Below are 42,073 nucleotides of genomic sequence, written 5' to 3'. Positions count from 1 at the left end.
GTGGCGGCAGACAAGGCCGCGCCGCCCCGCGCCGACGCGGCCTCGCCGGCGCCCACGCCATGGCCGCGATCGACGCCGGCATCGGCGCCCTGGCCTGCGCTGGCCTCCAGCGCCACGGGCCGCAGCCCCAGGCGCACGGCGGCAGCCTCGAAGTCCTGGCGCAAGCCAGTGTCGGCGGCGGGCAGGCTGAGGAACAACGGCAGGTCGGCGGCAGGTGCGGTGGATGCGGCGGCGGCACCGGCCGCCGCCGCATCCAGCAGCCGCTCGACATGACGGCGCGGCAACCCTTCCGTGGTCAGCAGATGAATCAGTTCACCGTGGCGGTCGAGTTGCGGATTGAGCATGGGCGGGCCAGCGCCGGCGTCAGGGCGCCGGCGGCTTGTCCAGGTAGCGTTGCAGGATGACGGCCGCCGCCATGGCGTCGTCGGCCGCGTGGGTGCCCAGCAACTGCTGCGCCTGCACGCTGGAGCCGCGTTCGTCGACCAGTTCGACGGCGACGCCGAAGCGGCCATGCAGCTGGTTGGCAAAACGGCGGCAGCGCGCGGTGGCGGGCTGTTCGCCGCCGTCGCTGGCGAGCGCCAGGCCGACCACCACGCGGTGCGGCTGCCATTCGCCCAGCAAGGCCTCGATGCGCGCGAAACGCACGTCGCGCACTTCACTGAAGATGATCTCCAGCGGCCGCGCGTGGCGCGTCAGCGTATTGCCGATGGCCACGCCGATTTTCTTTTCGCCGAAGTCGAAGGCCAGCAGGGTTTCTTCAGGCATGGCCCGCGTCGCCGGCCAGCATCACCGGATCGATGCCCAGCAGCTTGAGCGCGGCCGGATAGCGTTCCTCGGGAGGCACGTCGAAGATGATGTGGTCATCGGCGCCGACCGACAGCCAGGCGTTCTGGCCCATCTCGCTTTCGAGCTGGCCGGCGCCCCAGCCGGCATAGCCCAGCGTGACCAGCATGCGGGCCGGGCCGTTGCCGTCGGCCACGGCCTGCAACACGTCGCGCGAGGTGGTCAGGGCCATTTCGCCCAGCTTGATGCTGGAGCTGTAGTCGCCGGCGGGCGCGTGCAGCACGAAACCGCGGTCGGTCTGTACCGGGCCGCCGAAGAACACCAGGGTGTCCTTGACCGGCCCGATTTCGAGCGCCAGGTCGATGCGTTCGAACAGGGTGCCGAGCGTCAGGTCGGTGGGCCGGTTGATGACCAGGCCCAGGGCGCCGCGCTCGCTGTGTTCGCAAACATAGATGACCGAGCCGGCCAGACTGCCTTCGACCATGCCCGGCATGGCGATCAGGAACTGGTTGGCGAAGTTGGCGGCCTGCGTGCTGGCCTCTTCGTGGTGTTTTTCCGTCATGGCAACCCCTCTGTGGGTAGTCTGATAAGCCGGGGGCCGCCACCATGGCGTGGCCCGTCGGAAGCGCGGAGCGGACATGGCCGCCCCTCGTTGCAAGCCTTGGCGGAATACGTCGGCGCTGCGGGTTCAGATTTCCATCAGTTCGAAGTCCTCTTTGCGGGCACCGCATTCGGGACAGACCCAGTTCGGCGGCACATCTTCCCAGCGCGTGCCGGGCGCAATACCTTCGTCGGGCAGGCCAGCCTCTTCGTCGTAGACCCAGCCGCAAATCAGACACATCCAAGTACGCATAGTTCTCTCTTACATCAATTCCCTGCCGTCGTCCCCGCTACAGGGCAAAGGCGGGAGGCATCCATTAGAATGGGGACAATCTTACCGAAACCCAATAGGGGTTCCCCTGATTCTCCGCAAAATGAGTCCGGGTACCCTTACTCTAGCGCTGTCCACGTGGCCCCCGTTACTCCCCCTCTCGTTTTGGTCTTCGGCCCGCTCGACCCCTCGGGCGCCGACGGCTTGCCCGCGGATGCCGTCACCTGTGCCCGCCTGGGCTGTCATGGCCTGGCGGCCGTCACGGCGCTGACGGTGCAGGATACCGCCGGCATCGAAGAAATCCATCCCGTGTCGCCCGACCTGCTGGACGACCAGGCCCGCTGCCTGCTCGAGGACATGTCGGTGCAGGCGATCAAGGTGGGCGGACTATACACCGCGGAAACGGCAAGCGTGGCCGCGCAGGTGGCCGCCGATTACAGCCAGGTGCCGCTGGTGCTGCACCTGGGCCAGCGCGCCCAGGTGCCGGCTGACGCCGCCGACGAGGACGAGGCCGACGATCTGCTGGCCGCCGTGCTCGAACTGGTGCTGCCGCAGACCGACCTGCTGGTCGTCGAACATCTGCGCCTGGCCCAATGGCACGCCGACGGCGACATCGATATCGGGGACGCACCTTCGCCGATGCATGCGCTGGTCGCGGCCGGCGCCGAATGGGTGCTGGTGCTGGGCAGCCCGCAGCGGCCCGGCCATTACGCCAACGTGCTGCTCGGCCCCAATGGCCAGACCACCACGCTGCCCTGGCAGGCGCCGCCCGACCGCAATGGCGATGCCGGCGGCCTGGCCGCCACCGCCATCACCGCCCAGCTGGCGCGTGGCCTGGAGATGCCCGAGGCGGTGCGCCAGGGCCTGGCCCACGCCGACGCCGCGGTCGCCGCCAGCTTCCTGCCGGGCATGGGCCGGCGCATTCCCAACCGGATCCAACCGCAATGAAAGCCCTGCGTTTTCCCACCGGCCTGTACGGCGTCACCCCCGAATGGGACGACACCGAGCGCCTGATGCGCGCGGTGCGCCAGGCCGCCGAGGGCGGCATGCGCGCGCTGCAACTGCGCCGCAAGGATGTGCCCGACGCCGTGCGCGCCGAACAGGCGCGCGCCCTGGCGCCGCTGTGCCGCGAACTGGGCGTGGTGTTCCTGATCAATGACGACTGGCGCCTGGCGCTCGAAGTCGGCGCCGACGGCGCCCACGTCGGCCGCGACGACGACAGCCTGGCGCGCATCCGCGCCGAAGCCGGCCCCGACCTGATCCTGGGCGGTTCCAGCTACGATGACCTGGCCCGCGCCCGCGAGCTGCTCGACGCCGGGGCCGACTACATCGCCTTCGGCGCCATGTTCCTCTCGCGCGTCAAGCCGGACACCGTGCGCGCGCCGCTGTCGGTGCTGACCGAGGCCCGCGCGCTGGTCGAGGAGCGCGACGCGCCGCGTCCGGCCGTGGTCGCCATCGGCGGCATCACGCCCGACAACGCCGCGCTGGTGGCCGCCGCCGGCGCCGATTCGGTCGCCGTCATCACCGGCCTGTTCGAGGCGCCCGCCATCCGCGCCGCCGCCGCGGCCTGCGCCGCGCCCTACTCCATCAACCGCAACCAGAAGCCCTGACCGCCATGTCCCGTAACGCCCAGCTTTTCGAACGCGCCTGCCGCAGCATCCCCGGCGGCGTCAACTCGCCCGTGCGCGCCTTCCGCTCCGTGGGCGGCACGCCGCGCTTCATCAAGCGCGCGCAGGGTCCTTACGTCTGGGACGCGGAAGACAAGCAGTACATCGACTACGTCGGTTCGTGGGGCCCGGCCATCCTGGGCCACTCCCATCCGGAAGTGGTGCGCGCGGTACAGGAAGCGGCCGTCAACGGCCTGTCGTTCGGCGCCCCCACCGAGGCCGAGATCGAGCTGGCCGAAGTGCTGATCGCGCGCCTGCCGTCGCTGGAACAGGTGCGCCTGGTCAGCTCCGGCACCGAGGCCACCATGACCGCCATCCGCCTGGCGCGCGGCGCCACCGGCCGCAACAAGATCGTCAAGTTCGAGGGCTGCTACCACGGCCATTCCGACAGCTTGCTGGTCAAGGCCGGCTCGGGCCTGCTGACCTTCGGCAACCCCAGCTCGGCCGGCGTGCCGCCCGAATTCGTCTCGCACACGCTGACCCTGGAATACAACAACCTGGACGCGGTGCGCGCGGCCTTCGCCCAGCACGGCGCCGACATCGCCTGCATCATCGTCGAGCCGATCGCCGGCAACATGAACCTGATCAAGCCGGCCGCCGGCTTTCTGGAAGGGCTGCGCGAGGTCTGCACGCAGCATGGCGCGCTGCTGATCTTCGACGAGGTCATGACCGGTTTCCGCGTCGGCCCGCAGGGGGTGCAGGGCCTGTCGGGCGTCAAGCCCGACCTGACCACGCTGGCCAAGGTGATCGGCGGCGGCATGCCGGTGGGCGCCTTCGGCGGCAGCGCCGAGATCATGAAGCACATCGCGCCGCTGGGCGGCGTCTACCAGGCGGGCACGCTGTCGGGCAATCCGGTGGCCGTGGCCGCCGGCCTGGCCACGCTGCGCCTGATCGCCGCGCCCGGCTTCTACGACAAGCTGACGGCGCAGACCGCCAAGCTGGCCCAGGGCCTGCAGGAGCGCGCCCGCGCCGCCGGCCTGCCGTTCTCGGCCGACTCGGTGGGCGGCATGTTCGGCATCTATTTCAGCGACAAGGTGCCGGCCACCTTCGCCGAGGTCTCGGCCTGCGACACCGCGCGCTTCAACCGCTTCTTCCATGCCATGCTGGACCACGGCGTGCATTTCGCGCCGTCGGCGTTCGAGGCCGGCTTCGTCTCGGCCACCCATGACGACGCCGTGATCCAGGCCACGCTGGATATCGCCGCGAAAGTGTTCGCAACCCTCTGACCGGCACGCCGGGCGCGGCCCGCGCCCGCCCCTTGCTACCCGACGGCCCGCCGGCATCCGCCACGGGCCGTTGTACTAGGGGGTCTTGTACTGCCGATACAGCGCGGTGACGTCGCGCACGTACTGCTGCGTCTCGGCGTAGGGCGGAACCGCGTCGTACTTACGCACCGCGCCCTCGCCCGCGTTGTATGCCGCCAGCGCCAGGTCCAGCCGACCGGGATACTGGTCGATCAGGCGGCGCAGCAGGTTCGACCCCGCCTTCACGTTGGTGGCGGGATCGACCAGCGCCCTTTCGATGTCGTCCGACACCAGCAGCGTGGCTGCCGTGGCCGGCATCAGCTGCATCAAGCCCAGCGCCCCCTTGGGCGAGCGCGCATCGCTGCGAAAGCCGGACTCCACCGCGATGACCGCGGTAATCAGCGCCCGGTCCACCCCCGAATCCCTGGCCGCCTGCGCGATCAGTTCGTCGTGCGCCGTGGGCGGCGGCGTCGGCCCCCAGCGCGCGGCGCGCTGGCGCACCCCCAGCAGGCTGGCGCCGTCGCCGGCGCGCGGCTCGCATTCCAGACAGACCTTGACGCGGTTGCCGCGCACGGCGACGCGGGCCTGGGCGCGCTTGTAGTACTTGGCATAGCCGTTGGGCACTTTCATGGCGCGCCAGACGCCGAACGGATCGCGGTAGCGGTAAATCTCGTCGGCGCGGGCGCTGCCCGCCGGCGCCAGGACCGCCGCGGCGGCCACCAGGGTGACGATGGCCAGGCCGGCCGTGGCCGCGCGCCCGCGGCGCGGCAGGGACGACAGGAAAGAAAGGGATCGGGACATGGCGTCGACGCTCCGGCGGCAGCAAAGGGGAGATGACATCGGACACCTATGCTGAGCCGCCGCGCGCGCTTTGTCGCTCCTGCCGATGGCCTAGAGCTTGTTCATCCCCAGGGCGAATGGCAGCCAGGGCGGGAGGCGCGATCGCGGCCACGCGCCCCGCCGAGGGGGGCAATCGGTCTGAAATAAGGGCCGCATCTAGACCATTTGTGCCCGTTCCAGGACGATTACTGCGCAGTAGCCCCCGCTTCCTGGGTTAACATATGTCGCAATATTTCGTTTAATTACTAAATGAATGAACCCCGGCGAAAAGCCGCCGGGCGGGAGGCGGAGATGGGCGCAGACAACACGCTCCAGCTGGTGCTGGATGCCAATACCAACGTCCTGACGGCGATATACACGCCGCCATCCGTGCCGGACAGCGCCGCCGGCACGCCCGGGGATGCCCCGGCCGGCGATGCCGCGCCGCAGGACGCCGCGGCCCAAGACAGCACCGTCCACGACGGCACGGCCCAGGATGTCGCGTCCCAGGATGCCCCCGACGCCACGCCGCCTGCCGCCCTGCCGAGCTGGGACGCCCTGGCCGCCCTGGCCAGCGCCCAAGGCTGGTCGACCGAGGCGTTGGATAACCACGCCGTCATCGCCTTCATCGATCTGGCCCGCCAGGCCACCGAAAGGGTACAGGTTCCGGTGGGCAAGCTGGTCGACGGCTCATTCGACCTGGAAGTGGACGCCACCTGCATGTCGGCCCTGGTCACGCTGCACCCGCCTAAAGGCGGCAAGCCGGTGAGCCTGGCGGCACTGCGCCAGGCCATCGCCGACCAGGGCATCATCCACGGCGTGCTGGAACAGGAACTGGCCGAGGCCGTCGAACGCGGCGGCCCGCAAACCGTGCTGATCGCGCAGGGCACGCCGCCCACGCGCGGCACCCCCACCCGCTTCGAGAGCCTGCTGGATCGCCTCAAGCCGCGCGCCCAGGAATTGGATGACCTGGCGCAGATAGACTACCGCGACCTGGGCAGTCTGCTGCTGGTGACGCCCGGCATGCCGCTGATGCGCCGCATTCCGCCGCTGCCCGGCATCGATGGCCGCAACGTGCTGGGCCAGCCGGTGCTGCCGGAAGAACTGCCGGACACGCCGTTCAACGCCGAAATGTCCGGCGTCGAAATCGACCCCGAGGATCCCAACCTGCTGCGCGCCGCCATCGCCGGCTCGCCCAAGCTGATCCACCAGGGCGCGCAGGTCAATCCGGTGGTCGAGGTGGACGCGGTCGACCTGTCCACCGGCAACATCAACTTCCAGGGCTCGCTGCAGGTGCGCGGCGACATCAGCGCCACCATGGAAGTGCGGGTGACGGGCGACGTGGTCGTCAACGGCACCATGGAAGCCGCGCTGGTCGAGGCCGGCGGCAACGTCACGGTCAAGGGCGGCATCATCGGCATGGCCGAGGCCATGTCGGACGCCAGCGGCGGCGCCAACGCGGCCGCGCGCACCGCCCACATCGTCTGTGGCGGCGAAGTGCGTGCCCGCTTCATCACCAACGCCATCATCAGCGCCGGCCAGAACGTCGAGGTCGAGCGCGAGATCCGCCAGAGCAGCATCGCGGCCGGCGGCAGCGTCAATGTCGGCCCGCCCAGCGCCCAGCAGACCGCGATCACCGGCGGCCAGACCCGCGCGCTGCAATCGGTGCGCGCGGGCACCATCGGGTCACCGGCGGGCGTGCCCACGCTGGTGCAGGCCGGACTGGATCCGCACGCCGACATCAAGCGCTCGGCGCTGACACGCAAACGCCTGAAAATGAACGAGGAAAAGGCCAAGCTGGAGCAGTTGCTGCTGTTCCTGCAGGCCAACCCGGGACGCGCCGCTGGCGACGTGGTCGACCGCGCCCGCAATACCCACACCAAGTTGGGCCGCGACCTGATCGAGCTGGACGAGGAAGAGGCCCAGCTGATCCGCGATCTGCAGCCGCTGCATACCGCCACCATCATCGCCGCGCGGCGCTTCTGTGGCGGCACCCGGATCCAGGTGGGCAACCGCATGCAGGAATTCATGGAGGATCAGGTCGGCGGCAAGGCCGGCCTGGAAGAAGGCGAGATCGTCATCCGCTGACGCGCGCCGGCCTGCCGCCGGTATCTTTGCACGCTGCGCGCCGCGCCGCCCTCGCCCCGACCGGCGAGGGGCTCAGGGCGCCAGCTGCTTGAACCAGGCGCGCGGGGAAATCCCGCGATCCGGCCCCAGGATCGAGAAGCCGCCGTCCACCGGGATATCCACGCCTGTCATCCACGAGGCCGCATCCGAGCAGGCGAAACACACCGCCGCCGCGATCTCTTCGCCCGAGCCGACCCGGCCCAGCGGATGGAAGTGCGCGCCCACCGCGTCGGCCGCGGCGCGCGAGCCGCCCGCCAGTTGCTCGACCGAGGGCGACCAGGTCCAGGCCGGCGACACCGCCAGCACGCGCACGCCGGCCGGCGCCAGTTCCACCGCGAAGTTCTTGGTGATCTGCAGCAACGCCGCCTTGGACGCCGGATACAGCGCCCGCCCCGCGGCGCCGAACTTGCCGCCGGTGCTGCCCAGGTTGACCACCACCCCGCCGCGCGGCAGCAGCGGCGCCGCCATCTGCGTGAAAATGGCGGCCGACACCAGGTTGGTGTCGAGCGTGGCGTGCCATTCCTCGCGGCTGGAGGCCAGCCCGCGATCGTTGTACTGGCAGGCGTTGTTCACCAGGATGTCGACCCGGCCGAAGCGCGCCAGCGCCGCGTCCAGACATTGCCGGATCTGCTCGTCGCGGCCGATGTCGGTTTCCTGGAACAGCGCGGCCGCGCCGATTTCGCCGGCCAGCGCCTGTCCGGCCTGGGCGTTGCGCCCCACCAGCACCACATTGGCGCCAGCCGCCGCCAGGCCGCGGGCGATGTCCGCGCCCAGTCCCTGGGTGCCGCCGGTGACGATGGCGGTCTTGCCGGCCAAGCCGGGAAAGCCTGAAAAATCCATGATGGGGTCCTAGATCAATGAGGCGTGGCCGCCCAGCTTACCGCCTGCGCCACCGAGCCGGTCTGCGCGATCAGGCGCATGCTGGCCAGCGAGGCATCGTGTACCGCCGGGTCCGCCGCAGCGCAGGCGTCTTCGGCCACCATGACATGGAAGCCGATATCGGCGGCGTGGCGCACGGTGCCTTCAACTACCGAATGCGTGGCCACGCCGGCCACCACCAGCCGGCGCGCGCCCAGCAGCCGCAGGGTTTCCTCCAGCGGCGTGCCGTAAAAGGCGCTGATCCGGGTGTGTTTGACCACGAACTCGCGCGTACTGCCCGCCAGCGGCTGCAGGCCGTCGTAGAAGGCGCTGCCCCACTGGCCTTCGGCCACCGCGCCGATGCTGGCGACGTTGCGGAAGATCGCGCAGTTGGGCAGCAGGTCGGCATAGTCGGGACGGAATGCGATACGCACATGCACGATCGGCAGGCCATGACCACGCGCGCCGTCGAGCAACGCCGCGGCGCCGCGCAGCACGCGCTGGCGCACCTCGCCGTCGGCGTCCAGCCCGACGCGGATCTTGCCGGCGGGATGCAGCACGTCGTTCTGGTAGTGCAGCGCCAGCACCGCGGTATCGCTCGCGCTCACACAAACACCTCGAACACGTCGTGCGCATCATCGCAGTTGACCAGGTCGACGCGCTTCATGCGGATACGCCAGCTGTCGCCGGCGGCCGCCAGTTTGTGGGTATAGCGGCCGGCCAATTGGCGCGGCTGGCGCTTGCGCCACTCGGTCATCTGGAATGCCGAGTGCACCACCAGGTTGCCGCCGGCATCCACGCCCTCGACCTGCACCCCGCCCACCAGCCGCGCGCTGCGCGTGGGCGGCTGCTGCGACCAATTGCGCGGATGCTGCAGCCGGCGGATGCGCACGTCGCGCAGCATGCGGTCCTCCCAGAACAACGAGATATGGTCGTAAGGGCTGGCCTGGCCCGGCTCGCGCGGCATCCAGTACATGCCGTCGTCGGTCCACAGCGACTGCCAGTCGTCGTAGCGGCGCTCGTCCAGCAGCCGCGCCTCGCGGTACAGGAACTGGGCGATGCGGTGGTAGGCCTCGGCCGGCACGTCGGCCGGCGCCAGGTTGGCGGTGGATACGTCGAATTCCAGGTCTAGCAGCATGCGCCTTCTCCTTGGCCGTGGGCGGGCGCCACGGGACCGGCCTCCATGTAGTTCTTCCAGGCGCGAAACTGGTTGCGCATCGGCAACTCGCTGGTGCCGTTGACCGACACCATGCCGTCGGCGTCGCGGCGGTCGGTGCCGTGGTAACGGTGCATGCTGACCCACTCGCCGCCCCGGGTGGCGTTGCCTTCCTGGCAGCGGTTGTAGAGTTCGATATCGTCCGGCATGACGTTGGACGACGGCGAATTGATCACGTTGGCGTACAGCATGGCGCGCTTGAACACGCCCTCGGGCGCGCCCTTGCAGCGGAAGGTCTGGATCTCGATCAGGGTGCGGTCGACGGCGATCGGGCGGATCACGCGAAACTGCTGGAACACCGTATGCGGCGAACCGCTGCCGTAGATAACGGTATTGTGGCGGTTCATGCCCAGGATCTCGCGGGCGCGCTCGGCGCCATAGGCCGCGGTCAGCGACTCGAAGTGGGCGCGCGACACCGGATCGCGTTCGGCCGCGCCCGGGTTGAAGATGCCTTCCATGTAGCCGTGGCCGTTGTCGTAGGCGCGCAGCTCCAGCTTTTCCCAGAACTCGTAGGGTTCGCCGTTGCCGTCCATGATGTGCAGCTCGAACGGCATCTCGCCGATCTCCTTGGCCTCGTCGCGGGCGGCGGCAAAGGACGATTCGTGCGTCACGCGGGCGTGCATGGTGTCGTGCAGATTCTCGTAGAACACCTTCCAGTTCGAGCGCTGCATCACGCGGAAGATGCCGCCGGCCACTTCCACCTCGCCCACCGGCGAGCGGTCGCAGAGGTTGTCGATCGACGAGCGCACGCCGCCCAGGAATTCCGCCAGGCCCTGGCCGTCGCGCGCCTGACTGGCGAAGACGAAGCCACGATAGCTTTCGACGCGCGGCAGGCGGCGCATCGAAAAGGTCGGATCGGTGGGATCGTACGAAGTGCCTTCCAGCCCCTGCTTGAGCGGCACCCCAAGATGGCTCCCATCCAGCTTGAAGGTCCAGGCGTGATAGGGGCAGCGGAAAAACTTGCCGACACAGCCGTCGCCGTCCGCCACCACCTTCGCGCCCTTGTGCGGGCAGCGGTTGTACAGCACGTGCACGCGGCCGTCGCTGGCGCGCACCATCAGCACGTCCTGGTCGCCCAGACGCGTGGTGTGATAGTCGCCGGTCCTGGGCACCTGGCTTTCGTGGCCGACGTAGACCCAGGCGCGGCCGTAGATGCGCTGCATCTCCAGCTCGAAAATCGCCGGATCGGTGTACAGGGCGCGGTGCACACTGTCGCCGCGCACCATCTCGCCCAATTGTTGATCGCTATACGGCATGGCGGTCTCCTACTTGTTCTCGCTGTCTTTCCAGCGCGCCATCAAGGTATTCGAGGGCAGGGTTTCGTCGAGCAGCTTCTGCGCGGTCTCGCGGCCCGCCACCGGCAGGCCCTTGGGATCGAGCACGCCGATCTGCACCAGCACGCTGGCCTGGTCCCAATAGATATGCTCGTGGCAGAGCTTGTCGCCGCGGAACTTGACGATGGCCACCAGCGGGATCTCGACGTACTTGCCGGTGGGCGCGATGCCAGGCAGCAGCCAGTCGATCTCGGTGGTGTGGGTGAAGCAGAACAGCAGCTCGTCGACAATCTGCGTCGCGCCCACAGTGCGCGACAACGGCACCAGCTTCGTGTCCGGCGGATTGCTGTTGACGAAGTGGTGCTGGTAGAAGCGCGACAGCTCGCGATAGCCGACGCCGCCCGTCATGGTGGGGATGTGGTTGACGTAGGGCTCGGCCACCATCGTGGCCATGGTCGCGGCCACGTCGCGGGTGCCGAATTCGTACTCGCAGTGCTTGTCCCACAGATACGAATAATCGAACTGCGGGCCGATCACCCGTTGCAGCGCGGCCATGCTGCGCTGGTGCGCCATCAGCGCCGACGGCTTGTCGTAGTGCTCGCCGCCGGTGCGGGCAAAAGCATGGTCCATGCCCGGATAGACGTACAGCTCGACGTTCGGCTTGCCGCCCAGCGCCTCCAGAATTCGCTGGCGCGCCGGCGGCGGGCAGAAGCCGTCCTGCTCGGCAATGTGCAGCACCAGCCGGCCGCGCAGGTTGGCGGCCTCGTCCAGGCTGTCCTCGATGCCCACGCCGTAATAGCCGATGGCCACGTCGGCATCGGTGCGGCAGGCGGCCAGGTAGGCCAGCTTGCCGCCCAGGCAGTAACCCAGCACGCCGGCGCCGCCTTCCTGCTCGGGCAGCGCCCGCAGCGCCGCCAGGGTCGAGGCGACATCCTTGACGCCCAGATCGACATCGAAACGCTGGTACAGCTCGAAGGCCCGCGGCATGTCGGCTGGTCCGTCGGTCAGCTGGATGCCGGGTTGCTGGCGCCAGAACAGGTCCGGCGCCAGCACCACATAGCCTTCCTCGGCCAACGCCTGCGCGGCGCGGCGCATGAAATCGTTGATGCCGAAGATCTCCTGGCACAGCACCAGCCCCGGCCCGTGGCCCGAGACGGGCACGGCCAGGTAGGCGCCAAAGGACTTGCCGTCGTGCGAGGCGACGGTCACCTCGCGCGTCGTGATGGTTGCGGTCATGCGTCTCTCCTTGATGCTTGCGTCGCCCGGCCTACTTCATCTGGCAAGCGGCGGCGAACGGATCGTGATATTGCGTCAGCAGCGTGCCCGACAGCTTGTTGGCCAGCTTGCCGTCCGCGCCCTTGACGATGGTGCGCAGGTAGTAGTTCTGGATCGGATACTGGTTGCGATTGAACTTGAAATCGCCGCGCACCGACTTGAAATCGGCGCGGCGCAGCGCCGGCCGCAACGCGTCGGCGCCCAGCTTGCCGCCGGTCTGCCGGACCGCGCTGTCCAGCAGCATGGCCGCGTCGTAACCCTGCGAGGCATAGAGCGTGGGGGTGCGGTTGTAGGCCTTCTTGAAATCCTCGACGAACTTGCGGTTGGCGGGGTTGTCCAGGTCGGCGGCCCACTGCGAAGAATTGTGCAGGCCCTCGATCGGCGCGCCCACCGCGGCGATGGTGTCCTCGTCGCCCGAAAAGCCCGGCGCCAGCAGCGCGATGTCCTTGCCCAGGCCGGCGCCGTTGAACTGCTTGATGAAATTCACGCCCATGCCGCCCGGCAGGAAGAAGAACACGGCGTCCGGCTTGCTGGCGCGCAGGCGCGTGATCTCCACGCCATAATCGAGCTGGCCCAACTGGGTGTAGATCTCCTCGGACAGCCCGCCCTTGTACAGGCGCTTGAAGCCATTGAGCGACTCGCGCCCGCCTGGATAGTCCGGCGCGATCAGCGCCACCCGCTTGAAGCCCTGGCCGGCGGCGTACTTGCCCATGGCCGCCGGGATGTCCTCGTTTTGCCAGGCCACCGCGAAGAAATTCGGGTTGCAGCCGGCGCCCGCATAGTTCTCGGGTCCGGTATTGGTGCTGAGATAGATCGTGCCCGACTGCAGGATGGCCGGCATCACCGGCAGCAGCACATTGGAGAACACGATGCCGGTCATGACATCGACCTTGTCGCGCTTGAGCAGCCGCTCGACCGCCTGACGCCCGGCGTCGGCCTTCTGCTGATCATCGGCCACCACCACCTCGGCCGGCAGCCCGCCCAGCTTGCCGCCGGTATGTTGCAGCGCGAGATTGAAGCCGTCGCGGATCTCATTGCCCAGCGCCGCGCCCGGCCCGGACAGCGTGGTCAGCAGGCCCACCTTGATCCTGTCCGCCGCCGCCGCGCCCGTCGCCACCGCCATACAGGCCGCCGCCACCAACGCCCCCAGCGCACCGCGGCGCCACCGTTTTCCGTTCATGAGACATTCCCCAGATAGCCGCCGGCGCCGCCGGCGCAATGCTGACAGAATCCGTCTGCCGTCGGTACACCCTGCCACCGATGAAAACTGCCAGCTTACGCGCCACGGCGCCGCCTTCCAACAACCCCCAGCTTAGGGCCGGCGCGCGCCCCGCTCTATCCGATTCGGCCCACGCCTATCCGGGATTCACTTAATTCCAAAGGCTTGACGATTGCATTACGCTCGACGGCGATACGGGAGCGTTCCCGTCCCGGAGGCATCCATGCACGGCTGGTCCCGCATCGAGCTGGCGCCATTGCTCAAACAACGCGTCTTCAGTTCCACCCAGCCCGCCGAAACCCGCGAGCGCGTCTCCGAGGCGCTCAAGGACCATCGCCTGACCTGGAAAGGCGGCCGCGTCGACGCCGAACTGAACCGCGCCCGCTTCGGCGCCCTGAGCGTCTGTACGCTGCGCTACGGCGCCGAAGTCCACATCGAACCCGACCGGCTGCAGGACTTCATGCTGGTGCAGGTGCCGCTGCACGGCCGCGCCCGCATCGAATGCGGCGCCGACTGCGTCGATGCCCATCCCGACTGCGCCGCCGTCATCGCCCCCAACCGCGCCCTGAAGCTGCACTGGGAAGCCGGCTGCGAACAACTGCTGCTGAAGATCCCGCGCGGCAAACTCGAAGCCATCGGTCACCGCGTCTTCGGCGACGCCGCCGCCCGCCCCCTGGACTTCAGCCCCGCCCTGCGCCTGGACACCCCCGTGGGCGCCGCCTGGCGCAGCATGATGACCAGCCTGATCCACCTGCTGCCCACCCTGGACGACGGCGCCCCAAGGCCCCCGGCCGCCTGGCTCGAACACCTGGAAGACACACTGGTCCTGCACCTGCTCTACAACCAGCCCAACACCTGGCAACGCCACGCCGGCCTGGCCCCCGCCCTGCCGCGCCGCATCGCCCAGGCCGAAGCCTACATGCGCGCCCACCTGGCCGCCCCGCTGACCCTCACCGACATCGCCCGCGGCGCCGGCGCCAGCCCCAGCGCGCTCACGCGCCTGTTCCAGCAACACCGCGAAACCACCCCCATGCAGGCGCTGCGCGTCCTGCGGCTGGATGCCGCCCGCGAAAAGCTGCAACAAGGCGCCTGCGAAAGCGTGACCGAGGTGGCCGTCTCCGTCGGCATCAGCCACCTGGGCAGATTCTCCGAGTACTACCGCGACCGCTTCGGCGAACTCCCCCGCGAAACTTTCCAAGCTGGCAAATAGCCAGCCACCTGGCGCCATGCGCCAAACCCGCAGCCACGGGCACATAACTACTAACGTAGTTAAATCAACACATACGTGATAACGCGACCCCCGCAAGCGCGCAGCGTCATCCGCCCCCCGCAAGACACCACGTAAGCGTCAAAAGGCCGCCCGCGCGGCCGCCTTGAAGCGGGCCCCGCAAGCCGCTCTGAACAAGAATTACCGCCGCCAAGAACGCCAAGAAACGCGCCCTTCCCGGCATCCGCCATTAATTCTCATCGTGAGCGGGTGACGGGGCAGGCGGGGGATGGCGGGGCGTGTAGATGCGCCCGAGGGAATCCGTAGGGAGCCGAAGGCGGACGAGGATGACAACGGGGCAGTCCGGAGCGAAGGCTCCGGACCGCAATCGTAGCCCCGCCATCCCCCGCCTGCCCCGTCACCCGCGGCTCAAGAACCCAACCCAGCGCGCATCACACGCCAGGCAGGCCCCGCACTCAAGCCGGCACAACAGCCGTCACTTCAATCTCCACCTTGGCCCGATCCTCAACCAGATCCGCCACCTCCACCGCCGTCATCGCCGGAAAATGCCGCCCGATCAATTCACGATAGTGCTTGCCGATCTCCGGATACGCCGCCACATAGGCATCCTTGTCCGTCACATACCACGTCATCCGCACGATATGCTCAGGCCTGGCTCCGCCTTCGGCAAGAATCGCCACGATATTCGCCAACGTCTGCCGAACCTGATCGGCCAGGTCATCCGACTCGAACTGTTGCTGCCCGTTCCAGCCCACCTGCCCGCCCACGAACACCAGCTTGCTCCCCACCGTCATCTCGGTCAGGATCCCATTCGAATAGCCCCTCGGCGCCATCCAATCCGGCGGTTGCAGAATCTTCATAACGTCTCATCCTATTATCAAAAAACAAACACCAGGGTGACCACCACCGCACTCACTCGGCGGCGACCAGATAATCCTGCATGCGCTCGCGCAGATCCGCCGGCAACGGCATCGACTTCATCGTGCGCAGATCCACCGTCACGATCGTCAGCGTCGCCGACAACCGCAACTGCCCGTCCGGCCCCTCGAACCGCACCAGCGCCTTGAACGACGCGCCGCCGATGCGCTGCACCTGCAGCGTCTGGCGCAGCCTCTCATGCCAGCGGCTCGGCGCACTGAAATCGCACGTCACCGACGCCATCGGCGTGCCGATGTGGCGCTCCACATGCAGCGCGTGGAATGGCAACCCCATGCCCTTGTCGAACCATTCCTCGACAAAGTCATTGATCATCTCGAAGTAGCGAGGATAGAAAACGATGCCCGCCGGATCGCAATGACGGAAGCGGACTTCGACCTGGCTGATGAAAGGTGCTGCCATGGAATTTCCTTGATGCAAAAAATCACGCCATCTTGCGCAACGCGAAACGCTGCAGCTTGCCCGTCTCGGTGCGCGGCAGCGCCGATACGAACTCGATGGCGCGGGGATATTTGTAAGGTGCGATGCTGGCCTTGACGAACTGCTGCAACGCCGCCACCAGCGCCTCGCTGGGCGCAAAACCCGGCTTGAGCACCACGAAGGCCTTGACCAGCTGGCCGCGCTCCTCGTCGGGCGCGCCGACCACGCCGCATTCGGCCACCGCCTCGTGGCGCAGCAGCGCGTCCTCGACCTCAGGGCCGGCGATGTTGTAGCCGGCCGAGACGATCATGTCGTCGTTGCGCGCCTGGTAGAACAGATAGCCGTCGTCGTCCTGCACGAAGGTGTCGCCCGGCAGGTTCCAGCCCTTCTGCACGAAGCGCCGCTGGCGCTCGTCGGCCAGGTAGCGGCAGCCGGTCGGCCCCTTGATCGCCAGGCGGCCCACCGTGCCATTGGGCACCGGGTTCATCTCGTCGTCCACGATCTGGGCGATATAACCCGGCACCACCCGGCCGATGGCGCCGCGGCGCACCGACTCGGGTGGGCTCGACACGAACACGTGGATCATCTCCGTGCCGCCAATGCCGTCGATCATCTCGATGCCGCTGGCCTGCTTCCACAACTGCCGGGTCGCATCGGGCAGCGCCTCGCCGGCCGACACGCTCTTCTTGAGCGAGGACAGGTCGAACTTGCCCACCAGCGCCGCCATCTGGCGGTAGAACGTGGGCGCGGTGAAGACAATGGTGGCGCGGAAATCCTGGATCAGCTGCAACAGGCTCTCCGGCGTCAGGCGCTCGGCCAGCACCGTGCTGGCGCCGACCCGCAGCGGGAAGCACAGCAGCCCGCCCAGCCCGAAAGTGAACGCCAGCGGCGGCGTGCCGCAAAAGATATCGTCCGGCCCCGGCTTGATGACATGCTTGGGAAACAGATCGCACATCGCCAGCACGTCGCGATGGAAGTGCATGCAGCCCTTGGGCGCGCCCGTGGTGCCGCTGGTGAACGCGATCAGGCAGACGTCGTCGGCGGCGGTATCGCAGGCGGCGAAGTCGTCCGGCTTGGCGGCGGCCAGCGTGTCCAGCGCATCGGGCGCCGTATCGTTGAAATACACAATCTGCGCCAGGCCCGGACAATGCTGCTCATGATCCGGCTGGGCGCAGAACTGCGCCTCGTCCTTCAGGCGGATATCGCACAGCACCGCCTGGATCTGCGCCTTGTCGATGATCTGCTTGAGCTCCTTGGCGCGCAGCAGCGGCATGGTTGGCACCGTCACCAGGCCGGCCTTGATGGCGGCCAGCCACGAAGCGGCCATCATCGGGTTGTTGGGGCCGCGCAGCAGCAGCCGGTTGCCCGGCACCAGCTTCATGTCCTCGACCAGCACGCGGGCGATGCGGTTGGTCAGCGCGGCCAGCTCGCGGTAGGTCATGCTGGCCGGCTTGCCATCCTGCGCCCAGCGCAACGCGATGCGCTCGCCATGGCCGCGCCCGACCATGGCGTCCACCAGTTCGACGGCGCAATTGAAACGTTTTGGGTAGGCCACGTCCGGGCCGTCCAGCAGGAATTCTGGCCATTGTTCGCCCGGGGGCAGATTGTCCCGGGTGAAGGTGTCGATGTGGGCGGATACTTCCATGCAATTCCCCTTGCTGCTGCGATGTGGTTGACAGTGCCGAAAGCGCAAGCTCGATGGCTCGCTCAGGCTTTCAGCAACTCGCGGGCGATGATCAACTTCTGCACTTCCGTGGCGCCTTCGTAGATACGCAGCGCTCTGATTTCCCTGTAAAGCTTCTCCACCGGCATCCCCGAGACCACGCCGGCGCCGCCGAACATCTGCAGCGCGCGGTCGATCACGCTCTGCGCCGATTCGGTGGCCGTCATCTTGGCCATGGCCGCCTCGCGCGTGGTGCGTTGTTTCTGCACGTCGCGCATCCACGCGGCGCGGTAGGTCAGCAGCGCCGAGGCGTCGATGGCCGTGGCCATGTCGCCGAGCGCGGCCTGCGTCAGTTGCAGATCGGCCAGCGTCTGGCCGAACATGCGGCGCGACTTGGCGCGCGCCAGCCCTTCGTCCAGCGCGCGGCGGGCAAAGCCCAGCGCGGCGGCCGCCACCGAGGCGCGGAAGATGTCCAGCGTCATCATGGCCAGCTTGAACCCCTGTCCCGCCTCGCCCAGCCGCTGCGCCACCGGGATGCGGCAGTTGTCGAAGGTGATGGTGGCCAGCGGATGCGGCGCGATCAGTTCGATGCGCTCCGAGACCTCGAACCCCGGCGTGTCGGCATCCACCACGAAGGCGCTGATACCGCGCGCGCCCGGCGCCTCGCCGGTGCGCGCGAACACGCAATAGAAGTCGGCGATGCCGCCGTTGGAAATCCAGGTCTTGGCGCCGTTGAGCACGTAGTGGTCGCCGTCCCGCCGCGCCTCGCAGGCCAGCGCGGCCACGTCCGAGCCGGCATCCGGTTCCGACAGCGCGAAGGCCGCGATGGCCTCGCCGGCCGCCACCCGCGGCAGGTAGCGTTGGCGCAGCGCGTCCGACCCCATCAGCGAGATCGCGCCGCTGCCCAGGCCCTGCATGGCGAAGGCGAAATCCGCCAGGCCCTCGTGGCGCGCGAAAGTTTCGCGCAGGACGCAGACCGAGCGCGAGTCGACTTCGGGCAGCGCCCCGCCCCAGGCGCCGCCGGGACCGCCGGCGACCGCGTAGCGCAGCCAGCCGGCCTGGCCCATGGCCTTGACCAGCTTGCGGCAGGCGGCGTCGGCATCGTGGTGATCGACGTCCCCCAGGGCGCCTTCGCACCAACCGTCCACCTCGTGCGCCAGCTTGCGATGGGCGTCGTCGAAAAAGGGCCAATCCAGCCAGCTTGCGTCGCGCATCATCAGTTCCCCTCGAAGACGGGTTTTTGCTTGGCGACGAACGCCTCGTAGGCGCGGTGGAAGTCGCGCGTCTGCATGCAGATGGCCTGCGCCTCGGCTTCGGCTTCGATGGCCTCATCCACGCCCATGTTCCATTCCTGGTGCAGCAGCTTCTTGGTTACGCCGTGGGCGAAGGTCGGGCCCGCGGCCAGCTGCGCGGCCAGCTTGGCCGCCACGTCCATCAGCGCATCCGATGCGTGCAGGGCGTTGAAAAAGCCCCAGCTGGCGCCTTCCTCGGCGGTCATGGCGCGGCCGGTGTACAGCAGCTCGGAGGCGCGCCCCTGGCCGATCATGCGCGGCAGCAGCGTGCACGCGCCCATGTCGGCGCCCGCCAGGCCCACCCGCGTGAACAGGAAGGCGGTGCGCGCGGCCGGCGTGCCCAGGCGCATGTCGGCGGCCAGCGCCACCATCGCGCCGGCGCCGGCGCAAACGCCGTCCACGGCCGCCACGATGGGCTGCGGGCAGGCGCGCATGGCCTTGACCAGGTCGCCCGTCATGCGGGTGAAGTCCAGCAGCTCGGGCATGCTCATCTTCGTCAGCGGGCCGATGATTTCATGCACGTCGCCGCCCGAGCAGAAGTTGCCGCCGGCGCCGGCCACCACCACCACCTTGATGTCGGTCGCGTACACCAGCGCGCGGAACAGGTCGCGCAGTTCGGCGTAGGAATCGAAGGTCAGCGGGTTCTTGCGCTCGGGGCGGTTGAGCGTGATGGTGGCGACCTTGCCGTCGGCCGACACCTGCCACAGGAACGTCCGCGCCTGGTAGCCGGCCAGCGGGCGCTTGTGGTGCTTCATGGTGTGCTCTTCGGGCTGCGTGCTCATGCTGTCTCCGTGGTGGAATCGTGGGATGGAGTGGGGACGTGCCGGCTCAGCCGGTCATCACTTCGCCGCCGTCGACGGCGATGGCCTGGCCATTGATGGACGACGAGGCCGGCAGCGCCAGCCAGGCGACCGTTTCGGCCACTTCTTCGGGCTGCACCAGGCGGCCCTGCGGATTGCGCTCGGCCAGCTTGGCGCGGGCGGCTTGCGGCGTCATGCCGGTCTTCTCGACGATATTGGTGACCGCGCCGCGCACGATGTCGGTCTCGGTATAGCCCGGGCAGACGGCGTTGATGGTGACGCCCTTCTGCGCCGTTTCCAGCGCCAGCGAGCGGGTCAGGCCGATCACGCCGTGCTTGGCCGCGCAGTAGGCGCTGACGTAGGCGTAGCCGATCAGGCCGGCGGTGCTGGCCACGTTGATGACGCGGCCCCACCGGGCCGCCAGCATGCCAGGCAAGGCCGCCTGGATGCAGTGGAAGGTGCCGGTCAGGTTGACCGCCAGCATCGACTGCCACAGCGCGGCGTCGGTGCGGTCGAAGCGCTGGCTGACCGCCTGGCCGGCGTTGTTCACCAGCACCAGCACCGGGCCGAGCTCGGCCTCGGCCTGGACGAAGGCCTGGCGCACCGAAGCCTCATCGGCGATGTCGGCGCTGACCGCCTGCACCTGGCCCAGGCTGGCCAGACTGTCGACCGCCGCGTCCAGCGCGCCGCCGTCGCGGCCCAGCAGCGTAACGCGGGCGCCGCGCGCCAGCAGCGCGCGGGCGCTGGCCAGGCCGATGCCGCGGGCGCCGCCCGTCACCAGCGCGTGGCGCCCCGCCAGGGGAAGGGAGGAAGCGCTCATTTGATATCCAGTTGCGCCATGGCGGCGGCGCGCTCGAAATTGGTTTCCAGCTGGCGCTTGCCGGCGAAGTACTGGCTCGGCCAGGCCACATCGCGATAGCCCACGCGGGCCGCTTCGCGCAGCGTCCAGGAGGCATCCGCCAGATGGGGACGGGCCAGCGCGCACAGGTCGGCGCGGCCCGAGGCGATGATGGCGTTGGCGTGGTCGGCCTCGAAGATCGCCCCCACCGCGATGGTGGGGATGCCGGCCTCGTTGCGCACGCGGTCGGCGAACGGGGTCTGGAACATGCGGCCGTAGACCGGCTTTTCTTCCTTGCTGACCTGGCCCGACGAGCAGTCGATCATGTCGGCCCCGGCGGCCTTGAAGTGGCGCGCGATCTCGACGGCATCATCGGGGGTGATGCCGCCCTCGACCCAGTCGCTGGCCGAGATCCGCACCGACATCGGCTTGTCCTCGGGCCAGACGGCGCGCACCGCGCGGAACACTTCCAGCGGGAAGCGCAAGCGGTTCTCCAGGCTGCCGCCGTATTCGTCGTCGCGGTGGTTGGTCAGCGGCGAGATGAAGCTGGACAGCAGATAGCCGTGGGCGCAGTGCAGTTCGAGCCAATCGAAACCGGCGGCCTGGGCGCGGCGCGCGGCGGCCACGAAGTTGTCGCGCACGTCGTCCATGTCGGCGCGCGTCATGGCGCGCGGCGTCTGTGACACGCCCTCGATGTACGGCAGCGCCGAGGCCGACAGCAGCGGCCAGTTGCCTTCGGCCAGCGGGTGATCGATCTTCTGCCAGCCCAATTGGGTCGAACCCTTGCGGCCGGCGTGGCCCAGCTGCACGCCGATGCGGGCGTCGCTGTTGCCATGCACGAAACCGACGATGCGGGCAAAGGCCTGTTGCTGCGCGTCATTCCACAGGCCCGGGCACCCCGGGGTGATGCGGCCATCGGGCGAAACGCAGGTCATTTCCACCATCACCAGCCCGGCGCCGCCCATGGCGCGCGCGCCCAGGTGGACCAGGTGGAAATCGCCCGGCACGCCGTCGATGCAGGAATACATGGCCATCGGCGACACCATGATGCGGTTCTTCAGCGTCACGCCGCGCGCCCGGTACGGCGTCAGCATCGGCAGCGCGGGCCGCTGGCCGGCCGGCGCCGGCGCGCCGGCATGCTCGGCGATCCAGCGCTCGAAGCCTTCCAGCCAGGCCGGATCGCGCAGCCGCAGGTTTTCGTGCGAGATGCGCTGCGAGCGGGTCAGCAGGGAATAGGCGAACTGCTCGGGTTCGAGTTCGGCGTAGCGCGCCACGTTCTCGAACCACTCGGTGGAGTTGCGGGCGGCGTTCTGGATCTTCAGTACCTCGACGCTGCGCACTTCCTCGTAGTGCTTCAGGCCGCGTTCGACGCTGCCTTCGGCGCCGCTCAGGCAGCGCGCCAGCTCGATCGCGTCTTCCAGCGCCAGCTTGGTGCCCGAGCCGATGGAGAAGTGCGCGGTGTGCGCCGCGTCGCCCATCAGCACCACCGGCACGGCGCGCTTGCCGCGCGGCGTGTCCAGCGAGTTCCAGTGCACCCAGGTGTTGCAGATGACGCGCGGGAAGCGGATCCAGATGGCCGAGCCACGCAGGTGCGAGGCATTGCTGACCAGCGGGTTGCCGTCGAGCCACGGCGCGAACAGCTTCTCGCAATAGGCGATGCCGTCTTCCTGGCTCATCTGCTCGATGCCGGCGGCCTGCCAGGTCTCTTCGGGCGTCTCGACGATGAAGGTCGACATGCCGTCTTCGTAGCGGTAGGCATGCGCCTGGAACCAGCCGTGCTCGGTCTGCACGAAGGCGAAGGTAAAGGCGTCGAAGGTCTTCTTGGTGCCGAGCCAGACGAAGCGGCAGCGGCGCTGGTCGATATCGGGATGGAAGGTGTCGGCGTAGCGGGTGCGGATCTGGCTGTTGATGCCGTCCGAGGCAATGACCAGATCGGCGTCGTATTCGCGGGCGATGGCCTGGTCGTCCTGCACGAAGTTCTCGAACACCAGCTTGACGCCGACATCTTCGCAGCGCGCCTGCAGGATGTTGAGCAGCTTCTTGCGGCCGATGCCGATGAAGCCGTGGCCGCCGCTGCGGAGGCTGCGGCCCTTGAAGTGGATGTCGATGTCGTCCCAGTGGTTGAAGGCATCGCCGATGGTCTGGGCGGAAACCGGATCGGCTTCGCGCAGATTCTGCATGGTGGCATCCGAAAACACCACGCCCCAGCCGAAGGTGTCATAGGGTCGGTTGCGCTCGATCACGGTGACTTCGTTGGCCGGGTCCTGCAACTTCATGAGCAGACCGAAATACAGGCCGGCGGGGCCACCACCAATGCATACGATTTTCATTGCCGTAACGCTCCAAGAAGTGCGGCCCGGAAGCTTGGGGCGGGTCGCTGCTATTTTTAGGCCTTGATAGTTTAGGCTTGAAATATATACCTGGAATGAGAGGATCGCAAATGGGGGAAACGTGGAGGGGCTGGGATTCTGGGGACGGGCTTGGGGTTCGCCCGTGGGGTGCAGGGAGGGGAGGTGCCGGTGGGGGGCAGCGGAGGCGCCTTAAGCACTCAGGCGCCGCAAGAAAAGCAGACCGCTCACCCCCGCGCCCGCAACCACTCCTCAAGATCATCCGCCGGCAACGGCGGCGAAAACAGGAAGCCCTGCCCGGCCGCGCACCCCTGTTCGATCAGGAAGCGCCGCTGCTCTTCATTCTCGATCCCCTCGGCCACCACCGGCAGGCTCAGGCTCTCGCCGATCCGGATCACCGCGCTCGTCAACGCGCGGGCCGCGTCATCGCTCTCCAACCCCTGAACGAAACTGCGGTCCAGCTTCAGCTCATCCACGATCAGGCGCCGCAGATGCCCCAGGCTTGAATAGCCCGTGCCGAAGTCGTCCATCGACAGGCGCACCCCCAGGCGATGCAGTTCCGCGATCGTGCGCAGCGTGCCCGCCGTGGCGTCCAGCACCACGCCCTCGGTGATCTCCAGCATCAGGTCCGACGCCGCCAGGCCGAATTCGGCCAGCGTCGCGGCGATCATGCGCGGCAGGTTCAGGTTGTGGAAATTGGTCGCCGACAGATTCACCGACACCGACGGCACCTGCAGCCCGCCATGGCGCCAAATCGACAATTGCGAGCAAGCCTCGCGCACCGCCCAGTCGCCCAGGTCGCCGATCAGCCCGCATTCCTCGGCCAGCGGCACGAAACGCGCCGGCGATATATCCCCCAGCGTCGGATGGCGCCAGCGCGCCAGCGCCTCCACCCCATACAGGGTGCCGTTATTCAGCCCCACCTGCGGCTGGTAATGCAGGCGCAACGCGCGGCCCTCCAGCGCATCGCGCAGCGCCGCTTCCAGCGCCAGACGCTCCTGGGCCTGGCGGTTCATCTCGGCGCTGAAGAACGAAATGCGGTTGCGGCCCGCGGTCTTGGCCTGGTACATGGCCATGTCGGCGTGACGCAGCAGCGTGTCCATGTCGCGGCCGTTCTCGGGGAACACGCTGATGCCGATGCTCACCGACGGGTTGAGCGTGATGCCGCCCACCACGAACGGTTGCGCCAGCGACACCAGGATGTGCTCGGCCGCCGCCGTCAGGCGGCCATGCTCGAAATCGGGCATCAGCACCACGAACTCGTCGCCCGAGAGGCGGCCGACGATGTCGGAGGCGCGCGCCAGACGCCGCAGGCGCTGGGCAATGTCGCGCAGCAGCGCATCGCCGATAGGATGTCCCAGCGTGTCGTTGACCTGCTTGAAGCGGTCCAGGTCCAGGAACAGCACCGCCACGCGCTTGCGCTCCGGCTCGGCGCGGGCGATGGCCTGCTCGGCCTGGGCGAGCAGCAGATTGCGGTTCGGCAGGCCGGTCAGTTCGTCGTAGAACGCCAGCTGGCGGATACGGGCACGGGCCTCCTCGCGCTCCAGCGCCAGCGCGCACAGATACACGCACACATCCACCAGCCGATGGTGGAAGTCGTCCGGCAGGCGGCGTTCGCGGAAATAGAAGCCGAATGTGCCGATCACGCGGCCATCGCTCGACTTGATGGGCGAAGACCAGCAGGCCTTGATGTCCTCCGGCAGCGGCAGATGGCGATAGTTTTCCCACAACGGATCGGTGGCGATATCCGGCACGATCACTGGCCGGCCCAGGAACGCCGCTGTGCCGCAGGCGCCCACTTGCGGACCGATGGCCTCGCCGTCGAGCGCCTCGCTGTAGGCGGGGGGCATGCTCGGCGCCGCCAGGGGCCGCAACTTGCCGTCATCGTCCACCCGCAGGACGGTGGCCGCCACTTCCGGCGCCAGGCGCTCGACCTCGCGGCAGACCATGTTCATCACCTCGACCACCGAGGCCTCGTTCACCATCGCCTGCAGCACACGGCGCTGCAGCACCTCGTGCACCTTGGTGGGCGTGATGTCGGTCAGCACATCGACGATATTGACCAGCGACCCACGCTCGTCGAACACCGAATTGGCCATGACCGACACCCACAGCGGCTTGCCGCCGCGGTCATAGACCAGCACGTCCTTGTGATAGCCCTCGCGGCAGGCGATGCGGCGGTCCAGTTCCTCGCGGGTGCCGCCGTCGGGACGGCCGCCGGCCAACAGTTCGCCCAGTTCCTGGTCGCGGGCGTCGGCGCGCGAGAATCCCAGCATGCGCTGGAAACCCTCGTTGACATAGACAATGCGGCCATCACGGCCGGACACCGCCACGGCATTGCCGGTTTCGTTGATACCCAGCAACAACAGGCGGACTTCCTCCTGGCGCTCGGCGTCGGCGATGGATTTGCGCGAAATGACCGCGATGCGGCGCACCTCGCCGCTGGCGTCGCGCATCGGCATATAGGTGGCTTCGATCCACACCGATGCGCCGCAGCGCTTGCGATAGCGGCAGGTGCCCGAAAAGAACTCGCCGCGGCGCAGCCGCGCCCAGATCTGTTCGGCGCCGGCAATGCCCTTGCCTTCGTCCATGCTGTCGCACAGCAGGTCGTGGCGCAGGCAGACGATGTCGGCGCGCGGATAATCCAGCGTGGCCAGGAAATTGTCATTCGCGTGCAGCAGGGAGCCGGCGGTATCGAAATCGAACAGCAGCAGTGCCCGGTCGATCGTCGCCAGATAGTTGCTCGTCTGCCAAGCGGTCCCCTGCGGGGCCACGCTCGAACCGCCGGGATGAGAATCAAGCATAAGGGGCTCCATACCGGAAGACTGCGGTTCCGGGTTCATTCAGCGCCGGGGGAAGCCAAGTGCGACGCGATCGCGTCCATCCTGCTTGGCCAGGTACAGCGCCTGGTCCGCCCGGCTGAGCGTTTCTGAAAAGGTCTCTCCGAGTTGGTGGCAGGCCATGCCGATGCTGACGGTCAGGCGCAACACGTCAGGCCCGACGTCGATGGCCAGACTGCGCACCGCGCCCACCAGCCGGTCCATCACCCCCTGCGCCGTTTCGGGCGGGGTCGCGGGCAACAGCACCAGGAATTCCTCGCCGCCCCAGCGGCCGCACAGGTCGTACTCGCGCAGGCTGTTGCGCATGGCGCCAGCCAATTCCACCAGGGCGCGATCGCCGATTTCATGGCCATAACGGTCATTGACCGCCTTGAAATGGTCGACGTCGAGCATGGCGACCACGAAGGCCTGCCCGCCGCGGGTGGCGCGCTGCACCTCCTGCTTGATCATCTCCATCAGCGCGCGGCGGTTCAGCAGGCCGGTCAGCGGATCCCGGCGCGACGTCTCTTCCAGCGTCTTGTTCAAGTCGCGCATCATGCTCTGGTAATGATCGGAGATGCGCGCAATGCGCGCCAGCCGCTGCAACTGCCGGTCGAACTGTTCGCACAGCCCCATTTCGCGCTGGTGCGCCATCGACTGATAGGCGTCCGACAGGTGGGTGACGCGCTCGATCCGCGCCATCTGCTCGGCGGTATGCCGCCACAGGTCCTGCAGGGCCTCGCGCAGCGGATGCCCGGCGTATGCCGGGTCGGCCAGCAGCGTGGCGATGCGTTCGTCCAGTTCGGCGTTGCCGTGCTTCATTGCCGGCCAACGACCGAGAACGGGAAGGTGCAATCTTCCTTGAATTCCTCGGCCAACTCGCCGACGCGCTCGTTGCGCATGTCGTAGAACCACGTCACGCTGACCTCGCGGCCGTTGGCGTGGGCGGCCTCCAGCAGGTCGAAGATGTCCATGACCGACTTGATGCTGCTGGTGTTCAGGTAGAGCAGTTCCAGTTCGAGCTTCAACGGCGCGGCCGAGCCGAGCAGATAGGCTTCGACCCATTCGATCACGGGGCCGAACAGCTCGAAGGAGTTCTCGGGATACGAGTCGCCGCGCATCGCCAGCACGCCGGCGGCGGCATCGGCGGTGATGGCGGGCGTGGACTGGGTCCCGGGAATTTCTAGGTCTTTCATCAATGACTCCGAAAATTTTCTTGGGCTTTGGCGCGCCGGTCAGATCACGACGCTCAAGCTGAAGAAGGCCCGGCCCTCGCCCGCCGCGGGCGTCAGGCTGGCTTCCAGCGGCGCGCCGGCCCGGCGCGCGATATCGATCAGGCCCAGGCCGGCCCCCGACGCGGCGCCGGGCGTGCGCGGCTTGTGCAGCTGCGTCTTGTATTCCGCCTTCAAGGCGGCCTTGTCCAGCGTGGCCAGTTGCTGGATGCGCGCCACCAGGCTTTGCCCGTCCTCGGCCTTGACCAGGTTGCCGGCCGACACCACATAGCGGCTTTCGTCGCGGCGCCCGATCACCACCGTGGCGCAGGCGTCGGCGTCGCCGTTCTGGGCGGCATACTGGCGGATGTTCTGGATCATCTCGATGTAGACCGAGAACACATCCATCGCTTCCGCCGGACGCGCGTGCTCGGCATTCAGGTAGTTCTTCAGCGCATTGCCGATTTCTTCGATCAGGCTGCGCGAGATCGGCCCGTTGAAGCACAACAAGGTGCGGTTCTGGTCGAAACGCTCGCCCAATGCGTAGAGATCCGAGGCATTCATGGGAGTTACCGCCCTGATAACGATTATTCGAAACGGAAAGACAGCAAGGTAATGTCGTCGCGCTGGGGCCGGCTGCCCTGGTACCGGGCCAGGACTTCGGTAAAGGCGGCCGCCTGCTCGGTTAACGGCTGGCGCGCGTGTCTCTTGAGCATTTCGGCGAAACGCGTGTTGCCGAAGCCGAAGCCATGCTCGCCACCGGCCTGGTCCAGGAAGCCGTCGGTCGCCAGGTAGTACGTCCAGCCCGGCTCCAGGCGCAATTCGACGTTCTGGTAAGTCCCGGTCCGCTTGTCGCCCAGCGCGCGCTTGCCTCCCGGCACTTCGCGCAGGGTTTCGCCGTCGCTGGCGTACAGGCTGATCTTGGCGCCGGCATACCGCAAGCTGCCGGCCTGGCGGTCAATATATACCAGCCCCGCGTCGGTATTGGTGGCCAGCGCCCGCGGCAGTTGCGCATCCGCAAGCATGGCGCGGATGGCGCTGTCGGTGCGCGTCAGGATGCCCGCGGGATCGGACGGACCGGCCTCGGTGATCGCCAGGTCGATGGCGGCGCGCGCCAGCATGGTCATCAGCGCGCCCGGCACGCCATGGCCGGCGCAGTCCATGATGCCCAGCAGACAATTGGCGCCATCGGAGCGGAACACGTAGAAATCGCCGCCCACCACATCACGGGGCTTCCACAGCACGAAATGATGGGCGCCGAGCGACTGGGTCAACTGGCGGTCAGGCAGAATGGCGCGCTGGATCAGGCTGGCGTAGTCGATGGAATCGCCGATCTTCTTGTGCGCGGCCGCCATGGCGCGGTTGGCGTCCTCCAGCTCGGAGGTGCGTTCGCGCACCTTGCTCTCGAGTTCGGCGGTGTGCTGGCGCACCTTGTCGGCCATCACGCCGAAAGCGCGGCTCAGGTCGCCGATCTCATCCTGTCCGCCGGGCGGCAGGCGCACGTCGTAGCTGCCGTCGGCGATGGCCCGGGCCGACTGCTGCAGGCGGCGCAAGGGCCGCAGCATCAGGCGTTCGATGGCGTAGCCGAAGCACAGCAACAAGGCCGCGAACAGCAGTACCAGGCCGATCGCCGCCGGCCACAGCCAGTCGGTATCCAGCACCCGGGCCGCGCCCAGGTCGACCACGGTCAGCACATGCCAGTGCAACTCGGGCATGTAGGCCACCGACACCAGCTGGCGCACGCCGTCGATCGAGACCCAGGCCGACTGCACCGACTGCGGGTCGGCCTGGGCCGCGTGCAGCGCCGAGCGCAGCTCATCGCGGCTGCTGCCGGGGTCGAGCAGGTTGAACACCATGCCGCGGCCGTTGGCGCCCCCGGCCCCCGAGTTGTAGGCGATCAGGGCGGGGTCCATATGCGCCTGGATCGCGCCCTCCTCGTCGACGATGATGGGCGTGACGCCCGGCTGGCCGCTGTTGACGAAGTCACGCAGGAAGCCGCCCACGTCCAGCCCGGCGCCGGTCAGGCCGATGACCTGGTCACCATCGCGCACCTGCACGTTGATCCAGACCCGCGTGGTCTTGAGCTTGAGGTCGGGATTGACGTTGATGTTGTAGCGCGCGCTCGCCTTGAGCGAGTTGTAGAACCAGCTATCGTCGGCCGCCGCGCGGCTGAGCGTATAGCGCGGCGCTTCCGACAACGGCTGGTCATCGTTGAAGTAGTAGTGGCCGGTGGCGGCGCTGGCAATGAAATAGGCGCGGCCCAGCAGGTCGCGGCGGTAGCCGTCGGCCTCGCGGAAGAACAGCTCGCGCGCGGCCGGATCGCTTTCATTGCGCAGCCAGCGGCGCGTCACCTCGCTGTCGGCCAGGCGCTGCGACAGCGCCAGCTCGCGCGAGACCGGCGCCAGGATGCGCTGGCGGTTCAATTGCGTGAAGTTGTCGGCGAAGGCGCGGCCGAAGTGGTCGCGCACCCCGTCCAGCACCTGCCAGCCGATCAGCGCGGCCGGCGCCAGCGCGACCACGCACGCCAGCAGCAATGCCATCAATGATTTTTTGCGCAAACCCCATTTCGCCATGCGAAGTCTTCCCTGACAGCTTGATAAGACGTGACGCATCCACGCGGTACGCACGGCGCGCTAAGTGTAGAGAACCATCGGATGAATGGAAACAGGCGTAAACGCGCGAATTTGCCAAAGGCTGGCCTATTTCGGGCGAACCGCGCGTTTATTGCGTTTTATATCGAAAAAATGGCTGACTGCCGCGCCGAAACTGCGGCTTTCACGCTACACACCCAGGTAACGTTCCCAGAGGCCGCGGTCGGCATCCAGGGCTGCGGAGTCGCCGCTCCAGACCACCTTGCCGCGTTCGAGGATGACGTGGCGGTCGGCCAGGCTCAGCAGGCGCTCGACGTACTTGTCGATCACCAGGATGGTCTGCCCGGCCTGCCGCAGGCGCGCCAGGCAGTGCCAGATCTCCTCGCGGATCTTGGGCGCCAGGCCCTCGGTGGCTTCGTCCAGGATCAAGAGGCGCGGGTTGGTCACCAGCGCGCGGCCGATGGCCAGCATCTGCTGCTCGCCGCCCGACAACTGGTTGCCCATGTTGCGGGCGCGTTCCCCCAGGCGCGGGAACAGCTCGAAGACGCGCTCGGGCGTCCAGGGCTCGCCGATGGCGGGATTGCGCGCGGCCACGAAGGCGGTCAGGTGTTCGCGCACCGTCAGGTTGGGAAAGCACTGGCGCCCTTCCGGCACGATGGCCATGCCGCTGCGGGCGATACGGTCCGGGCTCCAGCCGCTGATGTCCTGGCCGGCAAAATGGATCTTGCCGCCGCGCAGCGGCAACTGGCCGAACAGCGTGCGCAGCAGCGTGGTCTTGCCCATGCCGTTGCGGCCCAGGAGCGTCACCACCTGGCCGGCGCCGATTTCCAGGTCCACGCCGAACAGCACCTGGCTGGCGCCGTAGCCGCTCTGGGCCGATTCAATGCTGAGCATCAGGCACTCTCCTGGCGCGCGGGCGCCGTTTCATCGTCACCCAGGTAGGCCTGGCGCACATCCGGATTGGCGCGGATCTCATCGGGCGTGCCGGTGGCGATCACACGGCCATACACCAGCACCGAAATGCGGTCGGCCAGCCGGAACACCGCCTGCATGTCGTGCTCGACCAGCAACATGGCGGCGCGGCCGCGCAGCGACTCGATCAGTTCGGTCAGGCGCAGGGTTTCGTCGGGCCCCATGCCGGCCATGGGCTCATCCAGCAGCAGCACGCGCGGCCGCGCGGCCAGCGCCAGCGCGAACTCCACCTTGCGCTGTTCGCCGTGCGGCAGCGTGCCGGCGGCACGGTCCAGCAGGCTGGCGTCGATGGCGCACTCGCGCGCCAGTTCGCGCGCCTGCTCGTACAGCGCCGCTTCGGCGGCGCGCGGCTTCCAGAAGCGGAAGCTGCTGCCGGCGTGGGCCTGCGCCGCCAGCACCAGATTGTCCAGCACACTGGATTGCTTGAAGATGTTGGTGATCTGGTACGAGCGCGACAGCCCCGCCGCCACGCGCTGGTGGGCGTTCATGGCGGTGACGTCGCGGCCGTCCACGGCCAGCGAGCCCGAATCGGCCGCCAACGTGCCGGACAGCAGGTGGATCAGGGTCGATTTGCCGGCGCCGTTGGGGCCGATCAGGGCATGGATCTCCCCCGGATTCAAGGAGATCGAGACATTGTCGGTGGCCACCAGCGCGCCGAAACGGCGCACCAGGTTGCTGGCCCGCAGCGCGGGCGCCTGCGATGAGGTGTGCGTCTGGTTCATGATCCCGCCTTGCCGGTTTGCGCGGCACGGCCGCCGAACAGCGGGCCGAACAGGCCCACCAGGCCGCGCGGCGCGCCGAACACCACGCACAGCAGCAGCACGCCCAGGGGCAGGTGCCAGTATTCGGTCCACTGGCGCAGCACTTCCTCCAGCACCAGCATCACCACCGCGCCGGCCACGCCGCCGTAGCGCAGGCCGATGCCGCCCACCAGCACCATGATCAGCAGATTGGCCGACTGGGTCCAGTGCATCAGGCTGGGCGAGATGAACAGGTTGTGGTTGGCCAGCAGCGCGCCGGCCAGTCCGGCCGCGGCGCCACTCAGCGTGAAGGCGGTCAACTTGATGCGGTAGACCGGATACCCCATCGATTCCATGCGCGACTCGTTTTCCCGGATGCCCTGCAGCGCGGTGCCGAAGCGCGATTGCGTCACCCGCCCGAACAGCCACATCATGACAACGAAAATCACCAACACCAGGTAGTAGAACGACCGGTCGTCGGCCAAATCGATACCCGGCAACGACGAGTAGCCCGGCAGGTTCAGCCCGTCCTCGCCGCCGTACTGGCGCAGCGAGATGAAGATGTAGAACAGCATCTGCGCGAAGGCCAGGGTGATCATGATGAAGTACACGCCGCGGGTGCGCAGCGACACCGCGCCCGTGAGGCAGGCCAACAGCGCCGCCAGCAGCATCGCAACCGGCCACGACACCAGGGCCGAGGTCACGCCCGCCATCGCCAGGATGCCGACCGCGTAGGCGCCGGCGCCAAAGAATGCCGCGTGGCCCAGCGCCACCATGCCGCCATAGCCCAGGATCAGGTTCAGGCTGGTGGCGGCCAGTGCGTAGATCAGCACGCGCCGCACGAAGGAAATATAGAAGTCCAGGCCAAGCGCCGGCGCCACCAGCGGGAACGCCGCCAGCGCGGCCAGCAGGGCCAGGGTCCAGAGCATCGAAGAAGTCCGCATCATCAGCCTCGCGCCGGAAACAGGCCGGAAGGCCGGAACACCAGGACCGCCGCCATCAGCACGTAGATGGCGATGGCCGCCAGCGTCGGGCCGACGCTGGAGGCGACCGCCGGCGAAAACACCTGGCGCAGCAACATCGGCAGGAAGGCGCGCCCGGCGGTGTCGACCATGCCCACCAGCAGCGCGCCGACGAAAGCGCCGCGGATCGAGCCGATGCCGCCGATGACGATGCACACCAGCACCAGGATCAGGATTTCCTCGCCCATGCCGACCTGCACCGAGGTGATCGGCCCCAGCAGCGCGCCGGCCACGGCCGCCAGCATGGCGCCCAGCACGAACACGCCCAGGAACAACAGCGGCACGCGCACCCCCATCAGGGTGGCCATCTGGCGGTTCGAGGCGCCGGCCCGCACCAGCACGCCGGCGCGGGTGCGCGTCACGAACCAGTACAGCCCCACGGCCGAGGCCACGCCGAAGACGATGATCATCAGGCGATAGGCGGGATACAGCAGATCGGGCAACAGGCGCACCGGCCCGGACAGCAGCGCCGGCATGTTCAGCATGACCGGGGCCGGGCCCCAGATCATCTTGACCAAATCATTGGCGATGAGGATGACCGCGTAGGTGCCCAGCACCTGGGCCAGGTGGTCGCGCAGCGCCAGACGGCGGATCAGCGTCAGTTCCAGCACCACCCCGACCAGCCCGGTGGCGACGGCGGCGACCAGCACGGCGGCCGTGAACGATCCCGTGCGCTGCATGGTTTCGGCGGCGACATAAGCGCCTGCCATATAGAGCGAGCCGTGCGCCAGATTCATGATGTCCATGATGCCGAACACCAGGGTCAGCCCGGCCGCAATCAGAAACAACATCAACCCAAACTGCAGACCGTTCAGCAATTGCTCGATGATGAGCGTGAACGTCATGAAAATCCCCTCTGCTGCAGCCCCACCCCCGAAGCGCTGCGCGCTTGCCCCCTCAAGGGGGCGCCGCGACGGACCGGCCAAGCCGGATCCGTGCGACCCCGCGGGCGGGGCCACATTGCATGTAGCCGTTCTTGGTTCTTACAGCTTGCAGTCGCCGACGTAGACGTCCTGGTACTTGTCGAACACCTTGCCCACCAGCTTGTTGGTGATGCGGCCGCTGGCATCCTTGTCGACCACGCGCAGGTAGTAGGCCTGGATCGGATAGTGGTTCTTGCCGTAGGTGAAGCTGCCGCGCACCGAGGGGTAGTCGGCCTTGGCCAGCGCCTTGATGATGGCCTCGCGGTCGGAGGCCTTGCCGCCGGCCTGCTTGACGGCGGCGTCCATGGCCATGATGACGTCGTAGGCCTGGGCGGCGTACACCGACGGGTAGCGGCCGTTGTATTCCTTGCGGAAGGCTTCGACGAAGGCCTTGTTCTGCGGCACGTCCAGGTCATGCGCCCACTGCGCCGTGTTGTACATGCCCAGCATCGGCTCGCCCACGGCCTGGATCACGTCCTCGTCGGCCGAGAAGCCCGGACCGATCAGCTTGACGCTTTGCGACAGGCCGGCGGACACGAACTGCTTGACGAAGTTGATGCCCATGCCGCCCGGCAGGAAGATATAGACCGCGTCCGGCTTGGCGGCGCGGATCTGGGCGATTTCGGCGGCATAGTCGATCTGGCCCAGCTTGGTGTAGACCTCGTCGCCCGGCGCGATCTTGTAGCCGCGCTTGAAGCCGGTCAGCGCGTCCTTGCCGGCGGGGTAGTCCGGCGCCATGATGAACATCTTCTTGAAGCCGCGGTCGGCCGCCACCTTGCCGGCGGCTTCGTGGAAAGCGTCATTCTGGTACGAGGTGCCGAACCAATAGTGGTTGCACTGGGCGCCGGCGAACTGGCTGGGGCCGGGGTTGTTCGACAGGTACGGCACCTTGGCCGCGAACAAGGCGGGGCCGACGGCCAGGGCCACGTTCGAGCCGATCGGGCCGGTGAAGAAATCGACCTTGTCGCGCTGGATGTAACGCGTGACCAGTTGGCGGGCCTGGTCGGGGTTGCCGCCCATGTCGGTCTGCAGGAATTCGGCGGGCTGGCCGCCGAGCTTGCTGCCCAGCTGCTTGATCGCCAGGTTGAAGCCGTCGCGGGCCTCGGCGCCCAGGGCCGAGAACGGACCGGAAATGTCATTCGCGATGCCGACCTTGACCGGATCGGCGTGTGCCAGTGCCGGCACCAGGGCGGCGGCGGCAATAAGGGAAGTGATGAAACGCATGGTGGTGTGCTCCGTGCGCGAGCCGCGCAGAGGGTGTTGTTCTGGGATTGCGATTCGAAGGACTTCTATGGCCGGCCCGCCGGCCCGGTCAGGCGGCCGTCAGACCGGTGCCCGTGGCAGCCGATCCCGTGATGCGGCATGGGGGGAACTGGCGTGGTTCATAGTTTAGGTTTAAAGTATTCGGCAAAACAAGTCTAGGGTTTTTACCAATGATCCACGGCGCGGGCACCCGCGCGGACATTACCCGACATCGGCCCGATACTCAAGAATACAAACCCATCCACGCATTCCCGGTAATCTTCCCCCACCATGACAGACGCTCCCGACCTGGAATCCCGCGCCGCCCCCGATGATCATCACGCGCTGCGCCTGTGGCTGCGCATGCTGACCTGCGCCAATCTCATCGAAGGCGAGATCCGCAGCCGGTTGCGCAACGAATTCGACACCACCCTGCCGCGCTTCGATCTGATGGCGCAATTGCAGCGCGCGCCCAAGGGCATGAAGATGGGCGAATTGTCGCGCCACATGATGGTGACCAACGGCAATATCACCGGCATCACCGACCAGCTCGAAAAGGAAGGCCTGGTGGTGCGCACCAAGGTCGAGTCCGACCGCCGCAGCTCACTCATCAAGCTGACGCCGCAAGGCCGCAAGAGCTTCGCCAAAATGGCGCGGGCCCACGAATCGTGGGTCAAGTCGATGTTCGGCGAACTGCCGGAGGGCAGCCGCAACGCGCTGTTCCAGGCGCTGGGCGAACTGAAACTACAGGTGGTGGCGACCCGCTCGGCCGGCCCCAAGGACTGACGCGGTCCGATCCGGCCGCCAGAAAAGCGCCAGCGGTTTGGCGCATAATTGCCGGCATGATTCCGGTATCTCTTCCTGGCGGTAATTACTACGTCTTGATGGCCATCTCGCTGGCCTGCCTGTCGACGCTGCTGACCTGGCTGGCCATCCTGGCCACCAGCCAGGGCGCCCGCCGGTGGCTGGGCGGCCATCGCCGTGGCGGCACGGTCCTGATGGCGCTGCTGGCCCTGGTCGGCGGCCTCTTTCCCTACCAGCAGCTGAGCCTGTGGCTGGCGGCCCAGCGCGATGCCCGCCTCGGCAGCGACTTCAACCTGGTGCTGGCCCAGCCCGCGCGGCTGGCCGGGGTCGACATGCCGGCGGGTACGGCGCTGCGCCTGGCCAGCCCCGGCGATCCGGCCTCGTTCGACCGCGCCACCTTTCCCGACGACCACCCGGCGAGCGTGCAGGGCGTGAGCGCCACCCGGCTGTTCCATTACGCCGCCACCGCCCGCCAGCCCGAGACCCTGTCCGTCGAGATCGCCCGCGACCAGGCTCAGGACGGCTGGCTCTGCGCCCACGGTCATCGGATTGAATTCGTCGTGCTGAGCGGTCAGCCGCGGTTCTCCAGTTGCCACCTGGCCATCGGCAATACCCTGGACCAGCAGCCGGTGCCGGCCGGCGCCTGGCTCAAGGTGGACGAGGCGGTGCGCGCCAGCGCGCCCGATCCCGCCAACCCGGCGCCGCGCTGGCTGCTGCGCGCCGAGGGGAGCGACCCCCTGTCGGTGGCCGGCATGCCGCTGCTGAAGGTGGACATGACCCTGGACGCGCAGCGCCGCCTGCTGGGGTTCGAGGGCCTGCTGGGGCGCGAGAGCACGCTGGGCAGCATCACCTACCCCACCGGCACCCGCATGCTCACGGCCAGCCCGCGCGTACCCGGCATGCAGCCCGGCGACCTGCTGTTCTCGCCCTCGCGCGGCCGCGCCGCGCGCCAGGCCGACGGCAAGGAGATCGCGGCCGGCATGTCGGTGCTGCAGGCGCCCGACGGCACCGTGCGCGCCATCCTCTCGAACCGCGATGCCGGGGTGCTGGACGTGGCCGCCATGCGCACCGCGCCCTGACGGCCGGCGCTCCGGGGCCCGCCGCCGCCTGTCGCAAAGCAGTGGGATAATACGAAGCTTTCCCCCACGCGCCGCCTTTCGCTGGCGGCGATTTCCGTCCAGCTCATTCATGAGACGAAGTCATGGCCGTTAACCTGCAGATCCCCTCCGAGTCCGAAATTTTCCCTGTTGCCGGCGTTGAAATCGGCGTTACCGAGGCCGGCATCCGCAAAGCCAACCGACGCGACCTGACGGTTTTCCGCCTGGCCGAAGGCAGCAGCGTGGCCGGCGTGTTCACCCGCAACCGTTTCTGCGCGGCGCCCGTGCAGGTGTGCCAGGCCCACCTGGCCGACGGCGGCCCGATCCGCGCGCTGGTCATCAACACCGGCAATGCCAACGCCGGCACCGGCGCCGAAGGCCTGAAGAAGGCCCAGGACACCTGCGCCGAACTGGGCCGCCTGCTGGGCGTGCCCGCCGCCCAGGTGTTGCCGTTCTCGACCGGCGTGATCCTCGAACCGCTGCCGCTGGACCGCCTGTTCGCCGGCCTGCCGGGCGCCATCGCCAACCTGGGCGCCGACCACTGGTCGAGCGCGGCGCACGGCATCATGACCACCGACACGCTGCCCAAGATCGCATCGCGCCGCGTCCAGATCGACGGCAAGACCGTCACCTTCACCGGCATCAGCAAGGGCGCCGGCATGATCCGCCCCAACATGGCGACCATGCTGAGCTTCCTGGCCACCGACGCCGGCATCGCCCAGCCGCTGCTGCGCAAGCTGGCGGTGGAAATCGCCGACGCGTCGTTCAACCGCATCACGGTCGACGGCGACACCTCCACCAATGACTCGTTCATCATCGTCGCCACGGGCAAGTCGGGCGTCGAAGTCAATGCCGAGTCCGACGCCGCCTACGCCGCCGTGCGCGAGGCGCTGACCGCCGCCGCGCTGGAACTGGCGCAGAAGATCGTGCGCGACGCCGAAGGCGCCACCAAGTTCATGACCATCCGCGTCGAAGAGGCCGGCACCACCGAAGAAGCCCTCAAGGTGGCCTACGCCGTGGCCCACTCGCCGCTGGTCAAGACCGCCTTCTTCGCCTCGGACCCCAACCTGGGCCGCATCCTGGCCGCCGTGGGCTACGCCGGCATCGACGACCTGGACGTGTCGAAGATCCGCCTGTGGCTCGACGACGTGCTGGTGGCCAAGGACGGCGGCCGCAACCCCGACTACCAGGAAGCCGACGGCCAGCGCGTGATGAAGCAGGCCGAGATCAGCGTGCGCATCGCGCTGGGCCGCGGCCAGGTCAATGACACCGTCTACACCTGCGACTTCTCGCACGAGTACGTGTCGATCAACGCCGACTACCGTTCCTGATCAAGACCCGCCATCCGCCCGGCTGATCCCCGGGCGCGGACCCCCGGCATTGCCTGCCGGATCCGACGGCGCCCGCGAAAGCGACGCGGGACCGATGCCGGGCCCGTCCGTTCGCTCTTCCTGGACCACACCGTGACCGCGACCGAATTCACCACCCTCATCCAGCGCGCCGAGCGCGTGCTGGCACAGCTCGAAGCCTGGCTGCCCCCCGCCCCGCCTGACATCGACTGGAACGCACACGCCTTCCGCTGGCGCAAACGCGGTTCGCGCGGCTGGCTCGACGCCGTGCGCCACGTGGCCCGCATCGAACTCGAAGACCTGCAGCACATCGAGCGCCAGAAAGGCATCATCGACCGCAACACGCGGCAATTCATCGACAAGAAGCCCGCCAATAACGTCCTCATGACCGGCGCCCGCGGCACCGGCAAGAGCTCGCTGGTCAAGGCCATGCTCGCGGCCTACGGCGACCGCGGCCTGCGGCTGATCGAGGTCGACAAGTCCGACCTGGCCGACCTGGCCGACATCGTCGAACTGGTGGCCTCGCGCCCCGAGCGCTTCATCGTGTTCTGCGACGACCTGTCGTTCGAGGAAGGCGAGGCCGGCTACAAGGCGCTCAAGTCCGTGCTGGACGGCTCGGTCGCCGCCGCGGGCGACAACGTGCTGATCTATGCCACCTCCAACCGGCGCCACCTGATGCCGGAATACATGAGCGAGAACCTGCAGGCCAAGCACCAGCCCGACGGCGAGATCCACCCCGGCGAAACCGTCGAAGAGAAGATCTCGCTGTCCGAGCGCTTCGGGCTGTGGCTGTCGTTCTATCCCTTCAAGCAGGACGACTACCTCGACATCGTCTACCACTGGCTGCGCGAGCTGGGCTGCCCGGAAGCGCAGATCGAACCGTCCCGCACCGAGGCGCTGCAATGGACCATCGAGCGCGGCTCGCGCTCGGGCCGTGTCGCCTATCAATTCGCCCGCGACTGGGCTGCCCGCCATGTCTGACAAAATCATCGATGTCGCCGCCGGCCTGATCCTGCGCCCGGACGGCATGCTGCTGCTGGGCCAACGCCCCGAAGGCAAGCCCTGGTCGGGCTGGTGGGAACTGCCCGGCGGCAAGCTCGAACCCGGCGAAACCGTGCTGCAGGCGCTGGCGCGCGAGCTGCAGGAAGAGATCGGCATCCGCGTGACGCAGTCGCGGCCGTGGGTGACCTACGTGCACGCCTATCCGCACACCACGGTGCGGCTGGCGTTCTGCCACGTCACTGCCTGGGAAGGCGAGCCGCGCAGCCTGGAAAACCAGCGCCTGGAGTGGGTCGATCCGGCCAATGCGGCGGCGGTCGGCGACCTGCTGCCGGCCACCCTGCCGCCGCTGCGCTGGCTGCAGCTGCCGACGGCCTATGGCATCAGTTCCATCGGCTCGCGCGCCGGCCTGTCCTCCTTCCTGGGCCGGTTGGACGCGGCGCTGGCGCGCGGCGTCAAGCTGGTGCAGTTGCGCGAACCGCAATGGCCCGACGGCCCGGCCTCGGCCTCGCTGCGCGAGGCCTTGCTGCAGATCGTCAAGCGCTGCCACGCCGCGGGCGCGCGGGTGCTGGTCAACAGCGCCCATCCGGCCGCCTGGTGGCGCGAGGCCGACGGCGTGCACCTGCGCAGCGCCGACGCCGCGCGGCTGACGGCCCGGCCCGACCTGCCGGCGGGCGCGCTGGTGGGCGTCTCGGCGCACGACAACGCCCAGGTGGTGCATGCGCGCGAACTGGGCGCGGATTTCGCCGTGCTCGGCCCGGTGCTGGACACGCCCAGCCACCCGGGCGCGCCGACGCTGGGCTGGGACGGCTTCGTCGCCGGCAACCGCGATGCCGGCATCCCGGTCTTCGCGCTCGGCGGGCAATCCACCCAGACCGTCTCGCAGGCCCTACGCCACGGCGCGCACGGCATCGCCGGCATCCGCGGCCTGATCTGACGCGGGCCTGGATCGCCACCCGCCCACGACCGGCGCGCCGCGCCGGTTTTTTTACGCCCTAGGGAAACTCCCCCCTTGCCGCAAAAGGTGGCGGCGTCCTATCTTGGCGACTGATGTGACCAAGTGGTCACGTTTGAGGGCCGGCGCCACCGTCCTGCCGTCCCGCTTGATTGCTTTTGCTGCACCGTTTCTTTGTCGTCGTTCCCACAACAAGGAAGTCCAGCATGCCCCTGCCTCCCCCTCCCGATGGCCGCTGCGGTCCATTCCCGGCCGACGCCCAGCGTCGCGACTTCATCCTGCGCGGCGCCGCGGGCCTGGCCGGCGCGGCCGGGCTGGCGGCCGGCGGCTGGCCCCTGCGGGCGCTGGCACAGGCGGCCTCGCCACTGACCTTCGCCTTCTGGCCCTGGGGCAGCGAAATCGTGCAACAGGGCGCCGCCCGCTTCACGCAGGAAAGCGGCGTGCCGGTGAACCTGTCGCCCATCCCCGGCGACTACGCCGCGGTGCTGGAAACGCAACTGGCCGCCAAGGCGCCGCTGGACATGTTCTACGCCCAGCGCGGCCAGGCCTCGCGCTGGTACGCGGCCGGCTGGATCCGACCGATCGACGACATGCCCGGCCTGGGCGAGATCCAGAAGCAGATGTTTCCCGGTATCGTCGAGGACGCCAAGGCCACCGACGGCCGCTACCTCGGCCTGACCTATTACAACGGCGGCCCCTACGCGCTGTTCCGCAACGAGAAGATCCTGGGCGCAGCCGGCTACGGCGGCACCGCCAACGCCGCCGACTATCCGCAGGACTGGGCCACGGTCGAAAAGCAGGCGCGCGACATCAAGAAAAAGGGGCTGGCCGAGCATCCGATGCTGATGCCCTGGTACAACGCCTGGACCGGCCTGCCGTGGGCCCTGATTGCGCAATGCTTTGCCGAGGGCGAGCGTTTCGTCGACGGCGAATTGCGCGCCACCTTCGGCCCCGACACCCCACTGACCAAGGTGCTGTCCGACTGGAAGCGCTGGTGGGACGACGAACTGGTGCAGCGCGCCGTGCTGACGTGGTCAGGCACCGAGACCTCCAGTTCCTGGATGAAGGGCCAGCACGCCTTCCACCTGAACATCGATTACTACAGCTTCAACTACAACGATCCGGCCAAGAGCCAGATCGCCGACTATTCCAGCTACAACCCCGTGGTGCCGGGCGCCACCCACGACACCGTGCTGGTGGGGCACGCGCTGCTGTGCATGTCGACGCGCAAGCGCAGCGACGCCGAGCAGGCCGCGCTGTGGGAGCTGGTCAAGTACTTCGGCTACCGCGACCGCGCCGGTCAGTTGACCACGCACAAGAACTGGATCGCCAAGGCCAACCTGGAAGTGCCCTTCCCCGAGCTGTACCGCGACCCCGACAGCCGCGCCGCCATCATGAAATGGATGTATCCGGCGCATCGGGAGCAGGTCTACCAATGGCTGTTCGAGGGCCGCGAAAAGGCCGTGGCCGCCAACATCCTGAAAGCGCCGTGGTACCAGGAGTGGGACACCGGCATGCACGAGATGATCGCGCAGGACATGCTGATCAAGGGCACTCGCACGCCGGCCCAGGTGGCCACTGAACTGCGCGCGCGCTGGGACGGCCTGTACAAGAAGTACGCCAAGATCCTCAAGCGGAGCTGATGACATGGCCAGCGTCTGCCTGCAAGGCATAGAGAAGTCGTACACCCACTTCCAGGCGGTGCGCTCGCTCGACCTGGACATCCGCGACGGCGAATTCGTGGTTTTGCTGGGGCCGTCGGGCTGCGGCAAGACCACCACGCTGAACATGATCGCCGGCCTGGACACGCCCACCGGCGGCCAGATCCGCATTGACGACCGGCGCGTGGACCAGGTGCCGCCGCACCGGCGCAACGTCGCCATGGTGTTCCAGAGCATCGCGCTGTATCCGCACATGACGGTGCGCGAGAACATCGGTTTTCCGCTGCGCATGCAGAAGCTGCCGGCCGCCGAAGTGCGCGCCAAAGTGGACCGGGCGGCCGCGCTGCTGCGGGTCGAATCGATGCTGGACCGCAAGCCCTACCAGTTGTCGGGCGGACAGCGCCAGCGCGTGGCGATCGGCCGCGCGGTGGTGCGCGACCCCGACCTGTTCCTGTTCGACGAGCCGCTGTCCAGCCTGGACGCCAAGCTGCGCACCGACATGCGGGTCGAACTCAAGCGCCTGCACCGCAGCCTGAACGCGACCTTCATCTACGTCACGCATGACCAGGTCGAGGCCATGACGCTGGCGGACCGCATCGCCGTCATGTCGGGCGGCAACCTGCTGCAGTTCGCCGACCCTGACACCATTTACCGCCGCCCCGCCACCATGGAAGTGGCGGACTTCATCGGCAACCCCGGCATGAACTTCCTGCGCGGCACGCTGGAGGCGCACGACGGCGCGCCGGCGCTGCGCAATGCGGGCGGCACCTATCCGCTGCCCGCCGCGCTGGCGGCCGCCGCGCGCCGGCT

Annotated in this window: 39 protein-coding genes and 1 pseudogene; 12 read left to right on the top strand and 28 right to left on the bottom strand. The window is 68.1% G+C overall.

From position 1 onward, the window contains the following. The 4 genes and pseudogenes from HV701_RS26875 to HV701_RS23625 all read right to left on the bottom strand — a co-directional run. Window positions 1-344: pseudogene (locus HV701_RS26875) on the bottom strand (aspartate carbamoyltransferase); the annotation flags it as partial. 19 nt (window positions 345-363) lie between these two features. After that, window positions 364-765, bottom strand: a complete 402-nt coding sequence (ruvX, locus tag HV701_RS23635; protein ID WP_175135438.1) for a Holliday junction resolvase RuvX — start codon at window positions 763-765, stop codon at window positions 364-366. After that, window positions 758-1,345: a YqgE/AlgH family protein gene (locus tag HV701_RS23630; RefSeq protein WP_175135437.1), complete on the bottom strand. Its 588-nt coding sequence runs from the start codon at window positions 1,343-1,345 to the stop codon at window positions 758-760. Before HV701_RS23630 ends, ruvX begins: the two co-directional genes overlap by 8 nt. 126 nt (window positions 1,346-1,471) lie before the next feature. After that, window positions 1,472-1,636 (bottom strand): rubredoxin, encoded by a 165-nt coding sequence (locus tag HV701_RS23625; protein WP_003814980.1) that lies wholly within the window; start codon window positions 1,634-1,636, stop codon window positions 1,472-1,474. 156 nt (window positions 1,637-1,792) lie between these two features. On the opposite strand from HV701_RS23625, the gene HV701_RS23620 reads away from it, so the two are divergent. Genes HV701_RS23620 through hemL form a run of 3 tightly spaced genes read left to right on the top strand, consistent with a single transcriptional unit; the run spans window position 1,793 to window position 4,547 of the window. Then, on the top strand, window positions 1,793-2,602 hold the full coding sequence (locus HV701_RS23620; RefSeq protein WP_175135436.1) for a hydroxymethylpyrimidine/phosphomethylpyrimidine kinase: 810 nt from the start codon (window positions 1,793-1,795) through the stop codon (window positions 2,600-2,602). Continuing rightward, a complete protein-coding gene (thiE, locus tag HV701_RS23615; RefSeq protein WP_175135435.1) occupies window positions 2,599-3,264 on the top strand; it encodes a thiamine phosphate synthase in 666 nt (221 codons plus the stop codon). The genes HV701_RS23620 and thiE overlap by 4 nt, the downstream gene beginning before the upstream one ends. 5 nt (window positions 3,265-3,269) lie before the next feature. Next, window positions 3,270-4,547 (top strand): glutamate-1-semialdehyde 2,1-aminomutase, encoded by a 1,278-nt coding sequence (hemL, locus tag HV701_RS23610; protein ID WP_175135434.1) that lies wholly within the window; start codon window positions 3,270-3,272, stop codon window positions 4,545-4,547. Between the two features lie 75 nt (window positions 4,548-4,622). Here hemL and HV701_RS23605 read toward each other — a convergent pair whose 3' ends face one another. Then, window positions 4,623-5,366: a lytic transglycosylase domain-containing protein gene (locus HV701_RS23605; protein ID WP_175135433.1), complete on the bottom strand. Its 744-nt coding sequence runs from the start codon at window positions 5,364-5,366 to the stop codon at window positions 4,623-4,625. 330 nt (window positions 5,367-5,696) lie between these two features. Here HV701_RS23605 and HV701_RS23600 point away from each other — a divergent pair, with 330 nt between their 5' ends. Further along, window positions 5,697-7,472 (top strand): DUF342 domain-containing protein, encoded by a 1,776-nt coding sequence (locus HV701_RS23600; RefSeq protein WP_175135432.1) that lies wholly within the window; start codon window positions 5,697-5,699, stop codon window positions 7,470-7,472. A gap of 72 nt (window positions 7,473-7,544) precedes the next feature. Here the strand turns inward: HV701_RS23600 and HV701_RS23595 are convergent, their stop codons facing one another. The 6 genes from HV701_RS23595 to HV701_RS23570 are packed head-to-tail and all read right to left on the bottom strand — an operon-like array spanning window position 7,545 to window position 13,314. Then, window positions 7,545-8,351 (bottom strand): SDR family oxidoreductase, encoded by an 807-nt coding sequence (locus HV701_RS23595; protein WP_175135431.1) that lies wholly within the window; start codon window positions 8,349-8,351, stop codon window positions 7,545-7,547. 14 nt (window positions 8,352-8,365) lie between these two features. Further along, entirely contained in the window at window positions 8,366-8,977 is a 612-nt protein-coding gene (locus HV701_RS23590) for a cysteine hydrolase family protein (protein WP_175135430.1), read from the bottom strand. Beyond that, the gene (locus HV701_RS23585) at window positions 8,974-9,507 is read right to left on the bottom strand and encodes an aromatic-ring-hydroxylating dioxygenase subunit beta (RefSeq protein WP_175135429.1); all 534 of its coding nucleotides are present in this window, start codon (window positions 9,505-9,507) and stop codon (window positions 8,974-8,976) included. Before HV701_RS23585 ends, HV701_RS23590 begins: the two co-directional genes overlap by 4 nt. Further along, a complete protein-coding gene (locus tag HV701_RS23580; protein ID WP_175135428.1) occupies window positions 9,498-10,841 on the bottom strand; it encodes an aromatic ring-hydroxylating dioxygenase subunit alpha in 1,344 nt (447 codons plus the stop codon). The genes HV701_RS23585 and HV701_RS23580 overlap by 10 nt, the downstream gene beginning before the upstream one ends. A gap of 9 nt (window positions 10,842-10,850) precedes the next feature. Beyond that, a complete protein-coding gene (locus HV701_RS23575; RefSeq protein ID WP_175135427.1) occupies window positions 10,851-12,095 on the bottom strand; it encodes a dienelactone hydrolase family protein in 1,245 nt (414 codons plus the stop codon). Between the two features lie 31 nt (window positions 12,096-12,126). Beyond that, window positions 12,127-13,314: an ABC transporter substrate-binding protein gene (locus HV701_RS23570; protein WP_175135426.1), complete on the bottom strand. Its 1,188-nt coding sequence runs from the start codon at window positions 13,312-13,314 to the stop codon at window positions 12,127-12,129. Between the two features lie 262 nt (window positions 13,315-13,576). Between HV701_RS23570 and HV701_RS23565 the strand changes: the two genes are divergently transcribed. After that, window positions 13,577-14,563: an AraC family transcriptional regulator gene (locus HV701_RS23565; RefSeq protein WP_175135425.1), complete on the top strand. Its 987-nt coding sequence runs from the start codon at window positions 13,577-13,579 to the stop codon at window positions 14,561-14,563. Between the two features lie 473 nt (window positions 14,564-15,036). On the opposite strand, the gene HV701_RS23560 is transcribed toward HV701_RS23565, so the two are convergent. From HV701_RS23560 to HV701_RS23480, 17 genes are all read right to left on the bottom strand, one after another. Continuing rightward, window positions 15,037-15,441 (bottom strand): RidA family protein, encoded by a 405-nt coding sequence (locus tag HV701_RS23560; RefSeq protein WP_006388562.1) that lies wholly within the window; start codon window positions 15,439-15,441, stop codon window positions 15,037-15,039. 52 nt (window positions 15,442-15,493) lie between these two features. Continuing rightward, window positions 15,494-15,919, bottom strand: coding sequence for an acyl-CoA thioesterase (locus HV701_RS23555; RefSeq protein WP_175135424.1), 426 nt, complete (start codon window positions 15,917-15,919; stop codon window positions 15,494-15,496). Between the two features lie 22 nt (window positions 15,920-15,941). Next, window positions 15,942-17,582 (bottom strand): AMP-binding protein, encoded by a 1,641-nt coding sequence (locus tag HV701_RS23550; protein ID WP_175135423.1) that lies wholly within the window; start codon window positions 17,580-17,582, stop codon window positions 15,942-15,944. Between the two features lie 62 nt (window positions 17,583-17,644). Beyond that, window positions 17,645-18,814: an acyl-CoA dehydrogenase family protein gene (locus HV701_RS23545; RefSeq protein WP_175135440.1), complete on the bottom strand. Its 1,170-nt coding sequence runs from the start codon at window positions 18,812-18,814 to the stop codon at window positions 17,645-17,647. Between the two features lie 2 nt (window positions 18,815-18,816). Further along, window positions 18,817-19,674 carry an enoyl-CoA hydratase family protein gene (locus tag HV701_RS23540; RefSeq protein WP_175135422.1) on the bottom strand — a complete coding sequence of 286 codons (858 nt, stop codon included), beginning with the start codon at window positions 19,672-19,674 and terminating at the stop codon, window positions 18,817-18,819. 46 nt (window positions 19,675-19,720) lie between these two features. Next, a complete protein-coding gene (locus HV701_RS23535; RefSeq protein WP_175135421.1) occupies window positions 19,721-20,512 on the bottom strand; it encodes an SDR family NAD(P)-dependent oxidoreductase in 792 nt (263 codons plus the stop codon). Continuing rightward, window positions 20,509-22,860, bottom strand: a complete 2,352-nt coding sequence (locus HV701_RS23530; RefSeq protein ID WP_175135420.1) for a bifunctional salicylyl-CoA 5-hydroxylase/oxidoreductase — start codon at window positions 22,858-22,860, stop codon at window positions 20,509-20,511. Before HV701_RS23530 ends, HV701_RS23535 begins: the two co-directional genes overlap by 4 nt. A gap of 245 nt (window positions 22,861-23,105) precedes the next feature. Further along, on the bottom strand, window positions 23,106-25,682 hold the full coding sequence (locus HV701_RS23525; protein WP_254595236.1) for a sensor domain-containing protein: 2,577 nt from the start codon (window positions 25,680-25,682) through the stop codon (window positions 23,106-23,108). A 39-nt stretch (window positions 25,683-25,721) separates the two neighbouring features. Continuing rightward, window positions 25,722-26,519 carry a biofilm regulation diguanylate cyclase SiaD gene (gene siaD, locus HV701_RS23520; RefSeq protein ID WP_175135418.1) on the bottom strand — a complete coding sequence of 266 codons (798 nt, stop codon included), beginning with the start codon at window positions 26,517-26,519 and terminating at the stop codon, window positions 25,722-25,724. Beyond that, complete coding sequence (gene siaC / locus HV701_RS23515; protein WP_175135417.1) at window positions 26,516-26,893, bottom strand: biofilm regulation phosphoprotein SiaC; 378 nt, start codon at window positions 26,891-26,893, stop codon at window positions 26,516-26,518. Before siaC ends, siaD begins: the two co-directional genes overlap by 4 nt. Window positions 26,894-26,932: 39 nt before the next feature. After that, window positions 26,933-27,472, bottom strand: coding sequence for a biofilm regulation protein kinase SiaB (siaB, locus tag HV701_RS23510; RefSeq protein WP_175135416.1), 540 nt, complete (start codon window positions 27,470-27,472; stop codon window positions 26,933-26,935). Window positions 27,473-27,495: 23 nt separating this feature from the next. Next, window positions 27,496-29,481 carry a biofilm regulation protein phosphatase SiaA gene (gene siaA, locus HV701_RS23505; protein ID WP_217467986.1) on the bottom strand — a complete coding sequence of 662 codons (1,986 nt, stop codon included), beginning with the start codon at window positions 29,479-29,481 and terminating at the stop codon, window positions 27,496-27,498. A gap of 207 nt (window positions 29,482-29,688) precedes the next feature. Further along, a complete protein-coding gene (locus HV701_RS23500; protein ID WP_175135414.1) occupies window positions 29,689-30,393 on the bottom strand; it encodes an ABC transporter ATP-binding protein in 705 nt (234 codons plus the stop codon). Beyond that, the gene (locus HV701_RS23495; RefSeq protein ID WP_175135413.1) at window positions 30,393-31,193 is read right to left on the bottom strand and encodes an ABC transporter ATP-binding protein; all 801 of its coding nucleotides are present in this window, start codon (window positions 31,191-31,193) and stop codon (window positions 30,393-30,395) included. Before HV701_RS23495 ends, HV701_RS23500 begins: the two co-directional genes overlap by 1 nt. Further along, the gene (locus tag HV701_RS23490; RefSeq protein WP_420809590.1) at window positions 31,190-32,158 is read right to left on the bottom strand and encodes a branched-chain amino acid ABC transporter permease; all 969 of its coding nucleotides are present in this window, start codon (window positions 32,156-32,158) and stop codon (window positions 31,190-31,192) included. Before HV701_RS23490 ends, HV701_RS23495 begins: the two co-directional genes overlap by 4 nt. Then, on the bottom strand, window positions 32,158-33,078 hold the full coding sequence (locus tag HV701_RS23485; RefSeq protein WP_175135412.1) for a branched-chain amino acid ABC transporter permease: 921 nt from the start codon (window positions 33,076-33,078) through the stop codon (window positions 32,158-32,160). Before HV701_RS23485 ends, HV701_RS23490 begins: the two co-directional genes overlap by 1 nt. A 138-nt stretch (window positions 33,079-33,216) precedes the next feature. Beyond that, window positions 33,217-34,380, bottom strand: a complete 1,164-nt coding sequence (locus HV701_RS23480; RefSeq protein WP_175135411.1) for an ABC transporter substrate-binding protein — start codon at window positions 34,378-34,380, stop codon at window positions 33,217-33,219. Window positions 34,381-34,689: 309 nt separating this feature from the next. Here HV701_RS23480 and HV701_RS23475 point away from each other — a divergent pair, with 309 nt between their 5' ends. The 7 genes from HV701_RS23475 to HV701_RS23445 all read left to right on the top strand — a co-directional run. Then, complete coding sequence (locus HV701_RS23475) at window positions 34,690-35,184, top strand: MarR family winged helix-turn-helix transcriptional regulator (RefSeq protein WP_175135410.1); 495 nt, start codon at window positions 34,690-34,692, stop codon at window positions 35,182-35,184. A 56-nt stretch (window positions 35,185-35,240) separates the two neighbouring features. After that, window positions 35,241-36,281, top strand: coding sequence for a hypothetical protein (locus tag HV701_RS23470; RefSeq protein ID WP_175135409.1), 1,041 nt, complete (start codon window positions 35,241-35,243; stop codon window positions 36,279-36,281). Window positions 36,282-36,403: 122 nt separating this feature from the next. Continuing rightward, window positions 36,404-37,630, top strand: coding sequence for a bifunctional glutamate N-acetyltransferase/amino-acid acetyltransferase ArgJ (gene argJ / locus HV701_RS23465; RefSeq protein ID WP_175135408.1), 1,227 nt, complete (start codon window positions 36,404-36,406; stop codon window positions 37,628-37,630). 132 nt (window positions 37,631-37,762) lie between these two features. Next, window positions 37,763-38,629 carry an ATP-binding protein gene (locus tag HV701_RS23460; protein WP_175135407.1) on the top strand — a complete coding sequence of 289 codons (867 nt, stop codon included), beginning with the start codon at window positions 37,763-37,765 and terminating at the stop codon, window positions 38,627-38,629. After that, window positions 38,622-39,584, top strand: coding sequence for a Nudix family hydrolase (locus HV701_RS23455; RefSeq protein WP_175135406.1), 963 nt, complete (start codon window positions 38,622-38,624; stop codon window positions 39,582-39,584). The genes HV701_RS23460 and HV701_RS23455 overlap by 8 nt, the downstream gene beginning before the upstream one ends. 224 nt (window positions 39,585-39,808) lie before the next feature. Continuing rightward, window positions 39,809-41,245: an ABC transporter substrate-binding protein gene (locus HV701_RS23450; RefSeq protein WP_175135405.1), complete on the top strand. Its 1,437-nt coding sequence runs from the start codon at window positions 39,809-39,811 to the stop codon at window positions 41,243-41,245. A 4-nt stretch (window positions 41,246-41,249) separates the two neighbouring features. After that, window positions 41,250-42,073 (top strand): ABC transporter ATP-binding protein (locus HV701_RS23445; protein ID WP_175135404.1); only part of this gene is annotated, 824 nt, incomplete at its 3' end.

The sequence above is a fragment of the Achromobacter pulmonis genome (assembly GCF_902859765.1).
Classification (GTDB): Bacteria; Pseudomonadota; Gammaproteobacteria; order Burkholderiales; family Burkholderiaceae_B; genus Achromobacter; species Achromobacter pulmonis.
The sequence above is the reverse complement of the archived record's forward strand: the minus strand, read 5'-3'. Positions and strand labels throughout refer to the sequence as shown.

Bases quoted from the DNA above. Each gene is read 5' to 3' on its own strand.
- HV701_RS23550 (WP_175135423.1), bottom strand. From the start codon at position 17,582: ATGGAAGTATCCGCCCACATCGACACCTTCACCCGGGACAATCTGCCC.
- HV701_RS23605 (WP_175135433.1), bottom strand. From the start codon at position 5,366: ATGTCCCGATCCCTTTCTTTCCTGTCGTCCCTGCCGCGCCGCGGGCGC.
- HV701_RS23575 (WP_175135427.1), bottom strand. From the start codon at position 12,095: ATGACCGCAACCATCACGACGCGCGAGGTGACCGTCGCCTCGCACGAC.
- siaA (WP_217467986.1), bottom strand. From the start codon at position 29,481: ATGGCGAAATGGGGTTTGCGCAAAAAATCATTGATGGCATTGCTGCTG.
- HV701_RS23470 (WP_175135409.1), top strand. From the start codon at position 35,241: ATGATTCCGGTATCTCTTCCTGGCGGTAATTACTACGTCTTGATGGCC.
- HV701_RS23565 (WP_175135425.1), top strand. From the start codon at position 13,577: ATGCACGGCTGGTCCCGCATCGAGCTGGCGCCATTGCTCAAACAACGC.
- HV701_RS23630 (WP_175135437.1), bottom strand. From the start codon at position 1,345: ATGACGGAAAAACACCACGAAGAGGCCAGCACGCAGGCCGCCAACTTC.
- HV701_RS23500 (WP_175135414.1), bottom strand. From the start codon at position 30,393: ATGCTCAGCATTGAATCGGCCCAGAGCGGCTACGGCGCCAGCCAGGTG.
- ruvX (WP_175135438.1), bottom strand. From the start codon at position 765: ATGCCTGAAGAAACCCTGCTGGCCTTCGACTTCGGCGAAAAGAAAATC.
- HV701_RS23490 (WP_420809590.1), bottom strand. From the start codon at position 32,158: ATGATGCGGACTTCTTCGATGCTCTGGACCCTGGCCCTGCTGGCCGCG.
- HV701_RS23530 (WP_175135420.1), bottom strand. From the start codon at position 22,860: ATGAAAATCGTATGCATTGGTGGTGGCCCCGCCGGCCTGTATTTCGGT.
- HV701_RS23600 (WP_175135432.1), top strand. From the start codon at position 5,697: ATGGGCGCAGACAACACGCTCCAGCTGGTGCTGGATGCCAATACCAAC.
- HV701_RS23485 (WP_175135412.1), bottom strand. From the start codon at position 33,078: ATGACGTTCACGCTCATCATCGAGCAATTGCTGAACGGTCTGCAGTTT.
- HV701_RS23570 (WP_175135426.1), bottom strand. From the start codon at position 13,314: ATGAACGGAAAACGGTGGCGCCGCGGTGCGCTGGGGGCGTTGGTGGCG.
- HV701_RS23525 (WP_254595236.1), bottom strand. From the start codon at position 25,682: ATGCTTGATTCTCATCCCGGCGGTTCGAGCGTGGCCCCGCAGGGGACC.
- HV701_RS23625 (WP_003814980.1), bottom strand. From the start codon at position 1,636: ATGCGTACTTGGATGTGTCTGATTTGCGGCTGGGTCTACGACGAAGAG.
- siaD (WP_175135418.1), bottom strand. From the start codon at position 26,519: ATGAAGCACGGCAACGCCGAACTGGACGAACGCATCGCCACGCTGCTG.
- HV701_RS23495 (WP_175135413.1), bottom strand. From the start codon at position 31,193: ATGAACCAGACGCACACCTCATCGCAGGCGCCCGCGCTGCGGGCCAGC.
- HV701_RS23545 (WP_175135440.1), bottom strand. From the start codon at position 18,814: ATGCGCGACGCAAGCTGGCTGGATTGGCCCTTTTTCGACGACGCCCAT.
- HV701_RS23475 (WP_175135410.1), top strand. From the start codon at position 34,690: ATGACAGACGCTCCCGACCTGGAATCCCGCGCCGCCCCCGATGATCAT.
- HV701_RS23455 (WP_175135406.1), top strand. From the start codon at position 38,622: ATGTCTGACAAAATCATCGATGTCGCCGCCGGCCTGATCCTGCGCCCG.
- HV701_RS23480 (WP_175135411.1), bottom strand. From the start codon at position 34,380: ATGCGTTTCATCACTTCCCTTATTGCCGCCGCCGCCCTGGTGCCGGCA.
- HV701_RS23595 (WP_175135431.1), bottom strand. From the start codon at position 8,351: ATGGATTTTTCAGGCTTTCCCGGCTTGGCCGGCAAGACCGCCATCGTC.
- HV701_RS23560 (WP_006388562.1), bottom strand. From the start codon at position 15,441: ATGAAGATTCTGCAACCGCCGGATTGGATGGCGCCGAGGGGCTATTCG.
- hemL (WP_175135434.1), top strand. From the start codon at position 3,270: ATGTCCCGTAACGCCCAGCTTTTCGAACGCGCCTGCCGCAGCATCCCC.
- HV701_RS23450 (WP_175135405.1), top strand. From the start codon at position 39,809: ATGCCCCTGCCTCCCCCTCCCGATGGCCGCTGCGGTCCATTCCCGGCC.
- HV701_RS23535 (WP_175135421.1), bottom strand. From the start codon at position 20,512: ATGAGCGCTTCCTCCCTTCCCCTGGCGGGGCGCCACGCGCTGGTGACG.
- HV701_RS23555 (WP_175135424.1), bottom strand. From the start codon at position 15,919: ATGGCAGCACCTTTCATCAGCCAGGTCGAAGTCCGCTTCCGTCATTGC.
- HV701_RS23585 (WP_175135429.1), bottom strand. From the start codon at position 9,507: ATGCTGCTAGACCTGGAATTCGACGTATCCACCGCCAACCTGGCGCCG.
- siaC (WP_175135417.1), bottom strand. From the start codon at position 26,893: ATGAAAGACCTAGAAATTCCCGGGACCCAGTCCACGCCCGCCATCACC.
- HV701_RS23580 (WP_175135428.1), bottom strand. From the start codon at position 10,841: ATGCCGTATAGCGATCAACAATTGGGCGAGATGGTGCGCGGCGACAGT.
- siaB (WP_175135416.1), bottom strand. From the start codon at position 27,472: ATGAATGCCTCGGATCTCTACGCATTGGGCGAGCGTTTCGACCAGAAC.
- argJ (WP_175135408.1), top strand. From the start codon at position 36,404: ATGGCCGTTAACCTGCAGATCCCCTCCGAGTCCGAAATTTTCCCTGTT.
- thiE (WP_175135435.1), top strand. From the start codon at position 2,599: ATGAAAGCCCTGCGTTTTCCCACCGGCCTGTACGGCGTCACCCCCGAA.
- HV701_RS23540 (WP_175135422.1), bottom strand. From the start codon at position 19,674: ATGAGCACGCAGCCCGAAGAGCACACCATGAAGCACCACAAGCGCCCG.